38 protein-coding genes and 2 pseudogenes are annotated in these 48,875 nt (G+C 57.9%); 25 read left to right on the forward strand and 15 right to left on the reverse strand.

Annotated elements, in window-relative coordinates; genetic code table 11:
* On the forward strand, window positions 1–712 hold a 712-nt coding region (locus tag THISIDRAFT_RS00960), incomplete at its 5' end, for a zinc ribbon domain-containing protein (RefSeq protein WP_221913929.1).
* Here THISIDRAFT_RS00960 and rlmKL read toward each other — a convergent pair.
* Window positions 618–2,843, reverse strand: coding sequence for a bifunctional 23S rRNA (guanine(2069)-N(7))-methyltransferase RlmK/23S rRNA (guanine(2445)-N(2))-methyltransferase RlmL (gene rlmKL, locus THISIDRAFT_RS00965; protein ID WP_006788210.1), 2,226 nt, complete (start codon window positions 2,841–2,843; stop codon window positions 618–620). The two genes, THISIDRAFT_RS00960 and rlmKL, sit on opposite strands and share 95 nt — an antisense overlap.
* Before the next feature lie 146 nt (window positions 2,844–2,989).
* On the opposite strand from rlmKL, the gene THISIDRAFT_RS15430 reads away from it, so the two are divergent.
* On the forward strand, window positions 2,990–3,382 hold the full coding sequence (locus THISIDRAFT_RS15430; protein ID WP_246585295.1) for a hypothetical protein: 393 nt from the start codon (window positions 2,990–2,992) through the stop codon (window positions 3,380–3,382).
* Window positions 3,383–3,422: 40 nt separating this feature from the next.
* Here THISIDRAFT_RS15430 and THISIDRAFT_RS00975 read toward each other — a convergent pair.
* The 8 genes from THISIDRAFT_RS00975 to THISIDRAFT_RS01010 form a co-directional block, all read right to left on the reverse strand.
* A protein-coding gene (locus THISIDRAFT_RS00975; RefSeq protein WP_246585406.1) for an IS5 family transposase occupies window positions 3,423–4,200 on the reverse strand; the annotation gives its coding sequence in 2 pieces (ribosomal slippage) (window positions 3,423–4,193 and window positions 4,195–4,200; 777 coding nt in all).
* 562 nt (window positions 4,201–4,762) lie between these two features.
* Entirely contained in the window at window positions 4,763–6,019 is a 1,257-nt protein-coding gene (locus tag THISIDRAFT_RS00980; RefSeq protein ID WP_006787291.1) for a type II secretion system F family protein, read from the reverse strand.
* 3 nt (window positions 6,020–6,022) lie between these two features.
* The gene (gene pilB / locus THISIDRAFT_RS00985; protein ID WP_006787292.1) at window positions 6,023–7,741 is read right to left on the reverse strand and encodes a type IV-A pilus assembly ATPase PilB; all 1,719 of its coding nucleotides are present in this window, start codon (window positions 7,739–7,741) and stop codon (window positions 6,023–6,025) included.
* 216 nt (window positions 7,742–7,957) lie between these two features.
* Window positions 7,958–8,161 (reverse strand): transcription antiterminator/RNA stability regulator CspE, encoded by a 204-nt coding sequence (gene cspE, locus THISIDRAFT_RS00990; RefSeq protein WP_006787293.1) that lies wholly within the window; start codon window positions 8,159–8,161, stop codon window positions 7,958–7,960.
* Window positions 8,162–8,448: 287 nt separating this feature from the next.
* A complete protein-coding gene (locus tag THISIDRAFT_RS00995) occupies window positions 8,449–9,489 on the reverse strand; it encodes a geranylgeranyl reductase family protein (RefSeq protein WP_006787295.1) in 1,041 nt (346 codons plus the stop codon).
* Window positions 9,490–10,188, reverse strand: coding sequence for an SDR family oxidoreductase (locus THISIDRAFT_RS01000; protein ID WP_006787296.1), 699 nt, complete (start codon window positions 10,186–10,188; stop codon window positions 9,490–9,492). It lies immediately after the preceding gene.
* A gap of 234 nt (window positions 10,189–10,422) precedes the next feature.
* Entirely contained in the window at window positions 10,423–10,950 is a 528-nt protein-coding gene (locus THISIDRAFT_RS01005; protein ID WP_139064006.1) for a hypothetical protein, read from the reverse strand.
* Between the two features lie 14 nt (window positions 10,951–10,964).
* Window positions 10,965–11,876, reverse strand: coding sequence for a hypothetical protein (locus THISIDRAFT_RS01010; RefSeq protein WP_006787298.1), 912 nt, complete (start codon window positions 11,874–11,876; stop codon window positions 10,965–10,967).
* A gap of 326 nt (window positions 11,877–12,202) precedes the next feature.
* Between THISIDRAFT_RS01010 and THISIDRAFT_RS01015 the strand changes: the two genes are divergently transcribed.
* From THISIDRAFT_RS01015 to THISIDRAFT_RS01050, 8 genes are read left to right on the forward strand one after another with little or no spacing between them, the layout of a single operon-like run.
* On the forward strand, window positions 12,203–13,567 hold the full coding sequence (locus tag THISIDRAFT_RS01015) for an NAD(P)/FAD-dependent oxidoreductase (RefSeq protein ID WP_006787299.1): 1,365 nt from the start codon (window positions 12,203–12,205) through the stop codon (window positions 13,565–13,567).
* Window positions 13,568–13,607: 40 nt separating this feature from the next.
* Window positions 13,608–14,480 (forward strand): carboxylating nicotinate-nucleotide diphosphorylase, encoded by an 873-nt coding sequence (gene nadC, locus THISIDRAFT_RS01020; RefSeq protein WP_006787300.1) that lies wholly within the window; start codon window positions 13,608–13,610, stop codon window positions 14,478–14,480.
* Window positions 14,470–15,729 (forward strand): U32 family peptidase C-terminal domain-containing protein, encoded by a 1,260-nt coding sequence (locus THISIDRAFT_RS01025; RefSeq protein ID WP_006787301.1) that lies wholly within the window; start codon window positions 14,470–14,472, stop codon window positions 15,727–15,729. The genes nadC and THISIDRAFT_RS01025 overlap by 11 nt, the downstream gene beginning before the upstream one ends.
* A gap of 54 nt (window positions 15,730–15,783) precedes the next feature.
* The gene (locus THISIDRAFT_RS01030; protein WP_006787302.1) at window positions 15,784–16,137 is read left to right on the forward strand and encodes a hydrogenase maturation nickel metallochaperone HypA/HybF; all 354 of its coding nucleotides are present in this window, start codon (window positions 15,784–15,786) and stop codon (window positions 16,135–16,137) included.
* 27 nt (window positions 16,138–16,164) lie between these two features.
* Window positions 16,165–16,956, forward strand: coding sequence for a hydrogenase nickel incorporation protein HypB (hypB, locus tag THISIDRAFT_RS01035; RefSeq protein ID WP_006787303.1), 792 nt, complete (start codon window positions 16,165–16,167; stop codon window positions 16,954–16,956).
* A gap of 55 nt (window positions 16,957–17,011) precedes the next feature.
* Window positions 17,012–18,895, forward strand: a complete 1,884-nt coding sequence (gene speA, locus THISIDRAFT_RS01040; RefSeq protein WP_006787304.1) for a biosynthetic arginine decarboxylase — start codon at window positions 17,012–17,014, stop codon at window positions 18,893–18,895.
* A gap of 39 nt (window positions 18,896–18,934) precedes the next feature.
* On the forward strand, window positions 18,935–19,258 hold the full coding sequence (locus THISIDRAFT_RS01045) for a DUF3301 domain-containing protein (protein WP_006787305.1): 324 nt from the start codon (window positions 18,935–18,937) through the stop codon (window positions 19,256–19,258).
* 12 nt (window positions 19,259–19,270) lie between these two features.
* Window positions 19,271–20,200 carry a hydrogen peroxide-inducible genes activator gene (locus THISIDRAFT_RS01050; protein WP_006787306.1) on the forward strand — a complete coding sequence of 310 codons (930 nt, stop codon included), beginning with the start codon at window positions 19,271–19,273 and terminating at the stop codon, window positions 20,198–20,200.
* On the opposite strand, the gene gspE is transcribed toward THISIDRAFT_RS01050, so the two are convergent.
* Together gspE and THISIDRAFT_RS01060 are read right to left on the reverse strand one after the other, a co-directional pair.
* Window positions 20,197–21,747, reverse strand: a complete 1,551-nt coding sequence (gene gspE, locus THISIDRAFT_RS01055; protein WP_040852136.1) for a type II secretion system ATPase GspE — start codon at window positions 21,745–21,747, stop codon at window positions 20,197–20,199. The two genes, THISIDRAFT_RS01050 and gspE, sit on opposite strands and share 4 nt — an antisense overlap.
* A gap of 57 nt (window positions 21,748–21,804) precedes the next feature.
* A complete protein-coding gene (locus THISIDRAFT_RS01060) occupies window positions 21,805–23,028 on the reverse strand; it encodes a DUF4214 domain-containing protein (protein WP_040852138.1) in 1,224 nt (407 codons plus the stop codon).
* A gap of 627 nt (window positions 23,029–23,655) precedes the next feature.
* Here THISIDRAFT_RS01060 and THISIDRAFT_RS01065 point away from each other — a divergent pair.
* Complete coding sequence (locus THISIDRAFT_RS01065) at window positions 23,656–25,434, forward strand: N-acetylglutaminylglutamine amidotransferase (RefSeq protein ID WP_006787309.1); 1,779 nt, start codon at window positions 23,656–23,658, stop codon at window positions 25,432–25,434.
* Between the two features lie 16 nt (window positions 25,435–25,450).
* Here THISIDRAFT_RS01065 and THISIDRAFT_RS01070 read toward each other — a convergent pair whose 3' ends face one another.
* The 3 genes from THISIDRAFT_RS01070 to THISIDRAFT_RS01080 all read right to left on the reverse strand — a co-directional run bounded on the left by THISIDRAFT_RS01070 (window position 25,451) and on the right by THISIDRAFT_RS01080 (window position 29,194).
* Window positions 25,451–26,206 (reverse strand): hypothetical protein, encoded by a 756-nt coding sequence (locus tag THISIDRAFT_RS01070; RefSeq protein ID WP_246585296.1) that lies wholly within the window; start codon window positions 26,204–26,206, stop codon window positions 25,451–25,453.
* Window positions 26,207–26,638: 432 nt separating this feature from the next.
* Window positions 26,639–27,940, reverse strand: coding sequence for an ISNCY family transposase (locus tag THISIDRAFT_RS01075; RefSeq protein ID WP_006786022.1), 1,302 nt, complete (start codon window positions 27,938–27,940; stop codon window positions 26,639–26,641).
* 315 nt (window positions 27,941–28,255) lie between these two features.
* The gene (locus tag THISIDRAFT_RS01080; RefSeq protein ID WP_006787312.1) at window positions 28,256–29,194 is read right to left on the reverse strand and encodes a chemotaxis protein; all 939 of its coding nucleotides are present in this window, start codon (window positions 29,192–29,194) and stop codon (window positions 28,256–28,258) included.
* A gap of 362 nt (window positions 29,195–29,556) precedes the next feature.
* Here THISIDRAFT_RS01080 and flgA point away from each other — a divergent pair, with 362 nt between their 5' ends.
* The 8 genes and pseudogenes from flgA to THISIDRAFT_RS15240 form a co-directional block, all read left to right on the forward strand.
* Window positions 29,557–30,279: a flagellar basal body P-ring formation chaperone FlgA gene (flgA, locus tag THISIDRAFT_RS01085; protein WP_006787313.1), complete on the forward strand. Its 723-nt coding sequence runs from the start codon at window positions 29,557–29,559 to the stop codon at window positions 30,277–30,279.
* Between the two features lie 158 nt (window positions 30,280–30,437).
* Window positions 30,438–30,752, forward strand: a complete 315-nt coding sequence (flgM, locus tag THISIDRAFT_RS01090; RefSeq protein ID WP_006787314.1) for a flagellar biosynthesis anti-sigma factor FlgM — start codon at window positions 30,438–30,440, stop codon at window positions 30,750–30,752.
* A gap of 2 nt (window positions 30,753–30,754) precedes the next feature.
* On the forward strand, window positions 30,755–31,240 hold the full coding sequence (locus THISIDRAFT_RS01095; RefSeq protein WP_006787315.1) for a flagella synthesis protein FlgN: 486 nt from the start codon (window positions 30,755–30,757) through the stop codon (window positions 31,238–31,240).
* 455 nt (window positions 31,241–31,695) lie between these two features.
* The gene (locus tag THISIDRAFT_RS01100) at window positions 31,696–33,129 is read left to right on the forward strand and encodes a BCD family MFS transporter (RefSeq protein ID WP_006787316.1); all 1,434 of its coding nucleotides are present in this window, start codon (window positions 31,696–31,698) and stop codon (window positions 33,127–33,129) included.
* A gap of 189 nt (window positions 33,130–33,318) precedes the next feature.
* Window positions 33,319–34,362: an Obg family GTPase CgtA gene (cgtA, locus tag THISIDRAFT_RS01105; protein WP_006787317.1), complete on the forward strand. Its 1,044-nt coding sequence runs from the start codon at window positions 33,319–33,321 to the stop codon at window positions 34,360–34,362.
* Entirely contained in the window at window positions 34,334–35,461 is a 1,128-nt protein-coding gene (gene proB / locus THISIDRAFT_RS01110; protein ID WP_006787318.1) for a glutamate 5-kinase, read from the forward strand. The genes cgtA and proB overlap by 29 nt, the downstream gene beginning before the upstream one ends.
* A gap of 166 nt (window positions 35,462–35,627) precedes the next feature.
* Window positions 35,628–36,176, forward strand: a pseudogene (locus THISIDRAFT_RS15235) (Tar ligand binding domain-containing protein); the annotation flags it as partial.
* 96 nt (window positions 36,177–36,272) lie between these two features.
* Window positions 36,273–37,187, forward strand: a pseudogene (locus THISIDRAFT_RS15240) (methyl-accepting chemotaxis protein); the annotation flags it as partial.
* Between the two features lie 132 nt (window positions 37,188–37,319).
* Here THISIDRAFT_RS15240 and THISIDRAFT_RS01120 read toward each other — a convergent pair.
* On the reverse strand, window positions 37,320–38,867 hold the full coding sequence (locus THISIDRAFT_RS01120) for a SpoVR family protein (protein WP_006787320.1): 1,548 nt from the start codon (window positions 38,865–38,867) through the stop codon (window positions 37,320–37,322).
* A gap of 273 nt (window positions 38,868–39,140) precedes the next feature.
* Between THISIDRAFT_RS01120 and THISIDRAFT_RS01125 the strand changes: the two genes are divergently transcribed.
* The 6 genes from THISIDRAFT_RS01125 to THISIDRAFT_RS01150 form a co-directional block, all read left to right on the forward strand.
* Window positions 39,141–40,724, forward strand: a complete 1,584-nt coding sequence (locus THISIDRAFT_RS01125) for a class I SAM-dependent DNA methyltransferase (protein WP_006787321.1) — start codon at window positions 39,141–39,143, stop codon at window positions 40,722–40,724.
* Window positions 40,714–42,033, forward strand: a complete 1,320-nt coding sequence (locus THISIDRAFT_RS01130) for a restriction endonuclease subunit S (RefSeq protein ID WP_006787322.1) — start codon at window positions 40,714–40,716, stop codon at window positions 42,031–42,033. Before THISIDRAFT_RS01125 ends, THISIDRAFT_RS01130 begins: the two co-directional genes overlap by 11 nt.
* The gene (locus tag THISIDRAFT_RS01135; protein WP_006787323.1) at window positions 42,030–43,796 is read left to right on the forward strand and encodes a GmrSD restriction endonuclease domain-containing protein; all 1,767 of its coding nucleotides are present in this window, start codon (window positions 42,030–42,032) and stop codon (window positions 43,794–43,796) included. Before THISIDRAFT_RS01130 ends, THISIDRAFT_RS01135 begins: the two co-directional genes overlap by 4 nt.
* A 10-nt stretch (window positions 43,797–43,806) precedes the next feature.
* A complete protein-coding gene (locus tag THISIDRAFT_RS01140) occupies window positions 43,807–44,823 on the forward strand; it encodes a Fic family protein (protein ID WP_006787324.1) in 1,017 nt (338 codons plus the stop codon).
* Window positions 44,823–48,020, forward strand: coding sequence for a type I restriction endonuclease subunit R (locus tag THISIDRAFT_RS01145; protein ID WP_006787325.1), 3,198 nt, complete (start codon window positions 44,823–44,825; stop codon window positions 48,018–48,020). The genes THISIDRAFT_RS01140 and THISIDRAFT_RS01145 overlap by 1 nt, the downstream gene beginning before the upstream one ends.
* 214 nt (window positions 48,021–48,234) lie before the next feature.
* On the forward strand, window positions 48,235–48,875 hold a 641-nt coding region (locus THISIDRAFT_RS01150), incomplete at its 3' end, for a transposase (RefSeq protein WP_221914026.1).

The raw sequence follows: 48,875 nt of genomic DNA on the forward strand, positions 1-48,875 counted from the left end.
CCACCACGGCCAGGAACTGGGCGCGATCCTCACCGACACCTCCGACAAACTCAAGATCAAATACCAGCGTCGCGCCAAGCTGCGGGCACTCGCCAACAACACCCGCAACCCGCGCAAGCGTCAACACATTCGCCAGTTCAACCTGGGACGCAAAAAGCTGAACCGGCAAATGGATAAAACCCACGCGCACATTCGCGACATCGTATTTCAATCCGTTCACAAGGTGGTCGATAAAGCCGCCGTGATTGCGGCAGAAGATTTAACCGCCCCAATGGCGAGCAAGTCCTTCGGCAAGAATGTCAATCGTCGGCTGGCCAGCTGGACGAAAGGTGTTATTGCCGAAGCACTTGACAGTGTTTCACGCCGTCGAGGTTCGACGGTCGTTCTGGTCAATCCGGCTTACACATCGCAAATGGATTCCCGAACCGGCTGCCTTGACGGCAAACGGCAAGGGGATCAATTTTACTGTTCCGACGGGGTTGTGTTGCAGGCAGACCAGAACGCTGCGCGAAACGTGCTGGCGAGATTGTATGACCCGGACATTGAGCGGTTCACCCCGTTCAAGCAGGTCAAGGCGATCTTGCTGGAACGGACTGAGCGCCTCCGGTTGGGACTGCTCAACCCGGACTCCAGTTGCTCGCCCTTCGGGGCGCTATCAACGGAGAGCGAATTACCGAAAAACCATCCTGAGCAACTTTGTTTAGGTTTTTAGGAACAGTCTCTGAACGCTTACGGATAAACCAGCATTGATGGATGCGCTGATGGCGCTCAAAATCCTTGGGGATGGACCAGCGGCTGCGGTCTTCGATATGCAGGTCGGCACTAAGACTGGCATCCAGCTGAAAACGGCGCAGGTTGGTGGAAAATATCAACACGCCGTCCGGGGTCAGGCAGCGCGTCGCTTCACGAATCAGGGCAACGTGGTCGCGCTGAATGTCGAGGGTGTGATCCATGCGTTTGGAGTTGGAAAAGCTCGGCGGATCGAGAAAGATTAGCTCATAACGCTGTTTGCAGTCAGCGAGCCAGTCCAGCACATCCGCCTGGATACGCTGATGGGCGGGGCGATCCTGACCATTGAGCGCCAGATTGCGATCGAGCCAGTCCAGATAGGTTGGCGACAGGTCTACACTGGTGGTGCTGCGTGCTCCGCCACAGGCAGCATGTACGGTGGCGGTGCCGGTGTAGCAAAACAGATTCAGCAGGCGTTTGCCCTGCGCATGGGCAGCCAGCCACAGGCGCACCGGGCGATGATCAAGAAACAGGCCGGTATCCAGATAGTCGGTGAGGTTGACATAGAAGCGGCAGGCCCCTTCACGCACCGTCAGCCATTCGCCGCGCTCGCCCTGGCGCTGATATTGGGCATTGCCGCGCTGGCGCTGGCGGACTTTCAACAGAATACGTTGTGGTTCAACCGCCAAGGCATGAGGCAGGGTACTGAGCGCATCGCGCAGACGCGAGGCCGCCTGGGCCGGGTCGATGCTGGCGGGGGCCTGATATTCCTGAACGTGCAGATAAGCGCCTTGTGTGCTGTGATAAACATCAATGGCCAGGGCATATTCGGGAATATCAGCATCATAGACGCGATAGCACTCAATCCCCTCGCGCTTGAGCCAGCGGCTCAGATGGCGCTGGTTTTTCTGGATACGGTTGAGCAAATCTGGGGCTTTAATCACCGTCGTGGTGGGGATCGGGCGGTTGGCGATCTGGAAATATTCCAGCTGGCACTCCAGTGGGCCGTTACTCATCTGCCAGCGGCGTTTCGGGGCCAGACCCAGCTGATGCCCGGCACCGTTGAGAATAATCGCCTGCCAGCCGGGGAATTGCTCGCGCAAACGCGTGCCCAGTTGGGCATATAAGGCCAGCAGCGTGGCTTGGCTGCCGATGCGCTCCCCATAGGGCGGGTTGGTTGCCAGCAAACCGGGCGGCATCTCGGCGGGCAACGCAAGCGAGGCGATATCTGCCTGAGCGATGTGGATGTGGCCGTCTAATCCCGCCCGCGCAACACTGCGGGTGGTGATACGCACGGCACCGGGGTCACTATCATAGGCAAAGATCGGCGGTAAACCCTGTGCCAGCGCCTGCTGCCTTTGGGCCTGGGCCTCGGCATAAAGACGCGTCCAGGCATCCGCCTGATGACCGCGCCACTGCTCGAAACCAAAGCGCGAACGCAGCAAACCCGGCGCGATGCCCCCCGCCATCCAGGCAGCCTCAATGGCCAAAGTGCCTGAGCCACACATCGGATCAATAAAGCCACCGCCCAGCTGGGCAATCGCCGGCCACTGGCCGCGCACCAGGATAGCCGCCGCCAGATTCTCCTTCAGCGGGGCGTTAATCTGTTCCTCGCGATAGCCCCGACGGTGCAAACTGGGGCCGGAAAGATCCAGCGCCAAGGTGACTTCACGCTCGTGCATGTGTCCATGCAGGTAAATATCGGGATGCTGCAAATCCACCGAGGGCCGCTCCCCGGTGCGTTCGCGTAGCTGATCGACCACCGCATCCTTGATACGCTGCGCGGCATACTGACTGTGCGTGATCACCGGACGCACCCCGGTAAACTCAATCGCCAGCGAGTGCTCCGGGCCTAAATGATCCAGCCAGTCCAGCGTGCGCGCCCCGGCATACAGGCCGTCGGCATCCTCTGCGCTAAAGTGCGTTAGCGGCAATAAAATGCGATTGGCCAGACGCGACCACAGGCAAGCGCGATACCCCCCGGCCAGATCCGCCTTAAAGGCAACACCGCCGCGCTGTTCGCGCACCTCAGCCAACCCCAGCTGACGCAACTCCTCAGCGAGCAGTCCTTCCAGACCGCGCCCCGCCGTGGCAAAAAAAGCAAGTTCAGACACAGTGATTATTTTCAGATGATGTAGGAATGTGGCGACATCTTATCGAATGCCGCATAAATGCGAATACGCTGCGAACGCAAAAGGCGTCCAGCTACGGCTGGCGATAGCCACCCATGCGGTTATTGGCAGGGTGCCGATGCAAAGGTATGATGCAGCACATCATTAAGCAACACAAGCGCGGCATTGCAGCGCTGCAATGGCCTTGCTGTGATGCCGCAAAGATACGCAGTAATTGGCACGCAAGCAGCCGGCAACAACAACGGAGAGCGTTTATGATCAAGACGGTCAAGCAGGCCTGTCGGTTTAACCCGATCATCCGAGAGTACCAGATGAGTCAGGCCATTGAGAACCTGGCCGAACTCATCAAGGATGAAGGCGACGGTCGCGAATTTTTTTCGCGTAACTATGTTACGCACGGCATGGAGCAGCTCTTTCGCGAAGGGCTGCTAAGGCTGTCTGGTAAGTCAGATCAAGCCGTGTTTGAACTCACCCAGGCGATGGGCGGCGGTAAAACACACTTGACATCCTCCCCGCCCTAAAGGACGGGGATTCCTAAGAAGCTGTTTGGAAACTACCGCCTCAAACCAAGCGGTTAGCCATCAGTCGACTCATTGCGAGATAAATCCAGGCTTCGCTGCTCGACATCAAGCGCTCGTAGTCCTTGCTCAGACGGCGTGAGTGGTTCAGCCAGCCAAAGGTCTGCTCAACAACCCAGCGTCGCGGCAACAAAACAAACCCTCGGCGCTCCTTGGGACGCAAGACCCCCGTCAAGACGAAACGAAAGCGCTGGGCAACCCAGTCAACCAGGCGTCCACTGTAGCCGCCGTCAACCCAGATTTTGCGCAGCTTTTTGCAATGACCGGGGAGATGGCACAGGAGTTGGCGCGCCCCATCACGGTCTTGCACGCTGGCGGCGGTGACAACGACGGCCAGCACCAGCCCCAGGGTATCGACCAGAAGATGGCGTTTGCGGCCCTTGATCTTCTTGCCGGCGTCATAGCCGCGCTCACCAGGGATCGCCGTGGTCTTGACGCTTTGGCTGTCCAGACACCCGGCGCTTGGATGCTTGTGACGCCCGTGGCGTTGCCGTAGCCGAGCGCGTAGCCTGTCATAAAGACGCTGCCAGGTTCCATCGCGCCGCCAGCGATTGAAGTCATAGTACACTGCCGACCAGGCAGGAAAGTCGCGCGGCAGCTGACGCCACTGGCAGCCCGTCTGCAGGACATAGATGATCGCATTGATGACTTGGCGCATGCTGAGCTTACGAGGGCGCCCGACCGGGGCGCTCGGCAACAGCGGCTTGATCGCCTTCCAGGCGCCGTCGCTGAGGTGACTCGGGTAGCGTTTTTTTGCGAATCTTCTTGCTGCATTTCTAGGGCATGTGGGCCACTTCCTAGAAAAAATCGTAGGTTAAGCCATTACGCGATTAATTTCCAAACAGCCTCTTAGAGGTCTGAGCCTTCGGGCGCTTCTCACGGTAGGGCGTGTGTACGAATAATGGGAGCAAAAAACAGTTCTTGATTTTTTCTTCATTCTTCATCAAAATTCCCTACTGTAGATAGGTTATCTACAAGCGCGAAGGTTTCGCGTTCTATGGTCGGGGTCTAAGTCGAATCGCAAAGTTGTTCTCTGTTCAGGATGAACGCCGAGGCCACTTTTATGGCGCAAGCTGGGTTTCGACGGCTGAAACCGCCCATGTTGCCGGTGTTGACCGGCCATTCGGTTGGGACTGCTCAACCAGGACTCCAGTTGCTCGCCCGCAAGGGTGTTATCAACGGAGAGCGAAGTGCCTAAAAATCGCATAAGCAACTTTGCTTAGGTTTTTAGGAGCAGGTGCACAACTGGCAAGCATCTTCCTGCGGTCGGGCAGGGGTATCTCGCAGAAGGAATCCCCCCGGTTTTAGCCAGGGGGAAAGGTGTCAAACGACCGAGCCTAACTGGAAGATCGGCAGGTACATGGCAATCACCAGACCGCCGACCACGATCCCGAGAAACGACATGATGAGCGGTTCCAGCAAGCTGGACATGGCATCGACCATGTTATCCACTTCTTCTTCATAAAAATCAGCGACCCTGGCCAGCATGTCGTCCAAAGCGCCGGATTCCTCACCAATGGACACCATTTGTACGACCATATTGGGAAACAGGCCGGTGTTGCGCATGGCTTGCTGTAATTGCGCGCCTCCGGCGGTTTCATCGCGCATCCGCAGTGTGCCTTCGTAATACAGCGCATTGCCGGTGGCCCCAGCGACGGATTCCATAGCCTCCACCAAAGGCACCCCGGCCGAGAACATGGTCGAGAGGGTACGCGCAAAACGGGCAATGGAGGCTTTGCGCAAGAGCTCTCCGACGATGGGCAGGCGCAGCGATAGCAGATCGACCTGGCGGCGAAAATTTTTCGACCTTACATGGGCCTCTCGATAGACAAAGGCCACCACGATAATAGCGCCAAAGATCGCCCACCAATAGGTCTGAAACATCTCGGATAATTGGATAACCATCTGGGTAAATACTGGAAGATCGGCGCCAAAACCTTGAAAGAGATCCTGGAATTGCGGCACTACCTTGATCAGCAGAATTGCTGTCACAATGAAGGCCACCACAATCACCGCCGCCGGATAAAACAGCGCTTTTTTGATCTTGGCCTTGAGTGATTCGGTTTTTTCTTTATAGGTGGCGACTTTATCGAGCAGATTTTCCAAGGCACCGGCTTGCTCACCCGCACCGACCAGATTGACCACCAGATCATCAAAATAGCGTGGGTGTTCTGCCAGCGCGGCTGAGAAGGTAGTGCCGCTTTCAACGTCAGATTTGATTTTAAGAATCAGCTCTTGCATGGCGGGGTTTTCATGGCCGCGCCCGACAATCTCAAAAGCCTGCACCAGGGGAACCCCGGCCTCCATCATGGTGGACATCTGCCGTAAAAAGATGGCGATATCTTTGGGAATGATCTTTTTTTTAGCCCCAAACAGCGGCTTGGGTTTTTTGCGCACCCGCAGCGGATTCATGCCCTGGCGGCGCAGATCGGCCTTGGCCAGAATCTCACTGGTTGCCACGACCTCGCCTTTGACCCGCTTACCTTTTTTATCCAGACCTTCCCAGACGAACACGATATTGTCATTGGGTGGGGGGGCTTTTTTGCCGACCTTTTTGGCCGGTGCCTTGCTTATCGCCATCGTTTAATCCTTCGTCACGCGGTTGATCTCATCAAGGCTGATCATGCCCGCCTTGACCTTAAGCAGCCCCGAGCGACGCAGATCATTAAATCCCTCCTTGTGCGCCTGCTCGGCCAGCTGCATGGCATTACATCCCTCCAAAATCATGCGCTGCATCTGTTCAGAAATCGCCAGAACCTGATAAATACCAACGCGCCCTTTATAGCCGTTGGTGCATTGATCACAACCGACCTGGCGGTAGATCGTCAGACCACTGTCCACTTCTTCGGGAGTAAAGCCTTCTTGCAGCAGGGTTTCTTTGGGCAGCTCATGAATTACCTTGCAATTGTTGCAAAGCCGCCGGGCCAGACGCTGGGCAATGATTAACAAAATTGACGAGGCGATGTTATATGGCGGTACCCCCATATTTGCCAGACGGGTCAAGGTCTGCGGCGCGTCATTGGTATGCAGGGTGGAAAGCACCAAATGCCCTGTCTGCGCGGCCTTGATGGCGATTTCGGCGGTTTCCAGGTCACGAATCTCACCGACCATGATGACATCGGGGTCTTGACGCAAAAAGGCACGCAGGGCGGCGGCAAAAGTCAGGCCCACCTTGGGATTGACGTTAACCTGATTCACGCCAGGCATATTGATTTCCGCCGGATCCTCGGCGGTGGAGATATTGCGGTCCGCCGTGTTTAAAATCCCCAGCCCGGTATACAGTGAAACCGTTTTACCGCTGCCGGTGGGGCCGGTCACCAGGATCATGCCATAGGGCTTGGACAGGGCATCCAGATAGAGCTGCTTTTGCTCTTCTTCATAACCCAGCGAATCAATGCCCAGGGTGGCACTGGTGGGGTCGAGAATACGCATGACCACCTTTTCCCCATACAGCGTGGGGCAGGTGTTGACACGAAAATCAATGGCCCGGCTTTTGGAGAGCTGCATCTTGATGCGTCCATCCTGCGGGACGCGCCGTTCGGAGATGTCCATGCGCGACATCACTTTCACGCGGGCGATGATGCGCGGTGACAGTGCCACCGGGGGGTGGGCAATTTCGTGCAGTACGCCGTCCATGCGAAAACGCACCCGAAAATCCTTTTCATACGGCTCAAAGTGAATGTCCGAGGCCTTGCGGTTGATCGCATCCAGCAGCACTTTATTCACAAAGCGCACCACCGGCGTGTCATCAACCTCACTGGTATCCCCGCCCTCCGCCCCCTTTTCATCCGCATCCGCCTGAATTTGCAGATTATCCAGGTCAGAGTCCAGGCCATCCATGACGGATGTGACCTCGGTCAAGGCCTCCTCAATGAGCTTGCTGAGTTTGTCTTGCTCAACCAGGACGGGTTCGGTAGGGATGCCGGTATTGAACTTGATTTCATCCAGCGCATTGAGATTCATCGGGTCCGCTATCGCGACAAACAAGCGATTGGCGCGGCGAAACAAGGGCAGGGCCTGATGCTGACGCACCAGCTTTTCATCCAGCAGCTTGCGCGGAATCAGTTCCTTATCCAGCGCATCCAGATCAAATACCGGCATCCCGAATTCTTCAGCGGCCGATTGTGCCAGGAGATTGGCCGCGACCAGCTTCTCAGAGACCAGGTGAGCAACCAATGGAATACGCTTCTTTTGCGCCTGATCCATGGCTTGACGGGCATCGACTGCATTGAGCAGACCATCTTCGACCAAGCGGCGGGCCAGGCCACTAAGCATGATATTGGGAGAAGCAGCGGTTGACATAGAAATCCTTGCAACAATAGCGGCAAAACCTGTGATAAGGCGCATAGTAAAATAACCGGGCGCATTGTGTACACCACTGGTTTTTATTGTAGCCAGCCTGCAAAGGCCCTGCCAGTATTGTCAAGGCAAAAAAAACCCCGCTATGGAGCGGGGTTCCGGAATCATGACGATACCAATCTGATCGCCAGGGATAATTAATCTTGATATATCAAGCGATCAGACCGCCTTGACGTTGGCAGCGGAAGGTCCTTTAGGTCCATTCTGGGTTTCAAAAGAAACCTTCTGCCCTTCAGCCAGCGTCTTAAAGCCGCTGCCTTCAATCGCAGAAAAATGAACGAAAACATCCTTACCGCCATCATCAGGCGTAATAAAGCCGAAACCCTTGCTCTCGTTAAACCATTTAACGGTGCCTGTAATCACTGCTAATACCTCATAAAAACAAAAAGATAATAAATTTAGCAGAAGCGCTTAAAGCACCGGGGTCATGGCTTGGCAAGGCCGCCCATAGGGACTTCAAGATCAACCGCTGAAGCCATCATACGCTTACCGGCGGCGCGATACCAGCAATTTTTGCATTTCTGTCGCGGCAAAGATGGGACTGCGCTGAACATGCGGATATTTGCATGAACTTATAGCGCTTTTAGTCGTGAACTTGTCTGCTGAAATTTTTACCCATGAAGCCCTCAATCGCGATCAGCAGGAGGCACCTATGCACCCACCCAGTGTGCCTGCCAAGTCTGGTCATCAATCGGCTGGCCGTGTTGCCAGAAAGTTTGCAGGTGCTGGCGCTGCGCTAAAGCACGCCGCAAAACCGGGCCATAATGATCCTCTAGCTCCTCAGCATATTCATCCAGCGCAGTACCCTGGCCCAGAAAATCCAGCGCAGCCTGTCCGGCCATTTCCCCCGACAATACCGCAGCGGCAATGCCCGCCCCGGTGATCGGGTGCGTCAGACCTGCCGCATCGCCCACCCACAGGATATTGCGGGTATTCAGCGTCGGGCGCAGACCACCCACCGGGACTGCGCCGCCAGTGCGCGCCAGAATCTCTGCGCCCACGCGCCCGCTACGGATCAAGTGCTGACGCAGCCGATCCAGCGGGGTTTTCAGTTCACGCTGCCAGCGTTTATCAACACCGAGACCCAGATTGGCCTGCTGGCCTTTGGGAAATAGCCAGGCATAGCCACCCGGATAGTCATCATGGAGCCAAAAATCAGTTGCATCATGGGGCTGTAGCAACGGCACGGTGTATTGGCGGGTATGCAGACAGGGCTGCGGAGCGAGCCCTGCGGCCTTGGCAACCAAAGAATGCGGGCCATCGGCGCCAATCAGCACCTGGTAGCGCACGGTGAAGGGCTTGTCGTCATGCCAGAGCGTCGCCGTGTTATTGGCGGCATCCAGCGCCACCAGAGCAGTACCCGTCCACAGGCGGGCTCCTGCCGCCTGAGCCTGTGCGGCAAGGGCTTGATCAAAAGCAGCACGATCAATCATTAGCCCCGGATAATCTGCGCGGTGTAGCGTTCCCGAAGGCAGATAGGTATGCATCGCTGCAAGGCGTTGTATACACACCCCAGGGGCAGTGGCATAGCGACCCAGCGGCAAGGGGATGAACTCCGCACATTGCACTGGCATACCAATCATCGCCCGCCGCTCCACCGCCACAACCTGCGCGCCTCCATGGGCGGCCATCCCGGCAGCACTGGCACCCCCCGGCCCCAGGCCGATCACCAAGACCTCGGTGGTCTCCATTTAGAACGGAATATCCAGGCCGTCGATATCGATGAAACGCCCACTGTCGTCCAGGGTGAGTTCGCTTAGATTGCGACGCAGAGAAATGGCGGATTCCACCACAGATAATTCACCGTTAGGCCCGCCCATTTCGGTGCGTACCCACCCCGGATGCAAGGCCACCACGGTGATACCACGCGCCTTGAGATCACGCGCTGCACTGACGCTAATGGCATTCAAGGCCGCCTTACTGGAACGATACAGATAACTGCCGCCGGAGCCATTGTCGAGGATACTGCCCATCTTGCTGCTCATATTGGCGATGATCTTGAGCTCACTGGCCGCCACCTGTTCCACAAAGCATTCCATCATCTGCATCGGCGCCAGCACATTGGTGCGCCACACCGTGTCCCATTCCGCGCTATCTGACTGCCCAAAGCCCTGATGCGCCCAGTCACCATACACCCCGGCATTATTAAGCAGGATATCCAGCGGCGTGTTTTTCAGGTGCGCGGCCAGCGCCTGACGCTGTGCCTCGTTACTGACATTGAGCAAATGCACCTGAATGCGCCCATTGCTATCCTGCGCCAGCGTGTTCAGCTCATGGGCATTCTCCGGCATACGACAGCAGGCGTGTACCGTCCAGCCACTTTGTGCATATTGACGGGTCAGCTCCAGGCCGATCCCCCGGTTAGCACCGGTTATTAAAATCGTTGCCATAAATTTCCTCCAAAAAGAGTACCAAAGTGAATCACTTATCGTTTCATACCGCGCTATTATAGCGTTTAATGAAACGGCATGTATGTTGATGATTCAAGAGGTGTCGTCACAAGAAGACCCATCAGACAAGCGATTGCCATGATGACACCTCCGTCATCGGCATTGGATTGAGAACCCCTTCTTGCACTTCAAAGGCTGGCAAGGGATTGCACCCGCTATACCAAGAACGTTGCTTCATTCCTGGATGCGGAACAGATCCGCTGCATGGCCATCCCGGCCAGGTCTTGTGACGATGTTATCTAAATATTCATTCCAAGGCTCTGGAAATGGAGGATTTTCAGCAACCACTCTTTGCAAGTCTTCCATGGTGTATCCAGTCCCTAATCCACCAAAGGTTTGGTCGTCTTGGTGGTATAGCCAGGCACCTTGCGGACCATTGACGATTTTATAGCTATAACGTCCTTCCAAAAACAGAACGTAGTACTGGCTTTCTTTGAGTGTTGGCGATATTGTGATATTGCCATAGCTTCTTATGGTTATTCTTGTTTCTTTACCAATGTTGCCTTTTATCATTTTTTTAATGGTTGCTCGGCTTGAAACATTTGAAAATCCTTCCTGATTTATTTTCATTTCATGGACGGAATTTATTTTAGCAATGACTATTAAATCAGAAGAGCCTACAAGATCATGCAAGCTCATTAAATTCACCATCGCGTGCGCAGGAGCAAATGAAAAAACAAAAAACATCATAAAAATTCTCACTTTAATTTCCTCGTTTATTTTGTTTGCGCTGGTTGAGATATTTTAAGAAATAATGATATTTCCTTGATGATGGATTGAGCTTGTTCTTCGCAGTCCTTTTGAACAGGAACGAGCTGCTGTTGTTTTTCATATTTTTTCATGAAATAAAATAAGTTTATATAAGCCTGTTGATTGTCGAGGTGCTTGATTTCCAGTAAATAAAACTGTGGCCCAAAAAAGCGTCCTTTGCACCACCAAGATGCTTGTCGACCGATACACATTCCTTGCAATCCAATCCAGACTTCCCTGGGGCCCTGCAAAAGGCGGTATCGGCGACGCCTAGGATACAATATAGCACCGGCAAATACTGCGGCCAATAGACCATAGACACCCAGCTCAATGATCAAGCTGTCTCCTGATATCAGTTTGCCGACATAAATGATAGAGCCTATCATCGCTATGAGCATGATAGCGCCTGAAATTCCTATACGTTCCAGCATTTCCTTGCGGCGTTGCTGGTAGTCATGTTCTACAAAATGATGCCAGTGATTTTTTTCTATGAACCAATGCGCCAGCAGGTTTTTTCCATTGATCAGCTGGGTTAGTTTTTTCAGCTGATAATTGAGTACGAGCAAGGGAATCAGCATGGTGATGGTAGTTGAGGTACCTAATGTCACGCCAAGCCAAAAAGCATCGTGTTCATCGACTAGCATTAAACTGCTGATGGTGACAATGAATAAAAACACTGAGCTGCCACATAAGAAACGAAAATTCCGTCCTATGTTGGTGGCTTCTGCCTGAGAGGCGGCAGCAGGATGCCACGCCAGTGCCAAGGCTAATGCAATGCCTGCTGGCAGTAAAACGATAAACCATGATACCGGAAGTAACCACAGCAGCAGGGGTAGGGGAAATAACCCGCCAATGATGATACTACGCAGAAGCAGCATATCACTTTTCCTCAATGATGAGTGTTTGTAAATGCTATGCATTACGCCGTTGAGATCAGTTGATAGACCGAAGTCTTCAAGCAGACCCTGACAGCCATCGCGGAATGGTGGCGTGCTTGGCCTCGAACGCACGGATGCCGCGATGGTAAGCATTCGGCATCCGGCGCCAAGCTGATGCAACCATTCGGTGAGCGCATCAGGGCTATGGGTATCATAGCCGATTATCTGCTAAAGTCTGACGGAATGCCTGAGTGACTCGGCGCCCGCTGTTTTGCCTGAGGGCGGGGTCACGGGGACGTTATTAATTTTATGAGGTTTTGATTTTTATGAAAAAAGAACGACAGGTAGACGGTTTGATTGTGGGTGGTGGGCCAGGGGGTATGAGTACGGCGATTACCGCCGCGAAGGTGTGGCCAGAGCGCAAGATTTTGCTGGTCCGCCCGGAGGAGGAGCCGATTGTTCCCTGTGGCATTCCGTATATTTTTGGTACGCTGAAAGGGGTGGAGCAGGATTTGCTGAGTAATGCGCCGTTTCGTGCCCTGGGCGGGGAAATTTTATGCGATACGGTGCGTGAGATTGATCCCAAAGCGCGCACTGCCTTGACCGAGGATGGGGTGTTGATCCATTGGCAGCGCCTGGTTTTGGCGACCGGGACGCGGCCACATCAGCTCCCTTTCCCCGGTATTGAGCGCCCGGGGGTGTTTGTGATCCGTAAAGATTACGATCACCTGGAGCATCTGTTTGATGAGGTGTTGCCGCAAAGCAAGCGTCTGGCGGTGATCGGTGGCGGCTTTATCGGGGTGGAGTTTGCCGATGAGGTGCGCAAAAGTGGTATTGAGGTGGCCATCATTGAGCAGCTACCGCATCTGCTTTTGCATAATTTTGACGAGGAAGTCGCGGTCAAGGTTGAGGCGACCTTGCTGGAGGCCGAGATTCAGCTATATACCGGTAACGGGGCGCTGGCCCTGGAGGGTGAGGGGGATAAAGGCCCGGTGCAGGCGGTGCGTCTGGCTAATCAGGAGCGGGTCGAGGCCGATGCGGTGCTGGTGGCAATTGGTGATCAGCGTAATGTCGATCTGGCACAGGCTTTGAATTTGACGATGGCGCGAGGCGGCGGCATTTGGGTGGATGCCTTCCAGCGCTGTCGTGAGTATCCCGAGATCTTTGCGGTGGGGGATTGCGCCTTTAAGCAGGATTTGCTGTTGCGCCGCTCGGTGCCGTCGCTGCTGGCCTCAACGGCGGCGGCGGAGGGGCGCATTGCGGGGATCAATCTTTTCGGGTTGCAACATGAACGCTATAACGCCGGGACCATTGCCATTTATGCCAGCCAGATTGGCGATCTGGCCTTTGGTTGCGCCGGGATGACAGCCAATGCGGCCCGCCATGAGGGGCTGGATGTGGTGGTCGGGCGTGTGGAAGTGCCGGATCATCATCCGCCGACCATGCCGGGTACGCGCATGATGACCTGCTTGCTGGTGGTCAGTCGCAGCGGTTTATTGCTGGGCGGGCAGGTACTCGGTGGTCCAACCACCGCCGAGGTGCTCAATGCCATCGGTTTGGCGATTCAGGCACGTTTAGGGGTGCATGAATTGGTGAGCTTTCAGTTCGGCAGTCATCCACGCCTGACCGCCCCGGCGCATCCCATTGCCCTGTGTGCCCTGGAGGCCCTGGAACAGCTGCGCTGTCGCTAATGGATGCTTAACCGATCATCTCTTAACGTAGGATTTGCTGATGGAAACACCCGCAGCGGGCGCTGTTGCGCTGAATTTGCCACCCTTTGAACACATTGATGAGGCGGTTGCCCGCGCCTTGCACGAAGATTTGGGCAGCGGTGATCTGACCGCGCAATTGATTGATAGCGAGGCCTGGGGGGAGGCGACCGTGATCACCCGCGAGGCCGCCGTGATCTGCGGCACGGCCTGGTTTGCGCACAGCTTTGCGCGGCTGGATGCGCGAGTCACCATTCGCTGGGCCGTGAGCGATGGCGCACAGGTCGCGCCCAACCAGACCCTGTGTACCCTGCAAGGCCCGGCGCGGGCCTTGTTAAGCGGTGAGCGCACGGCGCTTAATTTTCTCCAGACCCTGTCAGCCACGGCTACCCAGACGCGGGCCTATGTGGCGGCCGTTGCCGGTACGCAGGCCACCATTTTAGACACGCGCAAAACCTTGCCGGGACTGCGTCATGCACAAAAATACGCAGTGCGCTGCGGCGGCGGGATGAATCATCGCATGGGGCTGTTTGATGCCATCCTGATTAAGGAAAATCATATTTACGCCGCTGGTTCGATTGCGGCGGCGGTGGCCCAGGCGCGCACGCTGCACCCTGCCATCCTGGTGGAGGTGGAAACGGAAACGCTGGATGAGGTGCGCGAGGCGCTCAACGCCGGGGCTGATGTCATTATGCTGGATGATTTTACGCACGAGGCTCGGCGCGAGGCGGTGAATCTGGTGGCCGGGCGTGCCAAAACCGAGGCTTCCGGGGGGGTTGATCTGCATACCGTGCGCACGATTGCGGCCAGTGGTGTGGATTATATTTCGGTGGGCAGTCTGACCAAAGACATTCGCGCCGTGGATCTTTCGATGCGGTTTCGTTATGCCGCTTAAAGCGCCTGAATTACTCGCCCCCGCCGGTAGCCTGGATAAATTGCGCTATGCCTTGGCCTTTGGTGCGGATGCGGTATATGCCGGTATCCCGCGCTATGCCTTGCGCGCCCGCAATAACAGCTTTTCGCTCGAAGCCCTGGCGGCAGGCATTGACACCGCACACCAGCAAAACCGCAAGCTCTATCTGACCGTCAATATCTTTGCCCATCAGGCCAAGCTTAAAACCTTCATCAGCGATTTGGCGCCGATTGTGGCCTTGCAGCCCGATGCCTTCATCATGGCCGATCCGGGCCTGATCTGGCTGGTGCGGGAACGCTGGCCGCAGATGCCCTTGCATCTGTCGGTGCAGGCTAACACCGTGAATGCGGCGGCGGTGCGCTTTTGGCAGGCAGCGGGCATTCGCCGGGTGATCTTGTCGCGGGAGCTGAGTCTGGCGCAGATTGAAGATATCCGCCAGCAATGCCCCGATATGGAGCTTGAGGTGTTTGTCCACGGTGCGTTGTGCATTGCCTGGTCAGGGCGCTGTCTGTTATCGGGCTATTTCAATCACCGTGACGCCAATCAGGGGGTTTGTACCAATAGCTGTCGCTGGCACTATCGGCTGTTGCCCGATCCCGATCAAGACCACACCGCCTGGGTCCTGGAAGAAGGCAAGCGTCCGGGGGCTTATCTGCCGATTGAGGAAGATGAACACGGCACCTATATTCTCAACGCCAAAGATCTGTGCGCCATTGAGTATGTTGAGCAGCTGGCCCGCATCGGCGTGGATAGCCTCAAGATTGAAGGGCGCACTAAATCGGCCTGGTATGTCGCCCGGGCGGTGCTGGCGTATCGTCAGGCCATTGATACCGCGCAGCAGGGCCTGCCGCTGGCGTCGGCAACCGTGGCCTTGCTGGATGGGCTGGCACACCGTGGCTATACCCCCGGTTTTCTGGAGCGCCACGCCCCGCAGGATTTGCAAAACTATGCCACCGGCGACTCCCTGCCTGGCAATCGCCATTATGTCGGCGAGGTGCTCGCCCAGGAAAGCGGCCAGTTGCGTATTGAGGTCAAAAACCGCTTTGCCGTGGGGGATTCGCTGGAATTGATGACTCCCACGGGGTGTCATACCTTTCGCCTCGACAGCCTGCACGATGTGCGCAGCGGTGCGCCGCTCAACGTCGCCCCTGGCAGCGGCTGGCAGGTGAAGATCCCAGACCCGCAGCCGCATCCACTGGAATACGCCCTGCTGGCGCGCATTCCGGTATAGCTTTTTGCCGTTACAAACCCTGCGCGCACAACATTTGAAAAACCCGGATCAAGCATGCACGAATTATCATTATGTCAGGCGATTGTGGCGCAGGTGGAGCGGCTGGTGGCGGCGCATCAGGCGCGAGGGGTGAGCCGTATTGAGGTGCAGGTGGGCCCGCTGGCGGGGGTGGAGGCGCATTTGTTACGTCAGGCGTTTCCGCTGGCTGCCGCCGGGACTGGTGCGGCCCAGGCTGAGCTGGTGTTGACGGCCTTGCCGGTGAAGGTGCATTGCCGTGTGTGCGGTGCAGATAGCGAGGTGAGCGTCAATCGCTTATTATGCGGGCATTGCGGTGCCTGGCAGACCACCGTGTTATCGGGAGATGAGTTGTTGCTGGCGCGTGTCGAACTGCTTATGTCTTCTTCTTAAAACCTCTCCGTCAAAAGGTCTTTAGTCATGTGTGATCAATGCGGTTGCAGTACCCCCCATCACCACCACCATCATAGTCACCATCATGCCCATGACGCGGCACATAGTCACAGTACCAGCACCAGCACCCGCAGTACCCACGAGGTCACGGTACTTTCGCGGGTGTTAGATGCCAATGATCACGCAGCGGCGCATAATCGCCGCCATTTTGAGCAGCGTGGCATTTTGGCCATCAATCTGATGTCCTCGCCGGGTTCTGGCAAGACGGCATTACTGGAGCAGACCATCGAACGGCTGGATGGGCGTTTGCGGGTGGCGGTGATTGAGGGTGATCTGGAGACCGAAAACGATGCGCAGCGCATCCGTGCCAAGGGGGTGCAGGCCGCACAGATTACCACCGGCACCGCCTGTCATCTGGATGCAAGCATGGTGCATCAGGCCTTGCATGCGCTGGCGCTTGAGCAGGTGGATCTTGTGTTTATCGAAAATGTCGGCAATCTGGTCTGTCCAGCGGCCTTTGATCTTGGCCAGCATTATAATGTGGTGTTGCTGTCAGTGACCGAAGGCGATGACAAACCGGCGAAATATCCGGTGATGTTTCGCGCCGCTGACCTGGTGTTATTGAGCAAAAGCGATTTGCTGCCCGTGCTGGGGGATTTTTCCCCCGCCAAGGCAGAGCAGCATCTGCGTGCTTTAGCTCAGGCAGCACCGCTTTTGACGGTATCGGCGCGCAGCGGCGAGGGGCTGGATGCCTGGATTGACTGGCTCAAACAGCAGCTCGATGCCCTGCGGGCGCAGATAGCCACCAAAGCAGGCTGAGCCCCTTGGGCTTTATCTATCTATTTCCCGGTTCACTTTGTTTTGATGCTGATCCATGACCTCTGAATTTGATCCCGGCGCGGCTCGTGCGCGCTACAGTATGCGCCACTGGAGCGGTGGTTATTTTGACATCAATGCCGCTGGTCATGTGGTGATGCGCACGCCTGCGCAACCGCATCACCCCGGCGTTGATCTGTATGCCTTGACCGATACCCTGCAAGCCCAGGGCATCAATCTGCCGGTGCTGGTGCGTTTTGAGGATATTTTGCAGCATCGGGTGGCCCGTTTGACCGAGGCCTTTGCCCAGGCGCGGGCGAGTTTTGACTATGCGGGTGACTATACGGCGGTGTATCCCATCAAGGTTAACCAGCAGCGCAGCGTAGTGGCCGGAATTTTGGGCTACGGCGGTGAGCAGGTAGGGCTTGAGGCTGGCAGTAAACCGGAATTGATGGCGGTGCTGGCGCTTGCACCCACAGACGGGGTGATTGTCTGCAATGGCTACAAGGATCGCGAATATCTGCGCATTGCCTTGATCGGGCGCCTGCTGGGACAGCGTTTGTATATCGTGATTGAAAAGCCCTCCGAGCTTGACGGAGTGCTGGAAGCCTGCCGTGATCTCGGGGTGCGGCCATGGCTGGGAGTGCGGGTGCGGCTGGCCTCCATCGGCAAGGGCAAATGGCAAAACACCGGCGGCGAGAAGGCTAAATTTGGTCTGTCCGCCGCCCAGGTGCTGGCCCTGATTGAACGGCTGCGCGCCCTGGACATGCTCGATTGCCTGCGGCTGCTGCATTTTCACATGGGCTCGCAAATCGCCAATATCCGCGATATTCAAACCGGGATGGTCGAAGCAGCGCGGTATTATGCCGAGCTGCGCGCCCTGGGTGCGCCGATTGACGTGGTTGATGTCGGCGGTGGGCTGGGGGTGGATTATGAGGGCACGCGCTCGCGCACGGATTGCTCCATCAACTACAGCCTGCAGGAATATGCCAATAATATCGTGCGTACCCTGCACCATGTCTGTTTGGAGGAAGGCTTGCCCGCGCCCACGATTTTTACCGAATCCGGGCGCGCCATGACGGCGCATCATGCGGTTTTGATCACCAATGTGATTGACAGTGAGCGCACCCGCGTCGAACAGAGGCTGCAGCCGCCGGAGCAGGAAGCCCCGCTGATTTTGCAGGATATGTGGCGCCTGTATGAACAGCCCAGCGCCATTGCCCCCAGCGAGATTTATCACGATGTGGCGCATTGGCTGGGTGAGGCGCAGGTGATGTTTAGTCACGGCATGTTGACCTTGGCCGAACGCGCCTTTGCCGAACAGCTCTATATTGCCACCTGTGAGCGGCTGGTGGCGCAAGAGGATGGACGCCTGTCGGCAGAAATCCGCGACGAGATTAACGACAAGCTGGCGGATAAATATTTTTGCAATTTTTCCGTGTTTCAGTCGGTGCCGGATGTCTGGGGGATTGATCAGATCTTTCCCATCATGCCCTTGCATCGCCTGCATGAAGCGCCGACCCGGCGGGTGGTCTTGCAGGATCTGACCTGTGATTCTGATGGCCATATTGGCCGTTATGTGGATGCCGACGGGGTGGCCAAAAGCCTGGCCTTGCACGCCGTACACAGTGGCGAGGATTATCGCATCGGGATTTTTCTGGTGGGCGCCTATCAGGAAATTTTAGGGGATTTGCATAACCTGTTTGGCGATACCCACTCGGTGAATGTGGTGCTGGAAGCCGATGGCAGCTATCGACTCAGTGATGCCGAAAAAGGCGATCAGGTCGATGAACTGCTGCGTTATGTGCATTTTGATCCGCTGCAGCTGGCCAAAGCCTATCGGGAAAAGGTCGCCCAGGCAGGTCTTGAAGCCGCGTTAAGTGCGCGCATTCTCACCGAGCTGGAACAAGGTCTGACAGGCTACACTTATCATGAAGACTGATCGCCAACGTGGCGCCATCTTCCCCGCCTGCGCCCACGCATGAGCATCCTGCTATGGTTGACGGTGCTGGGCGCGGTGGCACTGTATATCAACGACACCCTGCGCACCCGTGAAAAGGCCGCCCAAGCCGCCGCGCAGGCGTGTCGTGAGGTTTCGGCACAATTGCTGGATCAGAGCGTGATGGGGGCAGGGATGCCGCGTCTGGTGAAGGATGCGCAAAAGCGCTGGCGGCTGCGCCGTGAATATGTGTTTGAATTTACCGTCGCCGGTGAACAGCGCTACACCGGGCGTATCATCTGTCTGGGCGGAGCGGTATATCAACTGAGCCTGGAACATCCCGAAGGGCGCACCTTCCTTGATTGAGTCCCCGCGCCGATGACCCTCACTGAACTGCGCTATATCGTTGCCGTGGCCCGCGAACGCCATTTTGGCCATGCCGCCGAGGCCTGTCATGTCAGCCAGCCGACCCTGAGTGTGGCGGTGAAAAAACTCGAAGATGAACTCGGCACAATTTTATTTGAGCGCGGCAAGCACGATGTCAGCATGACACCGGTCGGTGAACGGATTGTGCAGCAGGCGCAAAAGGTGCTTGAAGAAGCCGAGGAGATTTATCACATTGCCCAGCACACCCATAGCCAGCTGGAAGGGCCGCTGCGCCTGGGGGCGATTTATACCATCGGGCCGTATCTGCTGCCGCACCTGATCCCCTTGCTGCGCGAGCGGCACCCCTTGATGCAGCTCTTGATCGAGGAAAACTACACCGCTCAGCTGACGTATGCCCTCAAGCAAGGCGAGTTAGACGTCATCATTCTTTCGCTGCCCTTTGAAGAGCCGGGGCTGTTGACCTTAGCCGTCTATGATGAGCCCTTTGTGGCGGTGCTGCCCGCAGAACATCCGTGGGTGGGTCGCAGTCATTTAAGTCTCGATGATGTGGCCAGTGAAACCCTGCTGATGCTCGGTGATGGGCACTGTTTTCGGGATCAGGTGCTGCAATGGTGTCCACAGTGTCGTCGCCCGACCACCTCCAGCAACGACATTGAGCGCAGCGTCCAGGGCAGTTCCCTGGAAACCATTCGTCACATGGTCGCCAGCGGGCTGGGGATTACCATCCTGCCCTGCACCGCGACCACCCATGAACTGTACACCCAGCGCCTGCTGGCCACCTGCCCGCTGGCCCCGCCAGTGCCCAAACGCCGCGTGGCCCTGGCCTGGCGCAGCAGCTTCCCGCGCCCCAAGGCGATTGAGGCCCTGCGCATGGCGATTTTATCGTGTGAACTGCCCTGCGTAGAGCCGATTTACCGCTAGCTTCCAGGGCTGGCGGTGAGGCGCAACACCTCCTCGACACTGGTTTCCCCGGCCAGGATACGCCGCAGACCGTCACGATGAATGCTGGGGCTATGCTGACGAGCATGGCGTTCCAAGGCGTTTTCGCTGGCCTCGTCATGAATCAGGGTGCGCAAGGTATCATCAATGGCAATCAGCTCATAAATCCCGCTGCGTCCGCGATAGCCCAGATCATTGCAGTGGCTGCAGCCGACCGGGCGGTACAGCAAGGGCGGCGTATCGGGATTTAGTCCCAGGCGCTCACAATCCTTGGGGCTGGCAGTATAGGCCAGCTTGCAGTGAGGGCATAACAGCCGCACCAAGCGCTGCGCCAGGATGCCAATCACAGATGAGGACAGCAAAAATGGCTCAACGCCCATATCCCGCAGGCGGGTAATGGCGCCGATGGCGGTGTTGGTGTGCAGGGTAGACAACACCAGATGCCCGGTCAGACTGGCCTGCACCGCAATCTGCACGGTTTCCAGATCACGAATCTCCCCCACCATCACCACATCCGGGTCCTGGCGCAAAATGGCCCGCAAGCCCCGCGCAAAGGTCATGTCCACCTTGGTATTGATCTGTGTCTGGCCGATGCCGTCGAGATAATATTCAATGGGATCTTCAACCGTGAGGATATTGCGCTTGCGGTCATTCAGTTCCGTCAGTACCGCATATAAGGTGGTGGTCTTGCCCGAACCGGTCGGCCCGGTCACCAGCAAAATGCCGTGCGGGCGGTGAATCAAATCCCGCATAACCTCATGCGCGCCGGGTTCCATCCCCAACTGCGCCAGATCCAGACGCCCGGCCTGCTTATCCAGCAGCCGCAACACCACCCGCTCGCCGTGTCCAGACGGCAGGGTAGATACCCGCACATCCACCGCCCGTCCGGCGACGCGCAAGGAAATGCGCCCATCCTGAGGCAGGCGCTTTTCGGCAATATCCAGCCGCGCCATGACTTTGATGCGCGAAATGATCAACGGCGCGAGCAGACGCTGGGGCTGCAAAACCTCGCGCAACATGCCATCCACCCGAAAACGCACGCTCAAGCGATGCTCAAAGGGCTCGATATGAATATCCGAGGCATCTTCTTTGATAGCCTCGGTCAACAGCGCATTGATCAGGCGAATGATCGGCGCATCATCGGCACTTTCTAGCAAATCCTCAGGTTCGGATAACTCCTGGGCAATGGCCCTTAAATCATCGGCATCTTCCATGCCCTCCATTAACTGCATGGCATCATTGGCACTGCGCTCATAACGACTGCGCAGCAAACGATCAAACTGCTCGGCACTGACCGGATTAAGGTGCAAACGGCGTCCCAGATAACGCCGCAATTCCAGCAGCGTACTGCTGGCAACGCGCTCACGGCAGGCGATGGTCGCCTGCGCCGCAGACAGCTCCACAATCACCACCCCAAAGCGGCGCGCAAAGCTAAAACTGATGTCATGCCGCCCAGGCATATCCACATCGTCCGACACCGGCAATCCAGCAGACGCCGCCGGTAAAACAGCAGATAAGGTTTCCGTCATGGTCTCAAGACAAGGCAATATCGGCCTTCCCCGAACAGAGAAGGCCGATGTGGGGGATCAATGGAAGGGACGCAACAACCCCGGAATGGCAGCCAGCGCCTGATCACGGCTGGCCGGGTCGGCCGTCACTGCGGCAACAGCAGTGCGTCCGGCCTCACGCAAGGCACCCTTGGCAGATTCACTCAAAGTGCTATACGCAATGCCATGCTGTGTCTGGTAGTCGGCAAAGGCCAGACTGACCTCAATGCGATGGCTGAAGCGGGCAATATCATCAGCGGCCTCGGGGTTGCCCCAGGCACCGTTGATCAGGGCAATAATCATCTGATTACGCGCTAAACGCCCTTGACTCAGCTCAGCCAGCCAGTAGTCATATCCATCCCGGTCGGCAGGCCGTCCAAAGATATTCTGGTATAAAGCCTCAATCAGCGCACCATAGCCCAGCGACTCAGGATACAGGGCCTGCACCAGCTCCTGATCAAAGAAGCTTTGCGCCACTGTCAGCGGCTCCCATTCCGGGCGGGTGTGGATATTGTTGACCCAATAATTCAGACCCTCGGCATCCGGGGCATACCCCAGCGTCGCCAGATAAATCTCCGTCACCTGCCATGCCGTATTGCGCTCAGGTGCGGGATCTGTTACGCCAAACAAAACCGCCTGGACGCTATACGCTAATGGATCGGCAGGTAGCACAAATTGCCTGGTATCATTTAGCAGTACGCCTACGACTTCTTGATGGCTGGCGAAAATATCATTCAAGGCGATTTGCATACGATCCGTGATCTGCTTGACCACCAAAGGATCGGTGTGATCAAAGGGGCCATCTTGATCCATGCGCGCATCCAGGGCATCAGTGAACTGGTGCATCGCGGTTCGGCTCAAATGTCCTTCCAGACGACTCAAAAACTGCGGATAATCGGTCTCAAGGATTGCAAAGGTACTGCTTGGCAGACGGCGATGCCGATCAATGACGGCCAGACGCAGCTCGTAATCCAGCCCCCGTAAAAGCTGGTCAATCTGACCCAGGGCATATAACAGCTTGGTCAGTTCAATCTGGGCAGATTCATCAATCAGGTTTTCAAAGGCCCTGTGATAGTGCGCTACAAAATCCTCCTGATTCCCCCCTAAGCTTTGCAGTTCAGCGAGGAACTCCTCAATAAAAGCGAGTAGATTGGTCGAGCTATAGCCGTGACTGGCAAAGCGGATGAAAAACAGGGGATCGTGCTGTTGCAGATGGTTATAAACCCGCTCTGCCGGTGAGGTGGCCGATGCTGCCAGTGGCATGGCTTTAGTGCTATGTCGCGGCGCTTGTTGCGAACATGCCACCCGCTGCCCCTGTGAATAGCAGGCTATCAGTTCACGGCTTCCTGAGGGACTTACACGGTAAAATATTCCTTCCCTTCTACCGTTGGCATAGGTACCTAGGATTTTAGTGCCATCTTTCAGAGTTGTTTCAACCTCTCCGTGGAACCTGCCACGTTCATCCATAGGTCCTCGACGGCGTTCAAATAGCTCATCATATCCGTCATAATGGCTGATTTCATATATGCCATCACCAAGGTGTCGTTTTACATCATACGGCACCGTAGTACATCCCGCAGCCAGCAGAATGAATATCAGCAATACCAGTAAATGGATAAAGGATTTCAAGTGATTCGTTTTCATCAATGCCTCCAGTGAATGTCAAAGCACATCGCCTCTCTTTCTCAAAAAAGAAGCGCCCAACAAACGGATCTCTAAAAATACAGACCCTGATATCCACTATAGACCGCTTGATCTGCTTTATCCACCTTGGTCATGCTATATCTGTCAAATGCCTGACCCTGCGCAGCTTTAGATGGCGCGGGGTCAGCGTGCTGAGATCAAGACCTTTAAATAAAAATTTTTATCATAAAAATCAAAGGAGTATGTATGTGCGGTATTTGCGGTGAATTGAGCTTTGGTCGGCAGGCACCGGATTTGGGGGGAATTCAGCGGATGCTTTCGCGGCTGCAGCGTCGCGGGCCGGAGCATGAGGGCAGTTATTGCGACGGGCCGATGGCTCTGGGGCACCGGCGTTTGTCGATTCTGGATTTGTCGGTTCACGCAAACCAACCAATGATCGACCCTGAGCTGGGGGTGGCGGTGGTTTTTAATGGCACGATCTATAACTTCCCCGAGTTGCGGGCGCAGTTACAGGGGCTGGGCTATCGCTTTTTTTCTCAGGGCGATACCGAGGTGCTGCTCAAGGCGTATCATGCCTGGGGGGAGGATTTTGTCCAGCGTCTGCATGGCATGTTTGCCCTGGGCGTGTGGGATATGCAGGCGCGGCGTTTATTGCTGGCGCGTGATCGCCTGGGGATCAAGCCGCTGTATTACACCGAGGAGGCTACGCGCCTGCGCTTTGCCTCCAATACCCAGGCCCTGCTGGCCGCTGGCGGGGTGGATTGCGCCCTTGATCCGGTGGCGCTGCATCATCATTTTTCCTTACATGCGGTGGTTCCGGCACCGCGCACCCTGCTCAAGGGCATCGCAAAATTGCCACCGGCGCATTATATGGTGATTGAGGCCAATGGGCGGCGGCGCACCCAGCGTTATTGGGAATTATCAGCCCAGCGCCGGGAGGATGGCCCGCACACCCTGCAAGACTGGGGGCAACTGATCTACCCGGCCCTGCGCAAGGCGGTTGAGCGGCGTTTGCAAATCTCTGATGTGCCGGTGGGGGTATTGCTTTCTGGCGGGCTGGATTCAAGTTTGCTGGTGGCCTTGCTGGCCGAATGCACGGATCGTCCGGTGCAGACCTTTTCGGTCGGTTTTGAGGATCAGCCGGAAGAGCGTGGCAGTGAGTTTGAATATTCCGATCAGGTGGTTGCGCGCTTTAACACCGATCATCATAAATTGCAGATCCCCAACGGCGCGGTGCTGGACCGCCTGCCCGAGGCGGTTTTGCAGATGGCCGAGCCGATGGTCGGACAGGATGCCGTCGCCTTTTATCTGCTGGCAGAGCAGGTATCCCGGCATGTGAAGGTGGTGCAATCCGGACAGGGGGCGGATGAGGTCTTTGGTGGGTATTTCTGGTATCCGCAGATGCAGGCTGATTCGCACGGCTCGGCGCTGGAGCGCTTTCGGCGTCACTATTTTGACCGTGATCACGAGGAATTTGCGCAGATGCTGTGTCCGGAGTATGTCGGCGAGGATTACACCAGCGCCCTGGTGGAACAAGCCCTGGCGCAACCGGGTGCGGACAGTTTTATGGATGCGGTGTTGCGCTTTGATGTGACCACGCTCATTGTCGATGATCCGGTCAAACGGGTGGATAATATGACCATGGCCTTCGGGCTGGAGGCGCGGGTGCCGTTTTTGGATCACACCTTGGTCGAGCTGGCGGCGGCCATGCCGGTGGAACTGAAATTACAGGATGGCGGCAAAAGCATCCTCAAGCACATCGCCCGAGGCAAACTGCCCGATGCGGTGATTGACCGTCCCAAGGGCTATTTTCCGATGCCTGCCCTGAAATATGTACGCGGCCCCTTTCTGAGCTTCATGCGCGATATTCTTGATTCACAGGCCTGCCGGGAGCGCGGGCTGTATCAGCGTGCCTATGTCGAGCGCCTGCTGGCACAGCCCGAGGCCCATCTCACCCGCATCAAAGGCAGCAAGCTCTGGCATCTGGCCCTGCTGGAGCTGTGGCTGCAAGGTCAGCGGCTCTAACCGCTGCCTCTGCGATTCAGGCCGTGCGATAGCCCAGCAATACGTCGGCGGCAGTCCCCAGGCTGCCGTCGTCGCGTTCAAACTGGCCCATCTGCGCCACCTGATCATAGGCATTGAGCCATTTCTGGGTGTGACGATAGTCCAGATGAATGGCGCGCACTCCGGCATCTTCCAGGGTTTTGGTGCGCTGCGAGCCATCTTCTGCAAGGCTAAACAGCAATAATTGGGAAAACACCGCATCATTGGTATCAATCAGACCGTCGCGGTTGTCATCAAAGCGCGCCAATTCCTCAAAGCCATTGGCCGCGCCGTGCTGATCACCAAATAATTCGCGGCCATCGTCAATCAGACCGTTGCCATTGCGATCCAGGGCCAGAAACCAGGATTCCCCGCGCACAAAGCTGACCTGCTCAGTGCGTCCATCGCCGGTCATATCAAAGAGGGTGCCTTGGGCAATGCCAGTGGTGGTAATCCCCTGCCCGCCCAAATCCAGAACCAAGGGATCGGCCTGCTGAGGGGGCGGTTCCTCACCCCAGCGCATCAGTAACTGCCCCTGCGTACGCTGGCTTAACTGGATGCTAAGTTGCGTGCCGTCAGCGGTGCTGACCTGTACGCGCATTTCCGTGTGCTGCTGCCAGGTCAGGCTAAGTTCCAGGCTTGCCGGTGCCGCTGCGCTTTGAGCATTTGGCGTCTCGACCACCGACATCTGGGTTTGCGTCGGGCTTGCGCCTTCATCCGCTGGCGTAGCTTGTTCCGTCGTTTTACCGAACATTCGTTTTAACAGCTGATATCCCACATCGTTTTCAGCCTCTTTGCGCGCCTGAGCCACTGGATCATCGGCGGGTGCAGCGGGCTCTGGAACAGATGCTACAGGTGCGACAGCGACTGGCACAGCAGCGGGCGGCCCAGGCAGGCGCGTGGGCAAGGCAGACATCAAAGGGCTAGGGCTAAGCGGCGTCATGATTGCGCCTCCACGACATGAATGCAAGAAGGGTAAGCAGCTTAGCGGCGCGCAGATTGAAAACTTAAGGGGTGGGCAGAAAAATCAGCGCCCGATGCAGCCGAGTCAATCCCCCGACTAAAGCCGGGGGCGGGAACATCAAAAAGATGTTGGGAAGCGGAAATGCGCGGTTGGGTTGTGTCAACCCAATTCAGAAAAGTCCCCTTTTGTGCAAAGCAGAAGTGTCCCCCGTAGAATGCGTGGTTATGGTGTTTGGGCTGGTGCCGGAGTGATGTTGCCCCGACCTCTCCAAGGGTGGTCCGGCGCCGGTTTGTAGGTTGGCTTGGCGGTCTGTTTTGCCTTGGCCTGGTCGACGCTGTGGTGGACACTTTTTTCATCATCCAGCGGTGTGGGCGGTTCGCCCTCAGCCAACAGACGGTAAGGCATGATGTGCCCCTGGTGCAGGAGGGTGATGGTGCCGTCGAAGGCCTCGCAGACGGTGAGGGTGGCACCCCGCAGGCGGTAGCCCTTGCCCTGTCCCTGAAGCTGATATTCCCGGTTCTTGAACTGGAAGCAAAGGTTCTTGGAGAGCTTACGGGTATGGTGCAGGCAAAGGATGAGGGCCTGCTCCTCGGGGCTGTGCAGCACCGGTCGGTGGGCATCCTGGGGGCTTTGTGGCTCGACGGCGAAGCGGGCGTTGAAGTCGGCCATGAAGGTGGGGAGGAAGGCGTTGGCGGCGTCGATGTCCGAGATCTCACGCAGGCGCAGCTCCTTGACCAAACGGTCTTGCAGGGTCTGGTTGGCCCGCTCCACCCGCCCCTTGGCCTGAGGCGTGTTGGCATGAATGGCGGCGATGTCGAGGGTCTTGAGGGCGCGGGAAAACTGGGTCAGCTCCCCGTCGTGCTCAGGATGATTGACACGGAAGATGCTGTGTTTGTCTGAGTAGAGGGCCACCGGACGTCCGTGCTGATCCAGGTATTGCTGTAGGGTCTCCATGTAGGCCTGGGTGGTCTCGGCGGGCACGAAGCGCAGGGCCATCAGGCGCCCTGTGGCGTCGTCGATGAACACAATCAGGGTACAGCGCGGGCCGCGCACCTCAAACCAGTCATGGGGCGAGCCGTCGATTTGAATGAGCTCCCCCAGGCAGGGGCGGCGTGGACGGCGCTGATGAATGCGGGCTTGCTTGCGTTGCTTGGGCTGCCATAGCCCATCGGCCACCATCCACTGGCGCAGGGTCTCGACCGAGAGATGATGACCATGGCGCTCGGCCAGCTTTTCGCAGGCCAGGGTGGGGCCAAAGTCGGTGTAGTGCGTCTTGACCAAGGCGAGCACCTCCTGGCGTACTGTCTCGGCAATGGCGTTATTGGGACGTCGGCCACGGTGGCCACTGCGTAGCCCTGTCGCCCCATGCTCACGATAGCGGCGAACCAGGCGCTTGACCTGGCGCACGCTCAACCCCAGGCGCTGGGCCGCCTCGGCCTGCCGCAGATGCTTGTTCGCCACCGCCTGAATCATCTCTAGTCGGTCAATTTCTTTGTGACTCATCGTAATGTGCTCCTTCGTCATGCGTGCCCCTCCCGCTTAAATATAAAGGGGACATTTTAGAATTGGACGAAGGGGACATTACTGCTTTGGGCTAACATGCGCGGTTGGGTTGTTTACTGTGCCTAAAGTATTTGTTATGATGCAGTGCACCATAACAGTAAAAGCTTACTGCGATGGTGTGTCTAACAGGGCCGCATTTCGGTCGTGTTGGCCATTTCTCAACTCCTCCTGCTTTGGGGTGTATGCAAATGACACCCCATTTTTTTGCGCGCTGTACGCGCTGCACCAAAAGCGGCAAAATTTTGCCGCTATCATCGCCCCCATCAATCCCGGCGGCTAAACCTCACCGCGAATGCGCGTCATCACCGCGCCAGCCAGATCATTGGGGTCGAACTTGGGGATGAATTTGTTGGCACCGGCGCGTTTAACCATAGCGTCGTTGAATTCGCCGCTCAATGACGAGTGCAACAATACATACATATCGGCTAAGGCTGGATTTTTTCGGATCTCGCTGACCAGGGTATAGCCATCCATATCCGGCATTTCAATATCGGAGATCACCATGGCGATCTGCTCATGTAAGTCGCCTGCCCCCGCCATTTCAATGAGCTTATTGAGGGCCTCGCGCCCATCACGGGTCACAATGCAGTCGATATCAATCTGCGCCAAGGCTCGCACCATCTGTTTGCGCGCCACCGAGGAATCATCGGCGACCAAAACCCGCCGGATGCGCTTGGGTGGTGCGTGATCATCCTGTCCTTCCGCCGGGCGAAACAGCTCCGGCGTCACTGGCGCAGCAGGCCCGGTGACCATTTCCAGAATCTTTTCAACATCAATGATTTCCACCAAAACATTATCAACATTGGTGACGGCGGTCAGATAACTTTCCGTGTCTGCGCCCTTGGGTGGTGGACGGATGCTGTCCCAGTTGAGGTTGACGATACGATCCACCGATGACACCAAAAATCCCTGCACCGAGCGGTTAAAGGCGGTCACGATGACAAAGGCCCGGGCGGTAGATTCCGGGCCGCGCCGCCCCATCGAGCGCGCCAGATCAATCACCGACACGGTATGACCCCGGATATGGCTGATGCCGCGAATGATCGGGTGAGAGTTTGGCAGGCGCTTGAGCGGCGGACAGGGAATCACTTCTTGCACCTTGAACACGTTGATTGCAAAGAGCTGTTTATCGCCAAGGTGGAATAACAATAATTCCAGGCGATTTTGCCCGACCATCTTTGTTCGGCGGTCAACGCCTTCCAATACCCCACTCATAAATAAACACTCTCCGCTTTCGGTTGCCAAGGGCTTAGTGCCAGCTATTTTCCATTGTAGCCGCTTCTAAGGCAAATTACTTTTGTTTACGGTGTGATGGCGCATGTTGAGAGGCTTGGGTGCCTTTGCGTATCGCGCATGGGATTTATTGGCATTCATTGTGCATTCTATCTACACAAACAGCGCATGGCGGTGCGGTAATACATAGGCTGCGGAGGATGCAACGTCATGTGACCGGGGATTTACCCCACCGCCAAGCCAACATTTTGACGAAGGCAACATGCTGCCGCTACACCTTAATTGGATTCTGGCACAGTTATTTTGCCTGGGGTCGGTACGTGATGCGAAGCGAGGAGTTTTTGATGATCAGGCACACGATGATAGCCATTGTGGCATATACTTTGCTGAGTACATTGGCGCATGCCGCACTGGCCAGCACGGCAGAACATGAGTCACATGAAACGATTCGCCAGACTGCCGAGGCCTTTATTTATGATGAGGCGCGCAAAACGCACGGCGCGGATTTTAACATTGAGGTCGATGTATCAAGACTGGATGCACGCCTGAGACTGCGCGCCTGCAGTCAACCACTGGAGGCATTTCTGGCACCTGGCGGGCGAACCACCGGCAGCACGACGGTGGGCATTAGTTGCAGTGCGCCGGCTCCCTGGTCTTTATATATACCCGTGACGGTGGGCGTTTCGGGCGAGGTGCTGGTAGCTGCGCGTTCTTTGCCACGAGGCACGGTATTAGCCGCCCAGGATATACGCCTGGAACGACGCGATATTACCCGCCTGACCTCTGGATATTTAAGCGACCCGGTGGCCGTGAGAAGTATGGTACTACGCCGCGCCGTGGCCTCGGGCACCACCTTGATTCCGAATATGCTGGAGGCACAACGCATGGTACAACGCGGCCAGAACGTGGTTTTACTCGCCCAAAGCGACAATTTCTCCATCCGCATGTCGGGTGAAGCCCTAGGCGATGCTGCCTATGGTGAGTTAGTGAAAGTGCGCAACCGCAGTTCACGCCGGGTTGTGGAAGGTGTTGTAGTGTCTGCCGGCGTCGTCAGCGTCAATTTATAAGCTCTGGAGCGCAGCCTCAAGGCCACGCTTTGGCCTTGATGACCAGGATAGGCCCGACGGCTTTAATTGAAAAATGCGCAGTGGATCACTAAAGATTTTTGCATCCATGCCGCTATAGTGACTGAAACCTTTTTACGCTCTGACCTGAGGATGTCCCAATGTCAGTGGAAATCAAAAACCTGTCTCAAGCACAGGCAAAAAACGCCCGGGAGAGTCGCGAACTCTTTCAGGCACGTCAGGCGGGTGGTGTTGGGCCACAGGCCAGTAAAGCTCAGGCCCCCGCCAACAGTGCAGGCGATACCGTCACCTTGACCAAAACGGCCAAGCGGCTTAACGATATCCAGCAAAAAATCAGCGCCCAGCCGGTGGTGGATGCTGAAAAGGTCGAACGCTTGCGCCAATCCATTGCCGCAGGCACGTACAAAATCGACGTGGAAAAAATCGCTGAACGACTGATGAATGAGGAGATTTAGCCATGTCGCTCCAGCCTGATTTTGCTGAACAGCTCGCCGCTTTGTTGACCCAGTGTGTCGCCGAGGCCTGTTTGCTGGAAGAAGCCCTGGAACGCGAAGGAGCCTCTTTGGCACGACGTGATCTGGACGGCCTGCACGATGCCATTGCGCAAAAACGCCAGCATGTCGCCACGCTCGAACAGGCCTCGCAGGCACAAAATGCCCTGCTGCGCAGTCATGGCTACGAAACCAACGCCCACGGCATGGAAACCTGTCTGCGTGACTGGGATCAGGAAGGCCAGCTGCGTAGCGTCTGGGAGCGTCTGGCAGAGGTCATGCAAAATTGCCGACGCCTGAATCAGATCAACGGCGGCGTCGTTGAATCCAGTCGCCATCGCGTCGAGCAAGCCATCCAGATCCTGCGTGGCGGCGAATCCCCCGTCGATGTCTATGGCCCACATGGCCGCTCCGTCTCCAACGGTCATTCACGTTCCATTGCTCAGGCATAGTCCTGGCGGTATCGCCTTTGCCATAACCTCGCGATACCGCCAAGGCATGCCTTGGCCTTAGCAAAAGCACATCATCGTCGCTGAACGTTTCGCTTTACCCATCCCGCCATTTTCCAATATCCATCGCGTATCCTGATTAAGCCTGAACAAATCCGTGCACATTCCTTCTGCCAGGCGTTAAGCCAAAGGAGCAAGCGCGCTTGCTAACACCCGCGAGCGCAGCATAGAGAACGCCAAGCACCCGCTCGGCACGAAGTGGCGGCGGCTTCCAGCCGTCGCTTTTGGAGCGACATCACGATGATGCCGCCACGGGGAAGCAGCGCATCCATGATGCGAAGCAGGTGCTTGGCGCTGTTGGCGGCGCTTGCGGCATTTGACGCGCAACATTGCTAGATAAAGCGGGGTAAGGATGGGATAATCTGCCGCTTTTCCAGCTGTGTGGAGTGCTGTGGCCAATGAATAATTTACTCAATGCCTGGATGCGCGTGTGGGCAAGGATTGTGCCCAATATCGTGCCTTTCTCGGATGTTGCCTCGCCGGATTTTCCCCTGCATCGTATCTTGCGTCTGTCGCTGTTTCAGATTTCTGTGGGCATGGCGGTGGTGTTGCTCACGGGAACCTTGAACCGGGTGATGGTGGTGGAGCTGGGGGTGCCGGTGTGGCTGGTGGCGGTGATGATTTCCATCCCGCTGGTGTTTGCGCCTTTGCGCGTCTTGATCGGGCATCGTTCGGATTATCATCGCTCGGCCTTTGGGCTTAGGCGCATTCCCTATATCTGGAGCGGTACGCTGCTGCAATTTGGCGGCTTTGCGATTATGCCGTATGCCTTGCTGGTGCTCTCCGATCCGACCAATGATATGAGCTGGCTGGGGCAGGCGGCGGCGGCGGTGGGCTTTTTACTGGTGGGTGCCGGCCTGCACACCACGCAAACCGCAGGCCTGGCGCTGGCCTCGGATTTGGCGCCGCCGGATAAACGCCCTCGCGTGGTGGCCTTGCTGTATGTCACGCTGTTGTTGGGGATGAGTGCCAGCGCCTTGTTGTTTGGCTTTTTCCTCGAAGACTTCACCCATGCCCGCCTGGTAGCGGTGGTGCAAGGGGTGGCGGTGGTCACGGTGATAATTAACCTGCTGGCGTTGTGGAAACAGGAGGCGGTGAATATTAAACGGGCGATTGCCGATATTCCGCGTCCGCCCTTTATAGATGCCTGGCGGGAATTTGCCGCCGGGGGGCGGGCCAGTCGGCTGCTGGTGGTGGTGGCGCTGGCAACCGCCGGGTTTAATATGCAAGACCTGTTGCTGGAGCCCTATGGCGGCCAGATTCTGGGCATGACGGTGGCGGAAACCACGCGCCTGACGGCGATTTATGCCGCCGGAACCTTGCTGTCGTTTTGGGCCTCGGCGTATCTGCTGGGGCGTTTTGGCGGTTCTTATCATATTGCGGCGTATGGTGCGCTGATTGGCATTGCGGGTTTGATGGGGGTGATTCTGGCGGCCAGCATTGACTCCGGGCTGGTATTTCGTCTGGGTGCCGGACTGATTGGCTTTGGCTCAGGGTTTTTTGTGGTGGGCAGTCTGACTGCCGCAATGGGACTGGCCAAAGAGGGCAACAGCGGGCTGGCTTTGGGCGCCTGGGGGGCGGTGCAGGCGACAACCATTGGTGTGTCCTGGGCCTTGGGAGGCATCCTGAAAACGCTGGTTGCCGGATTTAGCGAACGCATGGCTTGGACTAGCACCGACATCGGCCATGCGCTGATGGGGTATAAGTTTGTATATAGCCTGGAGATTTTGCTGCTGATTGCCGCCCTGGTGGTGATTGTGCCGCTGGTGCGCAATCCGGGCAAGGAAGGTCTGCGTACCCATGACAAGGTGCAGATGGAGCACATGCCCTGAGCAAGGAGGCGGTTTTTCTCCATTCCAGCGGGCTTTGTGGCGGCGGTTTTTCGCCGTCGCACTGGGAGCGCCGAATTGTACAAACATCGCACGAAGCTTGCGGCTTCGTTGCCGAATGCAGCTCGGCGCTTCACCCCAAACCTGCCGAGTGCAACTCGGCGATCCAGAGTACAGGCACAAAAAAATTCAATGAAATTTGTTGATGAGGCAAAGATTCGCGTCAAGGCAGGCGATGGCGGCAATGGCTGCGTCAGCTTCCGGCGGGAAAAGTACATCCCCTTTGGTGGCCCCAATGGCGGCGATGGCGGTGATGGTGGCAGTGTTTATCTGCGTGCCAGCCACGATTTAAATACCCTGGCAGATTTTCGCCTGCAGCGTCATTTCGAGGCCCAGCGCGGGGAAAACGGCATGGGCCGGGATCGCACCGGGCGCTCAGGTGAGGATCTGGACATTCCCGTACCCGTGGGAACGCTGGTTTATGATGCCGACACCGAGGAGCTCATCGGTGATCTGATCGAACATGAGCAGCGTCTTAAGGTGGCTCAAGGCGGTTTTCATGGTCTGGGTAACACCCGCTATAAAAGCTCCACCAATCGCGCCCCGCGCCAATCCAAACCCGGAACGCCGGGCGAATTGCGCACGCTGCGCCTGGAGCTGAAAGTCTTGGCCGATGTCGGCCTGCTGGGGCTGCCCAATGCGGGTAAATCGACGCTGATTAGCCAGGTCTCAGCAGCGACTCCCAAGATTGCCGATTATCCCTTTACCACCTTGCATCCCCATCTGGGCGTGGTGCGCGTAGGGCCGTTGCAAAGCTTTGTGATGGCCGATATTCCCGGCCTGATTGCAGGCGCGGCGGATGGTGCCGGTCTGGGGATGCGCTTTTTGAAACATCTGGCGCGTACGCGCCTGTTGTTGCATCTGGTGGACATCGCACCGCCCGATCCTGAGCACGAACCGCTACAGGCCGTGCATACCATTACCCAGGAATTGCAGCACTTCAGTGAGGATCTGCTGAAAAAGCCCCGCTGGCTGGTGATCAACAAGCTTGATCTTCTCCCGCCCGAGGCGCGTGCAGCGGCGTGTCAGCAGCTGGTCGAGGCGCTGGGCTGGACCGAGCGCGTTTTTACCCTCTCGGCGGCCACCGGTGAGGGGACTGAGGCATTGATTCACGCGGTGATGAATTATCTGGATGAAGCGAAACAGCATGGTACAGACACGCCAACAACTGGGTAAAAGCCACCGCTGGGTGGTCAAAATCGGCAGCGCCCTGATTACTGCTGATGGACGCGGCCTGGATTTTAATGCCCTGGCCGCCTGGGCAGGGCAAATCGCGCACTTACGCAAGGCTGGCCATGAGGTGATTTTGGTGTCCTCGGGCGCCGTGGCAGAAGGCATGAGCCGCCTGGGCTGGCGCACCCGTCCCCATGCGCTGCATGAGCTGCAGGCGGCGGCCGCCGTTGGGCAGATGGGGCTCATTCAGGCTTATGAGAGCCAGTTTCAGGCGCATGGGCTGCGCTCTGCCCAGGTGTTGTTAACGCATGATGATCTGGCCAACCGGCGGCGCTATCTCAATGCCCGCAGCACCCTGCGCACCTTGTTGAGTCTGGGTATTATCCCGGTGGTCAATGAAAACGACACCGTCGCCACCGAGGAAATCCGCTTTGGCGATAACGACACCCTGGCCGCGCTGGTGGCGAACCTGATTGAGGCGCAATTACTGGTCATTCTCACCGATCAGGCCGGGTTGTTTGACCGTGATCCGCGAGCCCATGCCAATGCCCGCCTGGTGGAAGAAGGGCTGGCTTCTGACCCCACCCTGATGCATCTGGTGGCACCGAGCTTTGGCGCTCTGGGGCGTGGCGGCATGGGGACCAAACTCACCGCAGCGGCGCGGGCTGCTCGCTCAGGCGCCTATACCCTGATTGCCTCCGGACGTGAACCGCAGGTGCTGGCGCGCATCGCCCAAGGCGATCAGATCGGTACTCTGCTGCGTCCTGATCGTGAGCCGATGGCGGCGCGCAAATTATGGATTGTCGGCCAGCTGGTGGCCAAAGGCGAGCTGCATCTGGATGCCGGTGCGGCCAGTGTGATTCGGGCAGCGGGGCGCAGCCTGCTGGCAGTGGGGGTCACACAGGTCAAAGGGCAGTTTTCCCGCGGCGAGGTGGTCACCTGTATCGATCCGCAGGGGCAAAGCATTGCCCGTGGCCTGGTCAATTATTCGGCGGATGAAAGCCGACGCATTATGGGACACAAGGCCGACGAGATTGAACAGATCCTGGGCTATATCGACGAGCCGGAGCTGATTCATCGGGATAACCTGGTGTTGTTGTAAACGAGGCACAGATTTTGCATTATTATTCATGTAGTGCATACATTCTGCCTGCTTAGGCAAGGATTTACCGGGAGTTTCCATCCCAACGATCTGTGCGTTTCGCAATACACCACCTGATTAGCCCTGAACACTCACCAGACAGGGAGAGGATTTTTCCATGAAAAACATGACCATCAAACTGCGCCTGATTCTGACCATCGGTTTTCTGGTGGTCTTGATGATCACGCTCTCCTTTCTTGGATTGCGCGGCATGGCCAGCAGCAATGATGCGCTCAATCGCGTCTACGACGACCGCCTGCTGCCGCTGTCACAGATTGCGCGTATCAACGATTTGATGCGCACCAATCTGCAAGAAATCCTGCTGGCTACCCAGCATGACCCCCGCCTGCCGCAGCGCGAGCATCACGAAGCCACCCACCGGGTTACCATGCATGGCGGGATTATCGCCGCCAGTATCGAGAAAATCACCGCCGAGTGGGAGGCTTATATGGACAGCGAGCTGACGCCCGAGGAGCGGCGTCTGGCGGAGGAATTCGCAACCCATCGTGCCCGCTTTGTAAACGAGGCCCTGCGTCCGGCGATTCGCATGATCGAGCAGGAACAATATGATGAACTGGGTCTGCATGCCGTGCTAACGGCAGGCCCCTTGTTTAACCGCGCCAAAGAGGCGGCGGAAAAGCTGGAGCGGCTGCAGGTGGATGTTGCCCGCGAGGAATATGAATATGCGGTAGCCGCATTTAACCGTACGCTCACCGTCATCCTCAGCGCCATTATTCTGGCAGTCTTGACGGTGGTGGCGGCGGGTTATCTCCTGATCCGCGCCATTAACAACCCCCTGAGCCAGGCCATCGGTATGGCCCGCAGCATTGCTGAAGGCGATCTGACCCAGCGCCTGGAAGTCACCTCGACCAACGAGATTGGTCAACTGCTCGCAGCCTTGATGGACATGCACGAAAAACTCAGTGATGTGGTACGCAATGTCAACGAAGGTTCTGCGACCATTGATGCGGCAGCCCGCGAGATTGCTCAGGGCAATATTGATCTGAGTCAGCGCACGGAAGAACAGGCCTCCTCACTCGAAGAAACCGCCTCCAGCATGGAAGAGCTGACTTCCACCGTCCGCCAAAACAGCGAAAACGTCAATCAGGCCAATCGCCTGGCCTCACAAACCCGTGAAGAGGCAGAAAAAAGCGGCAGTATCGCCAATCAGGCCATGCAGGCGATGGAAGACATCAAGGATTCCAGCAAAAAGATCGCCGATATTATCGAGTTGATTGACGAAATTGCCTTCCAGACCAATCTGTTAGCGCTTAACGCCGCCGTAGAAGCCGCCCGTGCCGGGGAACAGGGACGCGGTTTTGCCGTCGTCGCCGGTGAGGTACGCAGTCTTGCCCAGCGCTCGGCCGATTCGGCGCGCAAAATCTCCAGCCTGATCAAAGACAGCGTAGAAAAAGTCGAGGAAGGCTCGCGTCTGGTCAACTCCTCGGGCGAGGCCTTAACGCGCATTGTGACATCGGTTAAAAAGGTCAGCGACCTGATGGCAGAAATTGCCGCCGCCAACACCGAGCAATCCTCCGGCATTGAGCAGGTCAACAAAGCCGTGGCGCAGATGGATGAAGTCACCCAGCAAAACGCCGCCCTGGTGGAAGAAGCCGCCGCCGCCGCCAAGTCACTAGAAAACCAAGCCAATGAACTGCGCGAAATGATGGCCTTCTTCCGCGTTGAAGACAGCGGCTTTGAAAATCACGGCATCACCCATCATGCCCACGGCGTGAAACTACTCGGCCACTAAGCAGTGATCTGAAGCCACAACACGGCGGCATCTTCCCGGATGCCGCCGTGTCATTTGCACCGTCAGCTAGAAAGATTGATCGGGGAAAATGTCGTCGTATTCATTGAGGATGGCTTCATTTTTCGGGTCAATTTCATAAAGATGCACCGGGTAGCCCCAGAGTGTGGCGAGGTGTTTGAGCACCATCACGGCCTGTTTGGCGTCCAGCAGGCGTCCGTTGAGTACGCGATGTTCGAGGATCAGGCGCCGATCTCCCGCCAAATCCACGTCAACCACCTGGATATCCGGCTCATGGTGTGACAGGTCATAGTGTCTGGCCAGGGCCCGGCGCACCTCACGATAGCCGTTGTCATCATGGATCGCCTCAACGTGCAATTCCGGATCATTGACATCATCGCGCACCATGAACAGGCGCAGGTCACGCATCACCTGTGGGCCGAGAAATTGCAAAATGAAGCTTTCATCGCGATATTGGGCCCAGGCGGTTTTCCAGGTGCCCAAGGCATCGCCATTGCCGGCAATATCGGCAAACCAGCGCCGATCCTCGGCGGTGGGCTGTTCGCAGACCCGCTTGAGATCCTGCAGAATACGAAAGCCCAGCGCGTAAGGATTGAGGCCGGCATAGCGCGGGTCATCATAATCGGGCTGAAACACCACGCTGGTGTGGTTGTGCAAAAATTCCAGAAAAGCACCGTCAGTGATCTGCCCGCTTTCATGCAGGCGCGTCATGATCTGGTAATGCACCGCCGTTGCACAGCCTTCATTCATCACCTTGGTTTGCTTTTGCGGATAGAAATACTGCGCCACCATGCGCACGATACGCAGACATTCGCGCTGCCAGTGGGCCAGATTGGGGGCGTGTTTTTCCAGAAAATATAAAAGATTTTCCTCCGGCAGACCGAGTTGGCGCGGGGCGTCCTCGTGGGGCGCTTCGCTGGGCGTGTGTTTAGTGCCTTGGCGCGGCAGGGTACGCCATAGATCGCTAAAGGTCTGTTCGGTGTAGCGGGCGCGTTCGCGTTCGCGTGCCAATTCGCGCTTGAGATTCAGTGGCTGCTTGCGTGGATAACGATGCACCCCGTGACTCATCAGGGCGTGGGCAGCATCCAGCACCCGCTCGACCTCGCGATAGCCATAACGCTGCTCACATTCGGCGATATAGGACTTGGCAAAATCCAGATAATCCAGAATGCTGGAGGCATCTGTCCATTGCTGAAACAGATGATTGTTCTTGAAAAAATGGCTATGCCCGAAGGCAGCGTGGGCCATAACCAGGGTCTGCATGGTCATGGTGTTTTCTTCCATGATGTAGCAGATACAGGGGCTTGAGTTGATGACAATCTCATAAGCCAGCCCGGTGATGCCCTTGCGGTAATGCATCTGGTCACGCGCAAAGTGCTTGCCAAAAGACCAATGACGGTAAAACAGCGGCATCCCCATCGAGGCATAGGCATCCAGCATCTGCTCTGAGCTGATAATCTCGATCTGGCTGGGATAGATATCCAGGCCCATCTCATCAAAGGCAATCCGCGCAATCGCCTGATAAGCCCGCTGGATCAGCGCATAGTCCCAGTCAGCACCTTGATATAACAGTGTGGTTTGCTTTGGATCAGGCATAAACACCTCATCAGTTTCTCAGCGAGAAACCCCGTCCACAAGACACGGGCAGGGAGAGTGGCTACGACCTCGCCGCCGCCAGGTAAATGCAGCGTATGGGTCAAGCGTGGGGGGGACATTTGAGTTGCAGCATCACTTTTAGAGTGGTGATAATAGTCACGAAGGCGCGCGCTGGTCAACCTGCGGCACGAATACGGCCACGGCTCCCCCTTCGCAACAGATTTAGCCGTTGCAAACCCGTTAAAACACGCAGGACATACCGACAGGACGCCCATGGCAAAGCAAAAAACCAATAACGGCAACACCGGCCCGCAAACCAGCGCCGCCAGCTTAGGCTTCGAAGCCGAACTTTTCAAAGCCGCCGACAAACTGCGCGGCAATATGGAGCCCAGCGACTACAAGCACGTCGCCTTGGGGCTCATCTTCCTGAAGTACATCTCAGATGCCTTCGAGGCCAAGCATAAGGCGCTTCTGGCCGAAGACCCGCAGGCCGCCGAGGACAAAGACGAGTACCTCGCGGACAACGTGTTCTGGGTGCCGAAGGATGCGCGCTGGTCGCACCTGAAGGCCAACGCCAAGCGCCCCGAAATCGGCACCTTGATCGACGGCGCCATGCGCGCCATCGAGAAGGACAACGAATCGCTCAAGGGCGTGCTGCCCAAGGACTATGCCCGCCCGGCGCTCAACAAGGTAATGCTGGGCGAGCTGATCGACCTGATCTCCGGCATTGCACTCAACGAGGCAGGCCACGCTTCCCGTGACATCCTCGGGCGCGTGTACGAGTATTTCCTCGGTCAGTTCGCCGGCAGTGAGGGCAAGCGCGGTGGTGAGTTCTACACCCCGCGCTCGGTGGTACGCGTACTGGTAGAAATGCTCGAACCTTACTCAGGCCGCGTCTACGACCCCTGCTGTGGCAGTGGGGGCATGTTTGTGCAGAGCGAGAAATTTGTGCTGGAACACGGCGGGCGCATCGGCGATATCGCCATCTACGGACAGGAAAGCAACTACACCACCTGGCGCCTGGCCAAGATGAACCTGGCCGTGCGCGGCATCGACGCCGACATCCGCTGGAACAACGAAGGCAGCTTTCACAAGGACGAACTGCGCGACCTGCGCTTCGATCACATCCTGGCCAACCCGCCCTTCAACATCTCCGACTGGGGTGGCGACCGCCTGCGCGAAGACCCGCGCTGGCAGTTCGGCGTGCCGCCGGTAGGAAATGCCAACTACGCCTGGCTGCAGCACATCTACTGGCACCTGGCGCCCAACGGCACCGCGGGCGTGGTACTGGCCAACGGCTCCATGAGCTCCAACCAGAGCGGCGAAGGCGAGATCCGTAAGGCCATGGTCGAGGCCGACGCCGTGGACTGCATGGTGGCCCTGCCCGGCCAGTTGTTCTACTCCACGCAGATCCCTGCCTGTTTGTGGTTCCTGGCGCGTGACAAGTCCAACGGCAAGCGCGGCAAGGAGACGCTGCGCGACCGGCGCGGCGAGGTGCTGTTCATCGACGCCCGCAACTTAGGACAGCTGGTGGACCGCACCCGGCGTGAACTCTCTGATGCCGACATCCAGAAGATCGCCGACACCTACCATGCCTGGCGGGGTGAGAAGGAGGCCGGCAAGTACGAAGACATCCCCGGCTTCTGCAAGGGCGCCACGCTGGAGGAGATCCGCAAGCACGGCCATGTGCTCACCCCCGGCCGCTATGTGGGTGCCGAAGCCGCCGAGGACGACGGCGAGCCATTCGAGGAGAAGATGAAGCGGCTTAGCGCCCATTGGCGCGAGCAGCAGCAGGAAGCGGCGCGTCTGGATGCGGCGATTGAGGCCAATCTGAGGGAGCTTGGGTATGGGGGGTGAATGGGCTGAAACACGCGTAGGGAATTTGCTGTCGTTCGCGAATGGCCGTTCCAGCCCAGAACGGGCAGATGGGCTGCCTTATCCTGTTTACGGGTCGAACGGAATAATAGGCTACGCGAGTGAGGCTAACTCAGATCCGGGCACGATCATCATTGGCAGGGTGGGAAGCTACTGCGGTTCTCTTTATCAGAGCCCTCAGAAATGCTGGGTAACTGATAACGCGATACGTGCAGTTGCGAAAAACGGCAACGATCCAAGATTCTTATATTACTTGCTCGGCACGCTCGCACTGAACAGTAGACGCGCCGGCTCTGGCCAACCATTGCTGAATCAGGACATCCTAAGCAGCATCCCAACCTCAGCTCCAGAGCCGACCGAACAACGCGCCATCGCCCACATCCTCGGCACGCTGGACGACAAGATCGAACTCAACCGCCGCCGCAATCAGACCCTGGAGGCCATGGCTCGCGCGCTGTTCAAGGACTGGTTCGTCGACTTCGGCCCCGTCCGCGCCAAGATGGAAGGGCGAGCACGCCAGGATGGCGCGCGCAGCGGGCAACCAAGGACGCCGCAGGCGTCCGACTTGCCCTGGCCTGGAGCGGAGGCAGGAGCCGGAGCGCAAGGCGACCCCTACCTCCCCGCTGATCTCTGGCAACTCTTCCCCGACCGCCTCGACGACGAGGGCAAGCCGGAGGGGTGGGTACAGCAGCGCGTGGGGGATATTGGCGCAATTATCTGCGGGAAAACGCCGCCTACAAAAAAAGCAGAATATTACGGCGACGACGTCCCTTTCATCACTATTCCAGAGATGCACGGAAATATTTTCGCAACTGATGTAAAAAAGCGTCTATCGCATCATGGTGCCCAGTCTCAACAAAAGAAAACGCTCCCACCTCGATCAATTTGCGTGAGCTGCATTGCAACACTTGGCTTGGTCGTCATAACGACGGAGCCATCTCAAACCAATCAGCAAATTAATAGCGTCATACCCCATCAAGAAGACGAAACCTATTTCTGGTACTGGACCTTGAAAAACCTTGGAGAGGAGATCAAGGCTGGAGGAAGCGGCGGGTCTGTACTGGGCAATCTTAGTACGGGCAGATTTTCTGAGCTACGAGTTAACGCTAGCTCAAGGCCGCTTCGATTAGCTTACAACGCAAGAGTCGAGAATCTGTTCTCACAGATTCTGGCAAACGAGCTTGAGTCACAATCCCTCGCCCAACTTCGCGACACCCTGCTCCCCAAACTGATCTCCGGCGAGCTGCGCATCGCTGACGCCGAACGCTTCATGGAGGAACGCGCCGTATGAGCGACATGAAGACCTGCTTCAAACGGGTGGACTACGACTTGTCCAACCTGCTGCACTACCTCGACATCGGCGACATCGGACTGCCCGACATCCAGCGGCCCTTCGTGTGGTCCAACGCCAAGGTGCGCGATCTGTTCGATTCCATGTATCGTGGCTTCCCGGTGGGCTACTTCCTGTTCTGGGAGAACGCCCAGACCAACGGCGTGAAGCAGATCGGCGTGGGCCAGAAGGCGCACAGCGCGCCCTCGCGGCTGATCGTGGATGGCCAGCAGCGGCTGACCTCGCTGTATGCGGTGTTCCGCGGCAAGCGGGTGCTGGACGAGGACTACCGCGAGCGCAAGATTGAGATCGCCTTCTGCCCGCGCACCGGCGCCTTCGAGGTGGCCGATGCGGCGATCAAGCGCGACCCGGAGTGGATTCCCAACATTTCCGAGCTGTGGGCCTCGGGCAACTCCAGCTTCAAGATGGTCAAGGGCTTCCTCAAGACGCTGGAAGCCAAGGCCGAGCTCAGCGAGGAGGAGGAAGAGCAGATCAGCCACAACCTCGACCGGCTGTTCGACCTGCAGAAGTATCCGTTCACGGCGTTGGAGATCGCTTCCACGGTGGACGAGGAGCAGGTGGCCGACATCTTTGTGCGGATCAACAGCGAAGGCGTGAAGCTCAATCAGGCCGACTTCCTGCTGACGCTGCTGTCGGTGTTCTGGGACCAGGGCCGGGCGGAGCTGGAGCAGTTCTGCCGGCGCTCGCGGCAGCCTCCTGCCGCCGGCGGGGAGGCCTCGCCCTTCAACCACTTCATCGAGCCCGACCCGGACCAGATGCTGCGGGTGTCGGTGGCGCTGGGGTTCTCGCGTGGGCGCCTGAAGAGCGTGTACCAGGTGCTGCGCGGCAAGGACCTGGAAACAGGCCAGTTTTCCAGCGAGCACCGCGACGCCCAGTTCAGGGTGCTGCAGCAGGCCCAGGCCAAGGTGCTGGACCTGACCTGCTGGCATCAGTTCCTGAGCGCGCTGGTGGGCGCGGGCTTCCGCAGCGGCGAGATGATCTCGTCGCAGAACGCCCTGCTGTATGCTTACGCGGTGTACCTGATCGGCCGCACCCAGTGCCGCGTACCCGAGCACCAGCTGCAGAAGGTGATCGGCCGCTGGTTCTTCTTCGCCAGCCTGACCGGACGCTACACTAGTTCGCCAGAGTCGGTGATGGACGGCGATCTCAATCGCCTGCGCGGGGTGGACGATGCAGCGCGGTTCGTCGCGGTGCTCGACGAGCTGATCCGCAACCAGCTGACCGGCGATTTCTGGACGACCACCCTGCCCGCCGCGCTCAACAGCTCATCGGCGCGCAATCCGGAGCTGTTCGCCTATGTGGCGGCGCAGAACCGCCTGAACGCACCGGTGCTGTTCTCGCACAAGAAGGTCAGCGAGCTGCTGGATCCGGCGCTCAAGACCAGGAAGAAATCGCTGGAACGCCATCACCTGTTCCCGCGCGCCTGGCTGGAGCGTGAGGGCGAGGAGGATCGCAAGATCATCAACCAGATGGCCAACTACGCCCTGCTGGAGTGGCCGGAGAACATCGACATCAGCGACACGCCACCGACGCAGTACGTGCCAAAGGTCCGCGCACGGTTCAGCGCCGAGGAATGGCAGCGGATGCAGGAACTGCACGCCCTCCCCGAGGGCTGGGAGCAGATGGCCTATGCGGACTTCCTGGTGGAGCGCCGCAAGCGGATGGCGGATATCGTGCGGCGTGGTTTCGAGACGCTGAGGTGAGATGGCACCCATGACCGCCTACCACCCACCCTTCCAGTTAACCCACCGCATGACCGAGGCGATGACCAGCATCGCCGAGCTGCTGGGCGCATGGAAGGCGGTGAACGCCGATGCCCTGAGGCCGGAGCTGCGGCGTGGCAATCGCATCCGCAGCATCCAGGCTTCGCTGGCGGTGGAGCAGAACACGCTGACGCTGGAGCAGGTCACGGCGGTACTGGAAGGCCGGCTGGTACTGGGCTCTCCGCGCGAGATTCAGGAGGTACGCAATGCGTTTGCGGCCTATGAGTCGATGAGCCAATGGCAGCCGGATCGCGCGGAGGATCTGCTGGCTGCGCATGGCGTGATGATGGCCGCGCTGGTGGACGATGCCGGACAGTGGCGACGTGGCGGCGTCGGTGTGATGGCGGGTGACGAGGTGATCCATGTTGCGCCGCCTGCGAGCCAGGTACCGCGCCTGATGGACGATCTGCTGAGCTGGCTGGCGCGCACCGAAGCCCATCCATTGATTGCGTCGGCGGCGTTCCACTACGAGTTTGAGTTCATCCATCCGTTCAGTGACGGTAACGGCCGCATGGGCCGCCTATGGCAAAGCCTGATCCTCAGCCGCTGGCAGCCGGTACTGGCGTATTTGCCGGTGGAAACGGTAATCAAGCGGCGCCAGCAGGCCTACTACGACGAGCTGGCCGTCGCCGATGAGCGGGCAGACTGTTCAGGCTTCATCCAATTCATCCTGACAGCAATCCAGGAAAGTCTGCAAGAGGCCATTTCTTCGGATCAGCCCCCCAAGACGCTGGTGAAAACGCTGGGGAAAACGCCGGGGAAAACGCCAGAGCGCATTCTGTCTTTACTTGCAGAAACTCCAAGTCTGTCCATCCCGGACTTGGCCCAGCACATTGGCAAGTCGGAAAGTGCCGTAGAGCGCGCCATTCGCAAGCTGAAGGCAGCCGGACGACTGGCGCGCATCGGGCCAGATAAAGGGGGGCACTGGCAGGTCCTGGATCGCGTCGGGCCCAAAGGAGGCCCTTGATGGCCTTTCTCTCCGAAGCCCAGCTCGAAACCGCGCTGCTCAATCAACTGGCCGGCCTGGGCTACGCCCGCGCCTCGGACGAGCTGATCGGCCCGGACGGCAAGCAGCCGGAGCGGGAGGCTTACGACGAGGTGGTGCTGAAAGACCGACTCGCCGCCGCAGTGGCAAGACTGAACCCTGCCCTGCCGCCCGAGGCGCAGGCCGATACCATTCGTCGCCTGACCCAGTCGGAACTGCCCAGCCTGCTGGAGGAAAACCGCCGCATCCATCGCCTGCTGACCGAAGGCGCGGATGTGGAGTACTACGCCGCGGACGGCACGTTGACGGCGGGCAAGGTGCGGCTGATCGACTTCGAGCGGCCCGCCAGCAACGACTGGCTCGCGGTGCAGCAGTTCACCGTGGTGACTGGCCAGGCCAGGCGTCGGCCGGACGTGGTGGTGTTCGTCAACGGCCTGCCACTGGCGGTGATCGAGCTGAAGGCCCCCGGCGGCGAGAACGCGACCCTGGCCGGTGCCTTCAATCAACTTCAGACCTACAAGCAGCAGATTCCGGCGCTGTTTCACAGCAACGCGCTGCTGGTGACCAGCGATGGCCTGTCGGCGCGAGTGGGTTCGCTGTCGGCCGATCAGGAGCGCTTCATGCCCTGGCGCACCACCGACGGCACCCGAATCGAGCCCAAGGGCAGCCCGGAGATGGCCACGCTGATTGAGGGCGTGTTCGAACAGGGGCGCTTTCTCGATCTGTTGCGCCATTTCACCGTGTTCGGCGAGACCGGCAATGGCCTGGTCAAGATCATCGCCGGCTACCACCAGTTCCATGCCGTGAAGAAGGCCGTGGCATCGACCCTGCGGGCCAGCCGGCCGGCGGCGTCCGAGGACCCTGCCCTCTACGGCCTGCCCAGCGTCCAGGATCAAGCACCCGGCGACAACAAGGCCGGCGTGATCTGGCACACGCAAGGCTCGGGCAAGAGCCTGCTGATGGCGTTCTACGCGGGCCTGCTGGTGTTCAACCCGCGCATGGCCAATCCCACGCTGGTCGTGCTGACCGACCGCAACGACCTGGACGACCAGCTGTTTGCGACCTTCGTGATGTGCAGGGACCTGCTGCGGCAGACGCCGGTGCAGGCGCAGGACCGCGAGCAGCTGCGCAGCCTGCTCAACCGGGCCTCCGGCGGGGTGATCTTCACCACCCTGCAGAAGTTCGGTGAGGTCGATCGGGCCTTGACCGAGCGCGCCAACGTGGTGGTGATTGCCGACGAGGCGCACCGCAGCCAGTACGGCTTCAAGGCGAAGATGGATGTGAAAACCGGCGAGGTCTCATACGGCTTCGCCAAGTACCTGCGCGATGCCTTGCCCAATGCCTCCTTCATCGGTTTCACCGGCACGCCCATTGAGGCCACTGATGTGAACACCCCGGCGGTGTTTGGCAACTACATCGATGTCTACGACATCAGTCGTGCAGTCGAGGATGGCGCGACCGTGCCGATCTACTACGAGTCGCGGCTGGCGCGTATCGAACTCGACGAGGAAGAGAAGCCGAAGATCGACGCCGAGGTCAATGAATTGACCGAGGAGGACTCCGAGGCCGACCAAGATCGCTTCAAGAAGAAATGGTCAACGGTCGAAGCGCTGGTTGGCAGCGACAAGCGCCTGGCGCTGGTGGCCGCCGACCTGGTGCAGCACTTCGAGGACCGGGTGGCGGCGCTCCATGGCAAGGCGATGATGGTGTGCATGAGCCGGCGCATCTGCGTGGCGCTCTACGACGAGATCATCAAGCTGCGCCCCGACTGGCACAGCAACGACGACAACGCCGGCAGCATCAAGATCGTGATGACCGGCGCGGCGTCCGACCCGCAGGAGTGGCAGCAGCACATCGGCAACAAGGCCCGGCGCGATCTGCTGGCCAAGCGTGCCCGCGATCCCAAAGACCCGCTCAAGCTGGTGATTGTGCGGGATATGTGGCTGACTGGCTTCGATGCGCCCAGCATGCACACCATGTACATCGACAAGCCGATGCGCGGCCACGGCCTGATGCAGGCCATCGCCCGGGTCAACCGCGTGTTCCGCGACAAGCCGGCGGGTTTGATCGTGGACTACATCGGCATTGCCCAGAACCTGAAATCGGCGCTGGCGCAGTACTCCCGGCCCGACCAGGACAAGACCGGCATCGACGAGTCGGAGGCCGTGGCGGTGCTGCTGGAAAAATACGAGATCGTGCGCGACATGTTCCACGGCTTCGACTACAGAACGGGGCTCAACGGCACGCCCGGCGAACGGCTGGCCATGATGGCCGGCGCCATCGAATGGATACTCGACAAGCAGCAGCTATGGGCGGCGGCGGAGAAGACCCCTGATGGCAAGAAGCAGGCGCTACGACGCTTTGCCGATGGCGTGCTAAGTCTATCGAAGGCCTTCGCGCTGGCGGCAAGTTCGGACGAAGCGCGCGGCATCCGCGAGGAAGTTGGCTTCTTCCAGGCGATCCGTGCCGCGCTGGTCAAGAGCAGCACGGGCTCCGGAGTGACCCAGCAAGAGCGCGAGTTGGCCATCCAGCAAATCGTCAGCCGAGCGGTGGTCTCGACCGAGATCGTAGACATCCTGGCCGCTGCGGGTATCAAGAGCCCGGATATCTCCATCCTCTCCGACGAGTTCCTCGCTGAAGTGCAGCAGATGAAGCGGAAGAACCTTGCGCTGGAAGCCTTGCGCAAGCTGCTCAACGACGGCATTCGCTCACGCAGCAAGGCCAACGTGGTGCAGACCAAGGCGTTCTCGGAGCGATTGGAGGACGCGGTAGCGCGCTACCACGCGAACGCCATCACCACCGCCGAGGTGTTGCAGGAGCTGATCGCGCTCGCCAAGGACATCCGCACAGCGCGCCAGCGGGGCGAAGAGCAAGGTTTATCCGACGAAGAAATCGCCTTCTATGACGCCCTGGCCGAGAACGAGAGCGCCGTGCAGATGATGGGCGACGACAAGCTCAAGCTGATCGCCCACGAACTGCTGATGAGCCTGCGCGAGAACGTGTCGGTCGACTGGGCGCATCGCGACTCAGCTCGCGCACGAATGCGGGTACTGGTTAAGCGCATCCTGCGCAAGTACGGTTACCCGCCCGATCTCCAAGACACCGCTGTGCAAACGGTGCTGCAGCAGGCCGAGGCGTTGTCGTCGGAGTGGTCAGCGTCACGCGCAGAAGCTGTCTGATATGGCTGATCAAGCGATTGAGATTTTCATCAAGGATTTTTTGCAGACTGCCGTCACAAGATTCGAGCCCAGATAGCCATACAACGGATTTGGGCGCCGTCAGGGACGAAGCCTTGCCACCTATCACTTTTATGGCAAACTCTGAGGGTTGGCTGAACTGAGGTCATGGGGGAGGGCATGGGAAGCATCAAACACTTGGCAGAAGAGGTGGAACGTGGACTGCGCAAAGCCGCATCCGGGGCTGCGCCTGACGGTGGTGAGGAAGCTGTCGCTGGTGGTCGGAGCGATGATCGAAGCGCAAACCGCCAACACGGTGGAGTTGAGCCATGTGCTGGTGCTGGAGACCGAGCGCCAAGACATGCGCGAACAGTGGTTGAGACGCTTGCTGAAGAACCCGTTGGTGTGTCCAACCGAGATCATGCAGCCGTTGGCGATGGCCGAACTGGCGCAGGCGGCCCGTCACGATCAGACGGTGTGCCTGAGTCTGGATCAAACCGATTTAGGGGATCGGATGGCGTTGCTGGTGTTGGCCTTGCGCGTGGGCGAGCGGGCGTTGCCGTTGGTTTGGTGGGCCAGGCAAGGCGCGGCGAACATCGGCTGTGCGGGCCAGAAAGCCCTCCTGGAGACGGTGTTGGCTTGGCTGCCGGCTGGGGCGCGGGTGCTGCTGTTGGCGGATCGGTTCTACCCATCGGCGACGTTGTTCGCGTGGTTGCATGCGCACGAATGGGGCTACCGGTTACGCTTGAAGGGGAATCTGCGGGTGGACACCGGCGTGGCGGAGACCACGACCGGGGATTTGGCCAAGGGTGTGCGAGAAGCGTATTTTCCGGGTGTGCGCCTGTTCGCCTCTGGGGT

It is taken from the genome of Thiorhodospira sibirica ATCC 700588 (genome assembly GCF_000227725.2).
In the GTDB taxonomy this organism is placed as follows: domain Bacteria; phylum Pseudomonadota; class Gammaproteobacteria; order Ectothiorhodospirales; family Ectothiorhodospiraceae; genus Thiorhodospira; species Thiorhodospira sibirica.

Coding starts and splice junctions, on each gene's coding strand:
- THISIDRAFT_RS01120 (WP_006787320.1), bottom strand. CDS start 38,867: ATGCCTGATCCAAAGCAAACCACACTGTTATATCAAGGTGCTGACTGG.
- THISIDRAFT_RS01065 (WP_006787309.1), top strand. CDS start 23,656: ATGTGCGGTATTTGCGGTGAATTGAGCTTTGGTCGGCAGGCACCGGAT.
- THISIDRAFT_RS01000 (WP_006787296.1), bottom strand. CDS start 10,188: ATGGCAACGATTTTAATAACCGGTGCTAACCGGGGGATCGGCCTGGAG.
- THISIDRAFT_RS01100 (WP_006787316.1), top strand. CDS start 31,696: ATGAATAATTTACTCAATGCCTGGATGCGCGTGTGGGCAAGGATTGTG.
- THISIDRAFT_RS01060 (WP_040852138.1), bottom strand. CDS start 23,028: ATGCCACTGGCAGCATCGGCCACCTCACCGGCAGAGCGGGTTTATAAC.
- pilB (WP_006787292.1), bottom strand. CDS start 7,741: ATGTCAACCGCTGCTTCTCCCAATATCATGCTTAGTGGCCTGGCCCGC.
- THISIDRAFT_RS01045 (WP_006787305.1), top strand. CDS start 18,935: ATGAGCATCCTGCTATGGTTGACGGTGCTGGGCGCGGTGGCACTGTAT.
- THISIDRAFT_RS01135 (WP_006787323.1), top strand. CDS start 42,030: ATGAGCGACATGAAGACCTGCTTCAAACGGGTGGACTACGACTTGTCC.
- THISIDRAFT_RS01095 (WP_006787315.1), top strand. CDS start 30,755: ATGTCGCTCCAGCCTGATTTTGCTGAACAGCTCGCCGCTTTGTTGACC.
- speA (WP_006787304.1), top strand. CDS start 17,012: ATGACCTCTGAATTTGATCCCGGCGCGGCTCGTGCGCGCTACAGTATG.
- THISIDRAFT_RS01015 (WP_006787299.1), top strand. CDS start 12,203: ATGAAAAAAGAACGACAGGTAGACGGTTTGATTGTGGGTGGTGGGCCA.
- gspE (WP_040852136.1), bottom strand. CDS start 21,747: ATGACGGAAACCTTATCTGCTGTTTTACCGGCGGCGTCTGCTGGATTG.
- THISIDRAFT_RS01080 (WP_006787312.1), bottom strand. CDS start 29,194: ATGAGTGGGGTATTGGAAGGCGTTGACCGCCGAACAAAGATGGTCGGG.
- THISIDRAFT_RS01050 (WP_006787306.1), top strand. CDS start 19,271: ATGACCCTCACTGAACTGCGCTATATCGTTGCCGTGGCCCGCGAACGC.
- THISIDRAFT_RS15430 (WP_246585295.1), top strand. CDS start 2,990: ATGATGCAGCACATCATTAAGCAACACAAGCGCGGCATTGCAGCGCTG.
- THISIDRAFT_RS01130 (WP_006787322.1), top strand. CDS start 40,714: ATGGGGGGTGAATGGGCTGAAACACGCGTAGGGAATTTGCTGTCGTTC.
- flgA (WP_006787313.1), top strand. CDS start 29,557: ATGATCAGGCACACGATGATAGCCATTGTGGCATATACTTTGCTGAGT.
- THISIDRAFT_RS01125 (WP_006787321.1), top strand. CDS start 39,141: ATGGCAAAGCAAAAAACCAATAACGGCAACACCGGCCCGCAAACCAGC.
- hypB (WP_006787303.1), top strand. CDS start 16,165: ATGTGTGATCAATGCGGTTGCAGTACCCCCCATCACCACCACCATCAT.
- THISIDRAFT_RS01145 (WP_006787325.1), top strand. CDS start 44,823: ATGGCCTTTCTCTCCGAAGCCCAGCTCGAAACCGCGCTGCTCAATCAA.
- cgtA (WP_006787317.1), top strand. CDS start 33,319: ATGAAATTTGTTGATGAGGCAAAGATTCGCGTCAAGGCAGGCGATGGC.
- proB (WP_006787318.1), top strand. CDS start 34,334: ATGGTACAGACACGCCAACAACTGGGTAAAAGCCACCGCTGGGTGGTC.
- THISIDRAFT_RS01070 (WP_246585296.1), bottom strand. CDS start 26,206: ATGTTCGGTAAAACGACGGAACAAGCTACGCCAGCGGATGAAGGCGCA.
- THISIDRAFT_RS01010 (WP_006787298.1), bottom strand. CDS start 11,876: ATGCTGCTTCTGCGTAGTATCATCATTGGCGGGTTATTTCCCCTACCC.
- THISIDRAFT_RS01025 (WP_006787301.1), top strand. CDS start 14,470: ATGCCGCTTAAAGCGCCTGAATTACTCGCCCCCGCCGGTAGCCTGGAT.
- THISIDRAFT_RS00980 (WP_006787291.1), bottom strand. CDS start 6,019: ATGGCGATAAGCAAGGCACCGGCCAAAAAGGTCGGCAAAAAAGCCCCC.
- THISIDRAFT_RS01140 (WP_006787324.1), top strand. CDS start 43,807: ATGACCGCCTACCACCCACCCTTCCAGTTAACCCACCGCATGACCGAG.
- nadC (WP_006787300.1), top strand. CDS start 13,608: ATGGAAACACCCGCAGCGGGCGCTGTTGCGCTGAATTTGCCACCCTTT.
- THISIDRAFT_RS01030 (WP_006787302.1), top strand. CDS start 15,784: ATGCACGAATTATCATTATGTCAGGCGATTGTGGCGCAGGTGGAGCGG.
- flgM (WP_006787314.1), top strand. CDS start 30,438: ATGTCAGTGGAAATCAAAAACCTGTCTCAAGCACAGGCAAAAAACGCC.
- THISIDRAFT_RS00995 (WP_006787295.1), bottom strand. CDS start 9,489: ATGGAGACCACCGAGGTCTTGGTGATCGGCCTGGGGCCGGGGGGTGCC.
- THISIDRAFT_RS01075 (WP_006786022.1), bottom strand. CDS start 27,940: ATGACGAAGGAGCACATTACGATGAGTCACAAAGAAATTGACCGACTA.